Source organism: Streptomyces sp. NPDC045678, assembly GCF_056432085.1.
Genome location: NZ_JBWKJS010000011.1, coordinates 282,306 through 339,976, shown reverse-complemented (window position 1 = coordinate 339,976; position 57,671 = coordinate 282,306). Strand labels below are relative to the sequence as shown.

43 protein-coding genes (1 of these 43 only partly in view) are annotated in these 57,671 nt (G+C 70.1%); 19 read left to right on the top strand and 24 right to left on the bottom strand.

Annotated elements, in window-relative coordinates; all coding sequences use genetic code 11:
- The 7 genes from eccCa to AC07DO_RS34275 form a co-directional block, all read left to right on the top strand.
- On the top strand, nt 1-2,029 hold the 3' portion of the coding sequence (gene eccCa / locus AC07DO_RS34305; RefSeq protein ID WP_479065383.1) for a type VII secretion protein EccCa. Its footprint begins 1,931 nt before the window's first position; only the last 2,029 of its 3,960 coding nucleotides appear in the window; its start codon lies off the left edge, out of view; its stop codon occupies nt 2,027-2,029.
- 38 nt (nt 2,030-2,067) lie between these two features.
- Nucleotides 2,068-2,631 (top strand): hypothetical protein, encoded by a 564-nt coding sequence (locus AC07DO_RS34300; protein WP_479065381.1) that lies wholly within the window; start codon nt 2,068-2,070, stop codon nt 2,629-2,631.
- A gap of 1,679 nt (nt 2,632-4,310) precedes the next feature.
- Nucleotides 4,311-5,654 carry a type VII secretion-associated serine protease mycosin gene (gene mycP / locus AC07DO_RS34295; protein WP_479065379.1) on the top strand — a complete coding sequence of 448 codons (1,344 nt, stop codon included), beginning with the start codon at nt 4,311-4,313 and terminating at the stop codon, nt 5,652-5,654.
- A 37-nt stretch (nt 5,655-5,691) separates the two neighbouring features.
- Nucleotides 5,692-6,108, top strand: a complete 417-nt coding sequence (locus AC07DO_RS34290; RefSeq protein WP_479065377.1) for a hypothetical protein — start codon at nt 5,692-5,694, stop codon at nt 6,106-6,108.
- A 24-nt stretch (nt 6,109-6,132) separates the two neighbouring features.
- Nucleotides 6,133-8,388, top strand: coding sequence for a DUF6571 family protein (locus AC07DO_RS34285; RefSeq protein ID WP_479065375.1), 2,256 nt, complete (start codon nt 6,133-6,135; stop codon nt 8,386-8,388).
- Entirely contained in the window at nt 8,385-9,002 is a 618-nt protein-coding gene (locus AC07DO_RS34280) for a hypothetical protein (protein WP_479065373.1), read from the top strand. Before AC07DO_RS34285 ends, AC07DO_RS34280 begins: the two co-directional genes overlap by 4 nt.
- Nucleotides 9,003-9,121: 119 nt before the next feature.
- Nucleotides 9,122-9,442 carry a DUF397 domain-containing protein gene (locus AC07DO_RS34275; RefSeq protein ID WP_479065371.1) on the top strand — a complete coding sequence of 107 codons (321 nt, stop codon included), beginning with the start codon at nt 9,122-9,124 and terminating at the stop codon, nt 9,440-9,442.
- Nucleotides 9,443-9,517: 75 nt separating this feature from the next.
- On the opposite strand, the gene AC07DO_RS34270 is transcribed toward AC07DO_RS34275, so the two are convergent.
- From AC07DO_RS34270 to eccB, 4 genes are all read right to left on the bottom strand, one after another.
- Nucleotides 9,518-9,826, bottom strand: coding sequence for a WXG100 family type VII secretion target (locus AC07DO_RS34270; protein WP_479065369.1), 309 nt, complete (start codon nt 9,824-9,826; stop codon nt 9,518-9,520).
- Between the two features lie 32 nt (nt 9,827-9,858).
- Complete coding sequence (locus AC07DO_RS34265; protein WP_150172871.1) at nt 9,859-10,191, bottom strand: WXG100 family type VII secretion target; 333 nt, start codon at nt 10,189-10,191, stop codon at nt 9,859-9,861.
- Nucleotides 10,192-10,409: 218 nt separating this feature from the next.
- Nucleotides 10,410-11,597, bottom strand: coding sequence for a type VII secretion-associated serine protease mycosin (gene mycP / locus AC07DO_RS34260; protein ID WP_479065366.1), 1,188 nt, complete (start codon nt 11,595-11,597; stop codon nt 10,410-10,412).
- 96 nt (nt 11,598-11,693) lie between these two features.
- Complete coding sequence (eccB, locus tag AC07DO_RS34255; RefSeq protein ID WP_479065364.1) at nt 11,694-13,223, bottom strand: type VII secretion protein EccB; 1,530 nt, start codon at nt 13,221-13,223, stop codon at nt 11,694-11,696.
- A gap of 174 nt (nt 13,224-13,397) precedes the next feature.
- On the opposite strand from eccB, the gene eccE reads away from it, so the two are divergent.
- The 8 genes from eccE (at nt 13,398) to AC07DO_RS34215 (ending at nt 26,119) form a co-directional block, all read left to right on the top strand.
- A complete protein-coding gene (eccE, locus tag AC07DO_RS34250) occupies nt 13,398-14,732 on the top strand; it encodes a type VII secretion protein EccE (protein ID WP_479065362.1) in 1,335 nt (444 codons plus the stop codon).
- Nucleotides 14,733-14,926: 194 nt separating this feature from the next.
- A complete protein-coding gene (locus AC07DO_RS34245) occupies nt 14,927-15,706 on the top strand; it encodes a hypothetical protein (protein ID WP_479065427.1) in 780 nt (259 codons plus the stop codon).
- A 307-nt stretch (nt 15,707-16,013) separates the two neighbouring features.
- Entirely contained in the window at nt 16,014-19,556 is a 3,543-nt protein-coding gene (locus AC07DO_RS34240) for an SCO5717 family growth-regulating ATPase (protein ID WP_479065361.1), read from the top strand.
- Between the two features lie 476 nt (nt 19,557-20,032).
- Nucleotides 20,033-21,943, top strand: a complete 1,911-nt coding sequence (locus AC07DO_RS34235; protein WP_479065359.1) for an ABC transporter substrate-binding protein — start codon at nt 20,033-20,035, stop codon at nt 21,941-21,943.
- 3 nt (nt 21,944-21,946) lie between these two features.
- The gene (locus AC07DO_RS34230) at nt 21,947-23,041 is read left to right on the top strand and encodes an ABC transporter permease (protein ID WP_479065357.1); all 1,095 of its coding nucleotides are present in this window, start codon (nt 21,947-21,949) and stop codon (nt 23,039-23,041) included.
- Nucleotides 23,038-24,030, top strand: a complete 993-nt coding sequence (locus tag AC07DO_RS34225) for an ABC transporter permease (RefSeq protein ID WP_479065355.1) — start codon at nt 23,038-23,040, stop codon at nt 24,028-24,030. The genes AC07DO_RS34230 and AC07DO_RS34225 overlap by 4 nt, the downstream gene beginning before the upstream one ends.
- Nucleotides 24,031-24,035: 5 nt before the next feature.
- On the top strand, nt 24,036-25,070 hold the full coding sequence (locus AC07DO_RS34220; RefSeq protein ID WP_479065353.1) for an ABC transporter ATP-binding protein: 1,035 nt from the start codon (nt 24,036-24,038) through the stop codon (nt 25,068-25,070).
- 29 nt (nt 25,071-25,099) lie between these two features.
- On the top strand, nt 25,100-26,119 hold the full coding sequence (locus tag AC07DO_RS34215; protein WP_479065351.1) for an ABC transporter ATP-binding protein: 1,020 nt from the start codon (nt 25,100-25,102) through the stop codon (nt 26,117-26,119).
- Nucleotides 26,120-26,433: 314 nt separating this feature from the next.
- Here AC07DO_RS34215 and AC07DO_RS34210 read toward each other — a convergent pair whose 3' ends face one another.
- From AC07DO_RS34210 to rimP, 9 genes are all read right to left on the bottom strand, one after another.
- Nucleotides 26,434-27,387, bottom strand: coding sequence for a bifunctional riboflavin kinase/FAD synthetase (locus AC07DO_RS34210; protein WP_479065349.1), 954 nt, complete (start codon nt 27,385-27,387; stop codon nt 26,434-26,436).
- Between the two features lie 141 nt (nt 27,388-27,528).
- The gene (locus AC07DO_RS34205; RefSeq protein ID WP_479065347.1) at nt 27,529-31,107 is read right to left on the bottom strand and encodes a trypsin-like peptidase domain-containing protein; all 3,579 of its coding nucleotides are present in this window, start codon (nt 31,105-31,107) and stop codon (nt 27,529-27,531) included.
- A gap of 251 nt (nt 31,108-31,358) precedes the next feature.
- Nucleotides 31,359-32,264 carry a tRNA pseudouridine(55) synthase TruB gene (gene truB, locus AC07DO_RS34200; protein ID WP_479065345.1) on the bottom strand — a complete coding sequence of 302 codons (906 nt, stop codon included), beginning with the start codon at nt 32,262-32,264 and terminating at the stop codon, nt 31,359-31,361.
- Nucleotides 32,261-32,722 carry a 30S ribosome-binding factor RbfA gene (gene rbfA, locus AC07DO_RS34195; protein WP_150186515.1) on the bottom strand — a complete coding sequence of 154 codons (462 nt, stop codon included), beginning with the start codon at nt 32,720-32,722 and terminating at the stop codon, nt 32,261-32,263. Before rbfA ends, truB begins: the two co-directional genes overlap by 4 nt.
- Before the next feature lie 50 nt (nt 32,723-32,772).
- On the bottom strand, nt 32,773-33,066 hold the full coding sequence (locus AC07DO_RS34190) for a DUF503 domain-containing protein (protein ID WP_150172847.1): 294 nt from the start codon (nt 33,064-33,066) through the stop codon (nt 32,773-32,775).
- Between the two features lie 155 nt (nt 33,067-33,221).
- Entirely contained in the window at nt 33,222-36,347 is a 3,126-nt protein-coding gene (gene infB, locus AC07DO_RS34185; RefSeq protein ID WP_479065343.1) for a translation initiation factor IF-2, read from the bottom strand.
- A 146-nt stretch (nt 36,348-36,493) separates the two neighbouring features.
- Nucleotides 36,494-36,784: a YlxR family protein gene (locus tag AC07DO_RS34180; RefSeq protein ID WP_385934157.1), complete on the bottom strand. Its 291-nt coding sequence runs from the start codon at nt 36,782-36,784 to the stop codon at nt 36,494-36,496.
- A gap of 134 nt (nt 36,785-36,918) precedes the next feature.
- The gene (nusA, locus tag AC07DO_RS34175) at nt 36,919-37,917 is read right to left on the bottom strand and encodes a transcription termination factor NusA (protein ID WP_479065341.1); all 999 of its coding nucleotides are present in this window, start codon (nt 37,915-37,917) and stop codon (nt 36,919-36,921) included.
- 2 nt (nt 37,918-37,919) lie between these two features.
- Nucleotides 37,920-38,417, bottom strand: a complete 498-nt coding sequence (gene rimP / locus AC07DO_RS34170; protein ID WP_479065339.1) for a ribosome maturation factor RimP — start codon at nt 38,415-38,417, stop codon at nt 37,920-37,922.
- A gap of 267 nt (nt 38,418-38,684) precedes the next feature.
- On the opposite strand from rimP, the gene AC07DO_RS34165 reads away from it, so the two are divergent.
- Genes AC07DO_RS34165 through AC07DO_RS34155 form a run of 3 tightly spaced genes read left to right on the top strand, consistent with a single transcriptional unit; the run spans nt 38,685 to nt 40,645 of the window.
- Entirely contained in the window at nt 38,685-39,236 is a 552-nt protein-coding gene (locus AC07DO_RS34165; RefSeq protein WP_479065337.1) for a hypothetical protein, read from the top strand.
- Nucleotides 39,233-39,718, top strand: coding sequence for a ferritin-like domain-containing protein (locus AC07DO_RS34160; RefSeq protein ID WP_479065335.1), 486 nt, complete (start codon nt 39,233-39,235; stop codon nt 39,716-39,718). The genes AC07DO_RS34165 and AC07DO_RS34160 overlap by 4 nt, the downstream gene beginning before the upstream one ends.
- Nucleotides 39,719-39,745: 27 nt before the next feature.
- Nucleotides 39,746-40,645, top strand: coding sequence for an aminoglycoside phosphotransferase family protein (locus AC07DO_RS34155; protein WP_479065333.1), 900 nt, complete (start codon nt 39,746-39,748; stop codon nt 40,643-40,645).
- A 67-nt stretch (nt 40,646-40,712) separates the two neighbouring features.
- On the opposite strand, the gene AC07DO_RS34150 is transcribed toward AC07DO_RS34155, so the two are convergent.
- The 8 genes from AC07DO_RS34150 to cpt all read right to left on the bottom strand — a co-directional run bounded on the left by AC07DO_RS34150 (nt 40,713) and on the right by cpt (nt 51,423).
- Nucleotides 40,713-42,407: a proline--tRNA ligase gene (locus AC07DO_RS34150; RefSeq protein ID WP_479065331.1), complete on the bottom strand. Its 1,695-nt coding sequence runs from the start codon at nt 42,405-42,407 to the stop codon at nt 40,713-40,715.
- 74 nt (nt 42,408-42,481) lie between these two features.
- Nucleotides 42,482-43,033, bottom strand: a complete 552-nt coding sequence (locus AC07DO_RS34145) for a GNAT family N-acetyltransferase (protein ID WP_479065329.1) — start codon at nt 43,031-43,033, stop codon at nt 42,482-42,484.
- 29 nt (nt 43,034-43,062) lie between these two features.
- Entirely contained in the window at nt 43,063-43,911 is an 849-nt protein-coding gene (locus AC07DO_RS34140; protein ID WP_479065327.1) for a GNAT family N-acetyltransferase, read from the bottom strand.
- A 254-nt stretch (nt 43,912-44,165) separates the two neighbouring features.
- Complete coding sequence (gene ispG / locus AC07DO_RS34135; RefSeq protein WP_479065325.1) at nt 44,166-45,323, bottom strand: flavodoxin-dependent (E)-4-hydroxy-3-methylbut-2-enyl-diphosphate synthase; 1,158 nt, start codon at nt 45,321-45,323, stop codon at nt 44,166-44,168.
- Nucleotides 45,324-45,513: 190 nt separating this feature from the next.
- The gene (locus AC07DO_RS34130; protein WP_479065323.1) at nt 45,514-46,815 is read right to left on the bottom strand and encodes a M50 family metallopeptidase; all 1,302 of its coding nucleotides are present in this window, start codon (nt 46,813-46,815) and stop codon (nt 45,514-45,516) included.
- A complete protein-coding gene (dxr, locus tag AC07DO_RS34125; protein ID WP_479065321.1) occupies nt 46,812-48,080 on the bottom strand; it encodes a 1-deoxy-D-xylulose-5-phosphate reductoisomerase in 1,269 nt (422 codons plus the stop codon). The genes AC07DO_RS34130 and dxr overlap by 4 nt, the downstream gene beginning before the upstream one ends.
- 55 nt (nt 48,081-48,135) lie before the next feature.
- Nucleotides 48,136-50,847, bottom strand: coding sequence for a preprotein translocase subunit SecA (gene secA / locus AC07DO_RS34120; protein ID WP_479065319.1), 2,712 nt, complete (start codon nt 50,845-50,847; stop codon nt 48,136-48,138).
- Between the two features lie 48 nt (nt 50,848-50,895).
- Nucleotides 50,896-51,423, bottom strand: coding sequence for a chloramphenicol phosphotransferase CPT (cpt, locus tag AC07DO_RS34115; protein WP_479065425.1), 528 nt, complete (start codon nt 51,421-51,423; stop codon nt 50,896-50,898).
- A 179-nt stretch (nt 51,424-51,602) separates the two neighbouring features.
- On the opposite strand from cpt, the gene AC07DO_RS34110 reads away from it, so the two are divergent.
- Nucleotides 51,603-52,730, top strand: coding sequence for a serine hydrolase domain-containing protein (locus tag AC07DO_RS34110; protein WP_479065317.1), 1,128 nt, complete (start codon nt 51,603-51,605; stop codon nt 52,728-52,730).
- A gap of 4 nt (nt 52,731-52,734) precedes the next feature.
- On the opposite strand, the gene AC07DO_RS34105 is transcribed toward AC07DO_RS34110, so the two are convergent.
- The 3 genes from AC07DO_RS34105 to AC07DO_RS34095 all read right to left on the bottom strand — a co-directional run bounded on the left by AC07DO_RS34105 (nt 52,735) and on the right by AC07DO_RS34095 (nt 57,297).
- Nucleotides 52,735-54,678, bottom strand: coding sequence for an acyl-CoA dehydrogenase family protein (locus AC07DO_RS34105; RefSeq protein WP_479065315.1), 1,944 nt, complete (start codon nt 54,676-54,678; stop codon nt 52,735-52,737).
- A gap of 77 nt (nt 54,679-54,755) precedes the next feature.
- Nucleotides 54,756-55,637, bottom strand: a complete 882-nt coding sequence (locus AC07DO_RS34100; RefSeq protein ID WP_479065313.1) for an SDR family NAD(P)-dependent oxidoreductase — start codon at nt 55,635-55,637, stop codon at nt 54,756-54,758.
- Nucleotides 55,638-55,851: 214 nt separating this feature from the next.
- Nucleotides 55,852-57,297 carry an aldehyde dehydrogenase family protein gene (locus AC07DO_RS34095; RefSeq protein ID WP_479065311.1) on the bottom strand — a complete coding sequence of 482 codons (1,446 nt, stop codon included), beginning with the start codon at nt 57,295-57,297 and terminating at the stop codon, nt 55,852-55,854.
- Nucleotides 57,298-57,671 lie beyond the last annotated feature (374 nt).

Genomic DNA, 57,671 nt, shown 5'->3' with positions numbered 1-57,671 from the left:
CTTCTCCGCTTCGGAGTCCCGTACGGCACTCGGCGTGCCGGACGCCTACCACCTGCCGTCCGTGCCGGGCTCCGGCTATCTGAAATTCGGTACGGATGACATGACCCGCTTCAAGGCGGCGTACGTCTCCGGGGTGTATCGCGCGGGCGGCGCGGATCCTGCGTCCGCCCAACTGCCCATCGATCGTCGGCCCGCACTCTTCACCGCGGCTCCGGTGGCCGCGACGTACACGGCCCCGGATGCCGACTCGCCCCGTACGTCCTCCCGGAGGGAGGACGACGCGCTGGCCGACACCGTGCTCGATGTCGTGGTGCGCCGCCTCGAAGGACAGGGTGTGCCGGCACATCAGGTGTGGCTGCCACCGCTGGACGAGGCCCCCACGCTGGACCAGCTCCTGCCGCGGCTCGTGGTGTCTCGGGAGCGGGGCCTGCACGCCGGCGACTACACACGTCCCGGGGGTCTGGTCGTCCCCCTGGGCCTGGTCGACAAGCCTTTCGAGCAGAAGCGTGAAGTGCTGTACAGCGATTTCTCGGGTGCCGCGGGCAACATGGTGGTGGTCGGCGGCCCGCAGTCGGGAAAGTCGACGCTGCTGCGTACGTTGGTCACGTCGTTCGCGCTGACCCATACCGCGCACGAAGTGCAGTTCTACTGCCTGGACTTCGGCGGCGGGGGCCTGGGCTCGGTCTCCGATCTACCGCATGTGGGAGGGGTGGCCTCCCGTCTCGATCCTGAGCGGGTGCGGCGCGCGGTGGCGGAGGTCGCCGGTGTCCTGAACCGGCGCGAGGCCTTCTTCCGCGCCAACGGCATCGACTCGATCACCACTTACCGGCGACAGCACGCGGCGGGACGGCTTCCCGGCGAGGCCTGGGGTGACGTCTTCCTCGTCATCGACGGGTGGGGAAGCTTCAAGAACGACTACGAGATGCTCGAGGGCGTCGTCAACGACATCGCAGGACGCGGTCTCGGATACGGCGTGCATGTCGTTGTATCCGCGTCGCGCTACATGGAGGTGCGGGCAGCGCTCAAGGACCAGATGCTCGGGCGTCTGGAGCTGCGTCTCGGTGACGTCATGGACTCGGAATTCGACCGCAAGGTCGCCATGAACGTGCCCGCGGGGGTGCCGGGCCGCGGCCAGGTTCCGGAGAAGCTGCACTTCATGACGGCGATGCCACGCGTGGACTCGTCGTCCGATCCCGCCAACCTGTCCGAAGCGACAGCTCAGTTGGTCGACACGGTGAAGAGCAACTGGCACGGGCCCGCGGCCCCGACGGTGCGGCTGCTGCCGCGCAAACTCCCGGCTGATCAACTGCCGAAGGGATTCGAGTTCCCGCAGCACGGAGTCGCCATCGGCATCGACGAGACGAACCTGGAACCGGTCTTCGTCGATTTCGAGACAGATCCATTCTTCCTGGTCTTCGGCGAGAGCGAATCGGGCAAGACGAATCTGCTGCGCCTCATCGCGAAGCAGATCGCGGAGAGGTACACGCCCGCGCAGGCCCGCATCGTCGTCGGTGACTACCGGCGCACCATGTTGGAGGCGGTGTCGGCGGACCACCTGCTGGAGTACGCGCCGATGGCGTCGGCCATGGACGTCCATATGAACGCCATTGCCACGTTCATGGAGAAGCGGGCGCCGAAGCCCGACATCACCCCGCAGCAGTTGCGTGATCGAAGCTGGTGGAACGGACCGGAACTGTTCGTCATCATCGACGACTACGAACTGGTGGCCACCAACTCCACCAATCCCCTCAGCGTGTTGGTCGAGCACCTGCCCTTCGCCCGCGATGTCGGCGTCAAGTTCATCATCGCGCGCAGCTCCGCCGGCGCGTCGCGCTCGATGTACGAGGCCTTCATGCAGCGCGTGAAGGAACTGGGCGCCCAGGGCGTGTTGTTGTCGGGTGATCCGAGCGAAGGAGACATTCTCGGAAATGTCCGCGCACGCCCGATGCCGCCGGGCCGCGGAACCTTCGTGTCACGAAAGCGCGGGACTGCCCTGATTCAAGTGGGGCGGCTCCCGGACCACTACTAGAGTGCGTGCCGGATACATGACTGAACGGGGAGGCAGGCGTGGCGAGTTCGAGCGGGGGCAACGGCGGGGCGCCGGATACGGGCAAGTCCTTCGACACCCTTTACGGCGTAAATCCGCAAATGGCGCTGGACGTGCAGGCGAGCGCCATGAAGGGCTTCAAAAAGCGCGTCGACGACCTGCTCACCGAGCTCGAGGGATCGGAGGCGGCGCCGGGCAAGGTCGGCGCCGACCGGCTGTCGCGGGGGCAGCTCGGTTCGGCGGACTTCAAAGAGGCGCAGTTCCTCTACGACTCGTACGCGACCGTGCACGACGAGCTGGAGAAGCTCTCGAAGGCGTTGGGCGCCCAGATCGAGGGGTTGGGGCTCGCGGTCCATGCTTCGCGGGTGGGCTACGACAACCTCGAGGACGACATTCGGGCGCGGATGAGGGCGATCAACGCGGAGGCCGAGAAGTACTACGACCCTGACCGGGATCCGTACGTGCAGGGGCCCGGCGGTTCGGGCCCTGGCTCGGGCTCCGGCTCGGGTTCCGGTTCGGGCTCCGGCTCGGGTGGGGGCGAAGGCTCCGGCCCGAAGGCGACGGACAAGGACACGGCGCTCTGATGACCGTACGGAGACAAGGCCAAGGCCATGGACGAGGACGAGGACGAGCGCTGAGACGGGGACGAGGACGGGGACGGGGAACGGGGGTACAAGACAATGGCTGAGGGATCCAAGGGCGGCGCGCCGAAGCTCGCGCACACGGACTTCGAGTCCATGACGCACGAGCAGCTGCTCGCGCTGGTGGAGTCCGCGAGTTCGGAGGGCGCCTCCCAGCTCGCGGGGAAGCTGGCCAAGGCCGCGTCGACGATCACCAAGATCGGCGACGACCTCATGACGTACACGAAGGGTCTGCACTGGCAGGGCGAGGGCGGCGACGCCTTCCGCGCGTGGGGGACCCAGTCGGCGAGCGCCACGCTGTACCTCGGGGAGTACAGCGAGGTCGCGTCGCGCTGGATGGGCGTGGTCGCCCAGGCGATCGCCGAGGCGAAGGCGTCGATGCCGCCGGCTTCGGACACGACGCAGGCCAAGGCGGATCTGCGGACCGCCAACAAGAACATGGACGCCGCCCAGAAGGCCCACAACGACCCCGACGCCGCCAAGGTCACCCGCGACTCCAAGGCGGACGCGGCCGCGGCGCAGGGGCGGATCGAGGCGGCGCACGCTGAAGCGGTGCAGCGGATGCGGAAGTTGGCGCAGACGTATCAGCAGTCTGCGCAGCAGGTGAACGGGGTGACGCCGCCTACGTTTGCGCCGCCGGCGAGCCATGCGGAGAGTCCGGGGTGGTGGTACAAGAGCGAGGAATACCAGGCAGTTCCCACTTCGCCCGGCACCGCACCATCGGGTGGCTCCGCGCCGTCAGCCCCTGCCGGCGCTGCGCCGGTTCCATCCGGATCGGTCCCCCCGCCCCACCACGAAACCCCGAGCAGGACACCCGATCACACACCTGTACCTCCGCCATCGGCAGCCGCGCCCCCGCCCCACGTAACCCCCGATCCTGTTTCCATGGGGATCGACCGCGTGGCGACGCCTCCCGCGCCGCCATCAGTACCGGACAGCCTGCCCGCTCCTGCCCCTCCGGGCCGACCTGAAGCAGCGACACCTCCCCACCTCAGCACCCCGCCGCCTCCCTTCGGCCCGAACCCTGGTCAACCAGGGCCCAACACACCACCGCCGGGAAGACCCGCACCGGCAGTACGTACACCACTCCCCCCTCCGACTGGGCCCTCCGGCAACGGACTCGGCAACCGGCTGCCGCGGGATCCCGGCATCGTTGGTGGCCGACCCGTTCCACCGAACACGGGGCGGCCGACCACGGGCATCCCACGGACCAATGTCTTCGGCGGAGACCACACGCAGGGTCGTACGCCCATGAGCCCGGGCATCGGCACCGGGGCCGGTGGGCCTACGGGCGGCCGGCCAAGCGTTGTCGGCGGGCGTCGACTGACCGGCGAACCCGCTGGGGCGATCGGACGACAACCTCAACAACCTGGTCGCGTCGATGGGCGCCCCTTCACACCGGGCGGTGCGGGCCTGGTACGAGGTTCCTCGGCGGGTGATGCGCCGCGCTCGGCCATGGGGCGTCCTGCCACCATTCCTCAAGGCGGCCGAGCAAATCCTTCACGCCGTGCCGAGGGCGAGTCCGAACGGTCGAACCACCTCTACGAAGAAGAAGAGACGTGGCAACCTGACCAGCGCCGTCCCGTCCCGCCAGTCATCGACTGACCTGCCAAGGAACGCACATGCCCACCACCAGGAAGAGCAGCGTCCGCGCTCGCGGCGCGCTGTCAGCGGCTCTGAGTCTTCTCATGGCCGGCATCGCGGCGAGTCCGGCTCAAGCCGACACTGTTCGCTCCAGGCAGTGGCACCTCGACGCGATGCACGCCGAGGAGATGTGGAAGACCAGCACCGGCCGCGGCATGACGGTCGCCGTTATTGACTCCGGGGTCGATGACACGGTCGCTGATCTGCGTGGCCAGGTGTTGAACGGGAAGGACTACTCGGACCTCCCTGGCGACGAGCACAGCGATCGGGGCCGGCACGGTACAGGGACCGCGGCACTCATCGCGGGGACGGGAGCACGAGGAGAGACCGCGGGCTCCTACGGTTTGGCGCCGGGGGCCAAGATCCTGCCCATCAGGATGTCCTACAGTTCTGAACAGTCCGGCCAAGCTGACCAACTGTCCGGATTCTCCCGCGACATGTCGAGCGCCATCCGGTACGCCGCCGACTCAGAGGCCCAGATCCTCAACATCTCCATGGGCAGTCCGAACCATCGCGGCTCCTCGAACGTGAACACCCCCGAACTCAGTGCCGCGGTCAGATATGCACTCAGCAAGGGAAAGCTCATCTTCGCCGCTGTCGGGAACTCTGCCCACAAGGGCAATGAGCCGGCATACCCGGCAGCTACCCCCGGTGTGGTCGGCGTGGGCGCCATCAACCGGCAGATCGAGCGGACCAAGGAGTCACAGTGGGGCTCTCAAGTCGACATGGTCGCCCCCGGTGACGAGATTTGGAATGCGTGTGCCGGCGGCACCGAACTCTGTAAGGGCCACGGGACCAGCGCCAGCTCGGCGCTCGCCTCCGCCTCCGCCGCCCTCATCTGGTCCAAGCACCCTGACTGGACGAACAACCAAGTCCTCAGGGTCATGATCAACACGATGCAGGGCAACGACGACGGCTGGAGCCGGGACGACTCGGTCGGCTATGGCGCGGTACGCCCTCGCGTAGCGCTCAAGAGTCCGGGCGATCCCGGGCCTGCCGACGAATACCCGTTGCCGGACCTCGCAGCGGCGGCCAAGCCCCCGTCTCCTGAAGCACCTGGGTCCGACAAATCGACCGGCAGTGGCAAGAGTGGTGAGAAGCAAGCCAGTGGCCAGGCTTCCGCAGAACCGAGTGTGGCGAAGGAGGACGACGGCATCCTCTGGGTGGCCATAAGCATCGCGTCAGCCGCCCTCCTCGGCCTCGCTACGGCTGTCGTAACCGCGCGTTCTCGGCGTCGCGTTGCCGGCCAGCGATCAGCGATTGCGAGCCCGGGCCCGGACTCTGCCTATACCTACCGGGCTGACTCGGATCAAAGAACATGATCGTAAATGCACACCTCGTGGACCTCACAGGAGCCCCATGTCATTCGAATCCGATTGGGCATCGGCACATTCTGCAGCTGCTGCCAAAACGAGAATGCAGCTCAATGCATCCGACGATGGGACGGGAAATCGTGGGCTCGGGCGCGGTCTCAAAGTAACCTCAAGCATCCTCAATGAACGGGCCGGGAAGGCCGACACAGTCCGCGACGATTTCACCAAAGCGGACAACTCCGCCATGAAAGAGTCTGCGCAAGTCGGCCCCAGCTTGAAGGGCTTCGAATCGTCCTCCGCTTTCTCGACATTCACCGACCGCTGGAAAGGACAGATGAAGCATGTAGAAGCCCTCTTGAAAGACGACGTATCAGGCGCCCTACGATCCAGCGCACAGTCCTTCATGGCGCGAGAAAGGAAGGAGAAAGACCGCCATAGTCGCGAGGGAAAAGATCTCAAGTAGGCGCTCTATAAAACGGGGATCATAATGCTCACCTATGAAAAGCTACTTAATGCGGACTTTTCAGCTCTATCTCAAGCGGTGTCCAAATGGCGCAACCTGCCGGAAAAGTTCAGGGCCGCCAGTTCCAAATTCGTCAACACGGTCACGAAGGGACTGCAAGGGTCTGACTGGGAAGGTGAAGCCGCGTCCGCAGCGATTGAGAAGTTCCACTATGTAGAACGGCAGATCGACTTCGCAGCCGACGAAGCAGAGGACGTCCACAAGCTCCTCGATGATGTATGTGAGATTTTCACTCAGTCACAATCGAAGTTGCGCACACTTACGAGGGACATCGAAAAGGATAAATACCTGGCCATTCGACCCGACGGGGAGATCTACCTTTCCCCGCCGGAGGGAACACCGTCCGAAGATCTCGGAATGCTCAATAAGAGCTATCGCGAGACAATCCAAGCCTACAGAACCAGCATCCAGGGCCACATCGACAGCGCCCAGGAGGCCGACGAGCTTCTGGCTTGGGTGTTGAGCCAGGATCACAATGGGCGCAAGAAGGGGTTCGACGCCAATACGTACCACAGCGTCGCCGACGCCAAGGACGGGCGCAAGAAGGTCGAGAAGGACCTTGCGGAACTCGAAAAACTCACAGGCGATAAAAGTTCACTAGCCCTGGCTGACGCTGATGACACACTCGATCCTGCCACACTGAAAAGGATCAACAGCATTTTCAGCCGCCATGAAGGAGACCCCTACTTCGCAGAGAAATTTGCCACCCGCACGGGTGCGGCTGGGACTCTCGATCTATGGACCAAGATTGCTGATCGTCGCCAGTTCGGTGACGATCAGACGAAAGAGACGGCGAAGATCCAGAAGTCGCTGAGCTACACCTTGGCCACAGCTTCTCACTCGAATAGTGACGGGATGAAGCGCTGGAAAGCAGACATGGTTTCACTTGGCGATAATCCCGTCATTACGACCTCGAAGTACTCGTCGAGCGACGACGGACCACGCGGTTTTCAGGTCATGAGCAGCCTGATGCGCTACGGCGAGTATGACGAAAAGTTCCTCAATAGCTACGGGAAAGAACTTCTTGACTTTGAGCAGAAAAGTAAGGAGGCGCCAGCAGATCTATGGAAACGAGATGTGTTCCTGAACTTCGGTTCGGGAAGCGATCAGGGGTTTGACCCGATGGCCGGCTATATGGAGGCGCTCGGACATAATCCAGAGGCGGCCAAGGACCTTCTATATGCGAAGGACTGGGATGACAAGGGGAAGACTGACTCCGACCTGAAGTACCTCATGTCCGGCCGCGAGTGGCCCGATGGAAACCCTTCTGCGGACAACAAGGCCGGGTTCGGGTATGGAGAGTTGGGCCATGCACTTGAGGCCGCAACTCTTGGGTCACCCTACGACGCGGCTGGACACGAACTCCACCGCGATGCGCGCACCGCGAATATCATGGAACAGATGGCTAAAACAGTGGCATCCGACATCGACTATGTCGAGAACAGGTCCGGCATCGGTAACAGCTTGGCGAGAATCGGTGCCGGGTACGCAGATGACTTGAATTGGGCCACCATCAACGAAGGCGGCCGCGGTTCCTCTCTTCACCGCGATGACCTTTACCGACCGAACGGCGATGCCGGCCACGCTGATCTAGACCCTACTGTCGCGAGAAACTTCCTGTACAACGTCGGACAACATGAAGGAAGCTACGAGATCCTCTCTTCTGCGCAACAAGCATTCACCTTCGGAGCCCTGGAGGTGCATGCCGATGATGCCGACAGCGCCGAGAAGGTCCTTAACAACGGTGCCTACATTCATGGCGTGCTGGACGAAGCCCGCATCTCCCAAGTCGACAAGGCGAGCAACGAAGCCACTGACAAGATGAACGAAGAGCTCGCAAAATCAGCAGAATGGAAGAAGTTTGGGATCAGCCAGGGCCTCGGTTTGGCTACCGGCGTTGCCCTGCTGCCTGTAGGTGGTCCGACTGCATCGGCTGCGGCAGCCTTCGTGGTGCCTACCATTGTCGAGGGCGTGTCCGGAGCCGTGGAAACTCAGTGGGGCATGGAGATCGACGAGGAGGTAAAGAAGAGAGAGGCTGATCTCACAAACAAGAACCGCATAACTGCGGATGAGTTCAGCGAGTTGGGACATATTCGTGCGTCGAACCCAGCCCTTCTACATCTGAAGAATAACCCGGACCAGGATTTCACTGAAGGCGTGCTCAACGCATACGACCGTGGAGCGAGCGTCGCCGATCGAACCGACGGAGGCAGGCGATGAGGCGCAGATCAGCTGGAACACTTGCCGCGCTACTGCTTTTGCCGGTGGCATGCACGACTGACGACGACCCGCCGCATGGGGTTTCAGCTCTGAAATCCGCTTGCGAAGGCGTGCTCGACGCGGATTCTCTGGCGGAAGCTGAGAAGAGTAGGGACATCGAGAAGGTACGTAGCCCTTCTGATTCCAAGATTAGCTACGCCGTCGCAGCCAAAGACTTGCAAGAAAACATGGTAGAGGTCTGCAATGTTCCCTTTGAGGACGATCCCTCTCCCGGGGAACCAGCGTTGAGGATCCGCTTCGATTTGAGCGACACGTCACTCTTCCCGAGGGAGGAGAGGCGTAGCACGAGCGGGTATGACGCTTACGGATTGAAAAACGGCCAGCAGGCAGTCAGTGACGGAAGCTCCAGTACCATCTTGTTCCCCTGCAAGCGCAAGGGGGCCAGCTCTTCGATCAATGTCACCGGCACCATCGACAATGATCTGGAGCTCACGGTGCGCTCCCGCTTTCGCGTCGTCTTCCGGGCGAGCGACAAGATGATCGCCGCCTTGCAGTGTGAGAACAAAATCGTTCTGCCGGACCCGGCCACCATGAAGCCATTCCCGGAGGGCTGACGTTCGCGCAGTGTGTCGGTCTGCCGTAACCACTCCGTCGCTCTCCGCACCCCGCCCCCACCCCGCCAAGTAGGCTGAGCCCCCAGTTGTTTCGTACGTTGGGAAGGGGCCGGGTCGGCATGGGCGAGGGACAGGGTGAGGACGTCAAGGCGCGTAAGGAGCGGGAGAAGGACGAGCTCTACGCCCTTGATATCTCCGGCGTCGAGTGGCACAGCGCGCCCGGTACGGAGGAGGCCGAGGAGCGCGTCGAGATCGCCTATCTGCCTGAGGGAGCCGTGGCGATGCGGTCGTCGCTGGATCCCGGGACCGTGCTGCGGTACACCGCCGCCGAGTGGCGGGCCTTCGTGCTCGGGGCGCGGGACGGGGAGTTCGATCTGGAGCCGACGGCGCGGAACGGTGGGTTGGCGGCGGGCGGGGCCGGGGCCGGCGCCAGCGGGTGACTTCCGTGCTTGGGTGCTAGTGGGGGTGGGGGCCGGTGTGGCCCCCACCCCCACCTGTCGCTGGGCGCGCGGGGATCAGCTCAGCATGCGGAACCGCGCCGCGTTTCCCTTGTCCGTGTCGCTGTAGCCGACGACGGATTCGTCCAGGAGGCGGGCGATGCGCTGGAGCTTCTGCACCATCGCGTTCATCTCCGTCTCGCTCTGGCTCTGGATCTCGCGGTATGCGGTCCTGGCCTCGCCGTCCCAGGTCTCGGCCACTCGCGCCACCTCACGCATGAGGGTTTCAAGCCCCTCATCGATGCTGCGGGCGGTGGTGCGCACGTCCGTCGCCGCTTGCGTGACGGTGTCGTAATTTACTGCTGTGCGGTCGAAGTTGTCCGACATCTTGGTACTCCCTGACTCTCGGTCGCAGCGTCTCAGGCGTGGTCGACGATCCGGCTCGGCACCTCGTACGAGTTGTCCACCTTGCGGATCTGCGCGATGCGCTCCTGCTCGTGGCTGTCGAAGCCCTTGACGCTCATCCGCATCACGTCTTCGAGGTCGACGAGGTTGTCCTGCAGCTTCTTCAGGTGCTGGTTCACCCCTCGCTGGAGCGTGTCGAACTCCTTGCCCGCGGCGCCCTTCCAGCCGGCCTGGATCATGTCCACAACGGTGTTCAGCGATGTGACGCGCTTGCTCACATCCATGTGGAAGTTGCGGATCCTGTCCGCCAGTTTGGTCAGATCGTCATTGCTGTAATCAACGCTCATCGCTGTTGCCCTCCTCATTTACAGACAGCGGCGGCAACCGCTGTTCGTTTTGACTCCGTGCCAGGGCTCCCCCGGCTCTGGCGGGCATGCGATCCGCGACGCTGCGCCGCCCCCGTGCGACATCAACTCGTGATGCCGTACGTCACTCTAATCAATCCGCCTACACAACTTGCTTGTGTTGGGCGTTAGTTCGGGTGGGTGGGTGGGTGGGTGGGAGTTCATGGTCTGAGGTTTCTTCTTCTACGGGTCTCGCGCAGGGCCGTCGCCGCGCCCGCGATCACCGCTACCACGGCCACGGTGACGCCGATCGCGTACGTCGCGTGGCGCCGGGTCCGCTCCTGGGGGGTTTCGGCGAGCGAGAAGGCCGCTGTGTCCGGTGGCGGGGCCTTCGACACCCCGGGGTCCGGGGTCGGGGAGGACGCGGGGGAGGTGGTGTCGGAGGTCGTGAGGGCTCGTACGGGATCGATCACGCCCCAGCCGACGTAGTTGTCGTGGCCGTTGATGGAACGCTCCGCCGTCTGCTCGATCCGCGTGGCGATCTGAGCCGGGCTCCAGTCCGGGTGCCGGGACTTGAGGAGGGCCGCCACTCCCGCGACGAAGGGCGCCGAGAAGCTCGTGCCGTTGTCCGTGCACTGGCCTCCGCCGGGAACGGTGGACACGATGTCGACACCGGGGGCCGCCACGTCGACGAAGTCGCCGGGCTGGGAGAACGCCGCTCGTTCGTTGTTGCGGTCGGAGGACGCGACCGCGAGTACGCCGTCGAAGGCTGCCGGGTAGGTGTTCTTCACCTTGCCGTCCAGGCCGTCGTTCCCCGCGGAGGCGACCACCACGACGTCGGCGTCGAGAGCGTCACGTACCGCCTTGGCCAGGGCCGAGGTGCGGGACAGGGGCTTGGTCGTGTCCTGGGAGATGTTGATGACATCCGCGCCTTTGGCGACCGCGTGGTCGATGGCCTTCGCCATCGTGTCGGAGTCGCCGCTGTTCTGCGCGTCGTTCTGTCGGATCGGGATGATGGTCGAGGCAGGTGCGATGCCCACGAAGCCCGTGCCCTTGTGCGGTCGGGCCGCGATGATGCCCGCGACCTTCGTGCCGTGCCCGACCTCGTCCTTCGTGGGGTCCGCGCCCTTGCCCTTCGTCAGGTAGTCGCGCCCCGCACGGGCATCCACCGCATCGGTGAGCTGCGGGTTCTTGTCGTCCACCCCCGTGTCGATCACCGCGACCCGGATGCCCTTGCCCTTCTTGCCGTCCTGCCACAATTCGTCGAGCAGCACGCGCTGGAGCGGCCAGGGGCGGCCCTTGATCGGCTCTGCGGGGATCTGGCACGCGCCGTTGCCGGAGAGGCTCATCGGTGCGCGCGGATGTGGACCGGCGTCGTCGGCGGCCGCCGCGGGGCTGATCGAGCTCATGGCTGTGACCACGGCGGCCCCGAGCAGCAGGGCTCTTCTCGTCGGCGACACCGCTACCTCTGTCCTCTTCGTCGGTGGCATCAGGCCCGGCAAGGCTCAGGAACCCTGCGGCTGTCGTGCGCTGTTGGTGTCGAGGCGGGGCCCCTTGGCGAGGAAGTCGGACCAGGGCAGGGGGACCTTGGCGGGCCGCACGTTCTTGTAGCCGAGCTTGACCTGCGCCTCGCTGGGCTCGGGACTGCCGTCGGTCGTCTGCGGCTTGTCGTCCGCTCCGATGTCGGACTTCTCGCTGTCGCTGTCGCCATTGGCCTGTACGGCGTACCGCAGGCCGGTGTCCGTCACGAGGAAGAGTGAACCGGTCTTCGTCTGCGTACCGCGAACCTGGGTGTAGAGGAGGCCGGTGCCAGGTGTCACGTACGTGCTCGTGCCGCCGGCGACGATGTCGGCCGGGTACTTCGGGCCGGCCCAGGTGCTCAGCGTCGTACCGCCCTTGTCGTCCACGTTCCGCAGCACGCTGCACACCGTGTCCCGGCCTGAGCCGCTCTGCCCGCCGTTGGCCTGAACGGTGCGGTGCCGGGGCCACCGCGCGGCCTCCCCCTCGAAGGTGCCGTCGGCGGACGCGAAGTCCTGGAGGCCGACGGTGCGGGCTTTGCCGTCCATGTTCAGCTCCGCCGTCTGCGGGGAGTTGGTCAGGAGCCAGGCGGTGAACTCGGTGATCGGCTGGACCTTGCCCGGGAGCACCACGAAGTGTTTGGTGCCCTCGCCAGTCTCCGCCTTCAGGACCATGCCGACCCGGTTCTCCTCCGACGACAGCTGGTCCGAGGCGTCGGCCGGGTCGCCCACGCTCGTGGGCAGTTCCGGGAAACGGATCGGGCTGCCCCGGTGCAACGTGGCCAGCCACTCCTTGGTGACCAGTTGCGGCTTCCTGGTCGGCCCCACGAGCGCGTCCGACAGGAGGTCTCCTTCGGCGCCCTCGACCTCGTACGACACTCCGGCCGCGTCCACCAGGTGGCGCGCTCCCGAGCGTGTCTTCACATACAGCACTTCGCCTTTGCGGAGTCGCCGGGAACCGTCCATCTTGTCCGCCTCACGGTCGGCGAGGACGAACGTCGCCTCCTGTGTCGTACGGCCACCGGAACCCGGTTGCTCGCAGACCGCCCACCGTTTGGCCTGGCCGGCCTCGTCGGAGGACGGGAGCCGGTCGGGGGCGTAGGGGATGCCGATGATGGGACCGCGCGGCGGCTTGCCCGCGTCGAGGATGCTGTCGGCGACCTGGATGACCTTGTAGTCGGCGCCGTTCATCAGCAGACGCGCGGAGGCCAGGTTGAGGACGGGGTGCAGACGCGGCTTCTTGCCGGTTTTGAGGACGACGTACCGCGTCGTCGAATCCTTGCCCACGATCACGCGGGTGCCCGGCGCGTCCCATCCGGGCGGCGCCTTGGGCTGGAACATCCCCCAGGCGCCGAACACCGCCAGAACGAGGACCCCCGTGATCACGCTCGGCAGAAAGGCCCGCAAGGGGCGCGGCGCCCCCTCCTCGGAGCCCGTCGGCGAGGGCTGGAGAAATGCCGCCAACGTCCGCTTCTTCGCAAAGGTGTACGCGTTGAGCTCGTCCCGCCGTGATGCCATGAGCGCCTGCTTCTCCCCCACCGCACATCGGGGCGCGAACCCCATTCCTCCATTGCAAGACCCGGCCCCTACTATGCAGGGTGAGTAGTCGGGCGTGCGCGGGGGGTAGGGCACCGGGACACGCAAGCGCCCTGCTCGGCAAGGGAATTCGCCGGATTCGGGGGGTATGGAGTGATGGCCGCGGCCACACGGAGAAGATCGCAGGCGCGCGTACACACCCCTGCCGCCGGGCCCGGCGGCCCGCGGCCCGCGCCCGAGGGGCCGAGGGCGACCGCTGCCCGCGGCCCGGCTTCGGTGCAACTCCGGCTTCGGGCCCAGCAGTACGGTTCGTTCCGGCTGCAACAGCTCGTGCTCGTCGAGGTCGCCGCCGCTCTGCTCCTCGCCGCCTGGGTCGTGGACCAACTCCTCGTGATCCCGGCCCTCCTGGTGGCCACGCCCCTGCTTCTTCTCGCGGTCGTACGCCGACGGGGCCGCTCCCTGCCCGACTGGCTGGGCACAGCACGGGCGTTGCGCACGCGGCAGAGGCGGGCTTCCACCACTCCGGTGCCTCCCGGTACCGAACCCGGGCTCGCGCCGGCCGTCGAATGCGACCCGGCTCTGCGGACCTACTCCTACGGCGACAGGGACCGCCGCTCCGTGGGCATCATCGGGGACGGCACCTTCGTGACGGCCGTGCTCCAAGTCGAGTCGGAGGCGACCTCGTTGCGCGCCGACAGGCTGCAACGGCCGCTTCCCCTGCGGCTCGTGGCGGACGCGCTCGTAGTCGACGGCATCCGGCTCGAGTCCGCGCAGGTGGTACTGCACACGCAGCCCGCACCCGCCCTCCATCTGCCGCAGCAGTCGGTCGCCGTCGGCAACTACGCGCCTCTGCAGGCGCAGACCGGGGCGCCCGCGGTACGGATCACCTGGATCGCGCTCAAGCTCGACCCCGAGCTCTGTCCGGAGGCCGTGACGGCACGCGGAGGGGGGCTGCTCGGCGCCCAGAAGTGCGTGGTGCGGGCCGCCGACCAACTGGCGAGCCGACTGACCGGGGCGGGCTTCCGGGTCACGGTGCTCGACGAGGAGGAGCTCACGTCCGCCGTCGCGACGTCCGCCGGCGCCAATCCCCTCGTCACGGCCCAGGCGGGGCGGGCCGAGGCGCCCGACCGCCGGACGGAGGAGACGGCGCGGTCGTGGCGCTGCGACAACCGCAGGCACACGACGTACTGGGTGCGGCGCTGGCCGCATCTGGGCGGTTCCGCGGGACAGCCCCTACCCCAACTCGTGGCCTCGCTCACGGCGATGCCCGCGCTGGCGACGACGTTCAGCCTTGCGTTGCGGCTGGACGACCGCAGGGAGGTGTCGCTGTGCGGGCACATGCGCGTGACGGGGCGCGGGGACGCCGAACTCGTCTCCGCGCGACGCGCTTTGGAGCACGCGGCACGACAGGCACGGGTCGGCCTCGTACGGCTCGACCGCGAACAGCTGCCCGGCGCGCTCGCCACTCTGCCGCTCGGGGGTACGCGCTGATGACTGCGCCTGTGCATGGACCGGGGCCGGGGGTCGGCCCTGTTCCGGGGGGCGGGCCTGTACCGGGGGGCGGGCCTGTACCGGGGGGCGGGCCTGTACCGGGGGTCGGGGCTGTACCGGGGGCCGGGGCTGTACCGGGGGCCGGGGCTGTACCGGGGGTTGCGCCCGTGCCAGGGGCCGTGCCCGTACCGGGGATTGCGCCCTTGCCCGCGCCGACGGCACCCGCGCCGTCCGGGGAACCGTCGCCTTCGGCGGCGGCCCGCGCACGACAGCTGATCCGTTCGGGGTTCGGCCTGATCGGACCGCGGCACCCCCGCCACGCGCTCCCCCTGGAGTCGTTGCCCGAACTCGGTCTCCCCATCGGGGACGACGGCGTGGTCATAGGCGTCGACGCCGAAAGCAGGCCCGCCGTCCTCGGTGTCAACCGGCCCACTCCGTACGACATGGTCTTCATCGGCGGCCTGTGGACAGCGCAGGTCATCGCGTTGCGGACCGCCGCGACGGGGGCGCGGGTGGCGGTGGAGACCGGGCGGGCCCAGGCGTGGGCTCAGTTGGCGCAGGCGCTCGGGGTCGGGCAGAGCGGGATGGCCGTGCACGACGTGGGGCGGGTGCCGCCGCAGGGGGCGTCCGCGGGGAGTCCCGTGCTGGTGGTGCGGGACTGCGGGATGCGGCCGCCCCGGGGGCGGGTCGTCTCCGCGCCCTGGCAGTCCGTGCTGACGGTGCTGCCCTATCTGAGTCCCGTCGCGCCCCGGCTCGTGCGGCAGGCGCGGCTGGTGGGCGTGCAGCGGGTGTCGCCGGACGAAGCGGTGCAGATCGGGCGGCTGCTCGGGCTGCCGGGCGCTGACGTCGAGTCGCTGCCGACGCTCGCGGACGGCGTGACCTTGTGGTGCGCCGACCGGGACCGGCAGTACGTGATGACGCAGGCCACGGATGCCGAGACCGGATTGTTGGGTACCGCTCGGCGGATGGACTGACCGGACGGGGCGTCCGGTAATTCGCGGTGGAGTGTCTGGTGTTGAGCGCTTTGTCCGTCACTGTTTGATGTACGTGGATCGCTTCTGGATCGCTTCTGCGTGAGGCGTGACGCAATGGACAGCATTGGTGGGGTGGACTGCCCTGCCGTGCTCGTGGTTTTGGTGATTAGGCTGGGACAGGGCACGACGCCAGAACCCTTGAACGGGTCGGGCGCGTCCCTCAACGGGGAGAGCCAGGCGGATCGGACGACAGGAACGGTCGCCCCCCACCACGGCACGAGGGTGCTCGACCACATCAGGAGGCATTGTGAACAGCGATCGGGACGAGATCCGCGGGGGCTGGGACTCACCCGTCGATGATCAGTCCGACGCGGAGTCCGCTGCCGAGACGACGGGCGAGTTCACCATCGACTACGCGCCGCCTGCCTGGTACACGCAGAACGCCTCGGGCAGTGCGGGTGAGACGCCTTCGACGGCGCCCGTTTCCACGCCGGGCGCGTCTTCGGGCTCTTCCGCTGCGGTCGCGTCCGACTCGGAGGAGGCCGCCTCCGCGGTTTCCGGTTCGGATGTCGCTGATCCGGCTGTCCCTGGTCCGGCTGTCCCTGGTCCGGCTGCTTCCGCACCGGTGGCCCCCGCCATGCCCTCCTTCGCCGCTCCGCCGCCTCCGCCGCTGCCTCTGGGGCCGCCTTCGGCGGGAGTTCCGAGCGTGGTGCCCAAGTTGCCCGTGGGGAGTGGGTTTCAGCCTGCGGGTTCGGATGCCGCGGATGCTGCGGGCGCCTCGAGCACCTCGGGTGCCCCTAATGCCTCTGGTGCCTCCGGTGTTTCCGCTTCCGGGGATGACGTTGCTGTGGAGGGAGTGGAGGAGAACGACGCCACGGCTTCTGCTGCGGCTTCTGTCGCGCCTTCCGTCGCGCCTTCCTCCGTGCCGCCTGCCGCTTCCGGTGGTGGAGTCTCCGACTGGAGCGGGGCTCTCGCCGGGCCCGCGGCCTCCGTGCATGTGACTGGCGTCGTGCCCAAGAAGGACGTCGATGACCTTGCGGAAGCCAAGGAGCGCGAGGACGGCGGTCGGGACGATGCGGGTCAGGGGTCGGATGCGTCCGTATCCTCCTCCGCTGACAGTGATGTCGTCGAGCCTGTCGGTGAGAGCCTCGGCGGTGGCGATCTTGAGAGTGGCGCCACCATGCGGTTCTCCGCTCGTGCCCTGAAGCGGGAGTTCGAGGAGCGGGCGGCTGCGGCGGAGCGGGACGCGGATGCCGAGCGGGATGTGGAGGCCGACCGGTCGTCCGACGGATCCGACGTGACCTCCTCCTCCGACGTGGACGAGTCCGGGGAGGACGGCGGGTCCGACGAATCCGGTGAGGATGGGGGGAGTCGTTCTACTGACGCTGGCGATGACTCCAGCTCGGGAACCGGGTCCGTAGCCGAGGAAGTCGGGTCGTCCGGCTCCGCCGGTGCTGACGACGCCGTACAGGACTCCGTACCGTCCGCCTGGCCTCCGCCGCCCTCTCCTCAGGACGTGCTGCCTCCGTTGCCGCCCGCGTTCCAGCCCGCGGCTCCGGCCGCCGCGCCGCAGTGGCCCGCACCTGCGCCGACGGCTCCTGCGGCGCAGCAGCCGGTGCCGCCTGCCGCCGAGTCCGCGCAGCAGCAGGCGCCGGAGGTGCAGGCGCCTCAGGCTCAGCCTGCCGCGCCGGTTCAGCCGCAGACTCCGCAGCCTGCGCCGGGTACGTGGCCGACGTCCGCGCCTGCGCCTGCGCCCGCGCCTGCCGCTCAGCAGCCGCCGCAGGGTGGGTATGGGTTCCCGCAGTCCACACCTGCCGCCGCCCCCGGCGCGCCTTTCGCAGCGCCCGCTCAGAATTTCGCCCCGCCCGCCCCCGAGGCGCCGCAGGCTGGTTACGGGTTCCCGCAGACAGCGCCGCCTGCCGCAGCACCCGGTACGCCGGTCACGCCGACCCCGCCCGCCCAGAACTCCGCCCCCGCGCCTGCCGCCCCCGAGGCCCCGCAGAGCGGATACGGATTCCCCCAGTCCGCACCCACCGCCGCCCCCGGCGCACCCTTCGCGGCACCCGCTCCGCCTGCCCAGAACTCCGCCCCGCCCGCACCCACCGCCCCCGAAGCGCCGCAGGCTGGTTACGGGTTCCCGCAGACAGCGCCGCCTGCCGCAGCACCCGGCGCGCCCTTCGCTCCCGCCCCTCCCCCGCAGAACTCCGCCCCTGCCCCCGCCGCGCCGGTCGCCCCTGAATCGGCCGGCCAGAGCAGTGGATACGGGTTCCCGCAGGCGCCCGCCCCGCAAGGGCAGCAGCCGCCCGTACAGCCTGGGCAGCCGTTCCCGGGACAGCCGCAAGTTCCCGGGCAACAGGTCGTTCCCGGGGCGCAGCCCCTTCCGAACCAGCAGCCGCCTGCACCCCAGCAGCAGCCCCAGCCCCACGCCCAGGCCCAGCCCCAGGCCCAGCCCCACGTGCCCGCCCAGGCCCAGGCCCAGCCCCAGGCACCCCAGCAGCCCCAAGGCCCCGTCGACCCCCGTACCGGTGCCGCCTGGCCGCAGGCCGTGCAGCACGACCAGCGGGAGCGTACGAACCCCGGGGCTCCGCTCGGGTACACCGCCGCCGTCGAGCTGTCCTCCGACCGTCTGCTGCGCAACAGCAAGCAGAAGGCCAAAAGCAGTCGGCCCACGGGCGGTTCGCGGTTCAAGCTCGGCGGCAAGAAGGAGGAGGCCGAGCGGCAGCGCAAACTGGAGCTGATCCGGACCCCGGTTCTCTCCTGCTACCGCATCGCCGTCATCAGCCTCAAGGGCGGCGTCGGCAAGACGACCACCACCACCGCGCTGGGCTCCACACTCGCCACGGAGCGGCAGGACAAGATCCTCGCGATCGACGCCAACCCGGACGCCGGTACGCTCGGCCGACGCGTGCGGCGCGAGACCGGGGCGACCATTCGTGACCTCGTCCAGGCGATCCCGTACATCAACTCGTACATGGACATCCGCCGCTTCACCTCGCAGGCGCCGTCCGGGCTCGAGATCATCGCCAACGACGTCGACCCGGCCGTGTCGACCACGTTCAACGACGAGGACTACCGGCGCGCGATCGACGTACTGGGCAAGCAGTACCCGATCATCCTCACCGACTCCGGTACGGGGCTGCTGTACAGCGCCATGCGCGGGGTTCTCGACCTCGCCGATCAGCTGATCATCATCTCCACGCCGTCCGTGGACGGCGCGAGCAGTGCCTCGACGACGCTGGACTGGCTCTCCGCGCACGGGTACGCCGATCTCGTCTCGCGGTCCATCACCGTCATCTCCGGTGTGCGCGAGACCGGCAAGATGATCAAGGTCGACGACATCGTGTCGCACTTCGAGACGCGGTGCCGTGGCGTTGTCGTCATCCCCTTCGACGAGCATCTCGCCGCCGGCGCCGAGGTTGATCTCGACATGATGCGGCCCAAGGTGCGGGAGGCGTACTTCAACCTCTCCGCGATGGTCGCGGAGGACTTCGTACGGGCTCAGCAGCAGCAGGGGCTGTGGACGTCGGACGGGAATCCGCCTCCGCATCTGGCTCCGCCGATGCCGGGGCAGCAGGCGCAGCCGCCCCAACAGCCGCAGCCTCAACCTCCGGCTCAGCCGGCGCAGCCCGGGCAGCAGCCGCAGCCCTACGCTCCCCAGCAACCTCAGCCGTACGCTCCCCAGCAGCCCCAGCAGCCCCAGCCCGGGCAGCAGCAGCCCTACCCGCAGCAGCCTGCAGCGCCCCAGGGGTGGCAGCACCAGCCGCAGCAACAGCAACAGCAACAGCAACAGGCTCCCCCGCCCGCACAGCCCGGCGCGCCCTTCCAGCAGCCGCCGCCTCCACAGCAGTAGCAGTAGCAGTAATCACCCCCGACTCGTCAGTGGGCCCGCACCGTTCCCCGGTGCGGGCCCACCGGCATATACGCCTCCGCATGCCGCGCCCGGCACCCGGCACCCGGCACCCGGCACCGGGGGCTGTGCCCCCCTCCCCCAAGTTCTCGACTGCGCTCGAACAGGGGGGACCCCCATCGCCGCGCGGAACGCCTGACCACAGCGGAGCCTGACCACCAGGTCACGTCACACCTCCCACCGGCGTCACTCCTCCACCAGCCATGCGTCAGTGGTCTCGACCAATGTGTGCGCCATACCGGTCAATTCGTTATTTCCGCAGGCCACATGGGGTGCACACGCCGTTGACGCGCGCAGACCGGCGCTGGTAAACACACAGCAACCAGCTGACGTTCCTTGATCAATCAACGTGCGAACAACGTGCACCAAACGTGCAACCAGCCATCCCTGCGCGAGCGATGACGCGAGGTCACCGACCCATGGACACACAAGATCAGCACGGCAGATCAGCAGCACCGGCAGCACTTGCAGCAGCGCCAAATGCAGCACCACGGCCCCACCCCCACCGCCGCCTCAAGCTCACCCTCGCCGGTGGCGTCGCCGCGTTCACTCTGACGGCCGGTCTCGCCACGCCGCTCAATCCGGCGCCGCAGCTCGCACAGGCCAAGGACGACGGCGGGAAGAAGGTGCTCACCGTCGCCGTGGCGCAGAGTGTCGACTCGCTCAGCCCGTTCCTCGCCCAGCGGCTGCTCAGCACCAGCATCCACCGGTTGACGTACGAGTACCTCACGAACTACGACGCCAAGGACAACAAGGCGATCCCGGGGTTCGCCACCAAGTGGGAGTCCTCCTCCGACAAGCTGACCTGGACGTACACCATCCGGGGCGACTCCAAGTGGTCGGACGGGAAGCAGGCCACCGCCGAGGACGCGGCGTGGACGTTCAACAAGGTGATGTCCAAGGAAGGCACCGCCACCGCGAACTCGAACTTCGTCACCAACTTCAGGAAAGTGACCGCGCCGAGCCCCACCAAGCTGGTCATCGAGCTGAAGAAACCGCAGGCCACGATGGCCGCCCTCGACGTGCCGATCGTTCCCAAGCACGTCTGGGAGAAGGTCGACGACATCTCGAAGTTCAACAACGACAAGGACTTCCCCGTCGTCGGCAACGGGCCGTTCACCTTGACGGACTACAAGGTCGACCAGTACGTACGGCTGAAGGCCAATAAGGACTTCTGGCGCGGTCCTGCCAAGTTCGACGAGCTGGTCTTCAAGACGTACAAGGACCAGGACGCCGCCGTCTCCGCCCTCAGGAAAGGCGAGGTGTCGTTCGTGGCCGGGCAGCCCGCGCTGACGCCCGCGCAGGCCGAGTCCTTGAAGAACGAGGACAACATCAAGGTCAACGAGGGGCCGGGGCGGCGCTTCTTCGCCCTCGCCACCAATCCCGGCGCCAAGACCCTCGACGGCAAGAAGTTCGGCGACGGGCATCCCGCGCTGCTCGACAAGAGGGTGCGGCAGGCCCTCTTCCTCTCCGTGGACAGGGAAGCCCTCGTCGACAAGGTCTTCCAGGGGCACGCCGTCGAAGGTGCCGGCTACATTCCGCCGCGCTTCTCCGACTACGCCTGGAAGCCGTCCGCCGACCAGGAGCTGAAGTACGACCCGAAGCGCGCCGCCGCCCTCCTCGACGAGGCCGGGTACAAGAAGGGCAGTGACGGGAAGCGGGTGGGGAAGGACGGGAAGCCGCTGGACTTCCGCATCCTGTGCCACGCCACCGACCCCAACGACAAGGCCGTCGGGAAGTATCTGAAGGAGTGGTGGGGGGACCTCGGGATCGGGCTCGAGGTCAACTGTCTCGACGACGTGTCCGTGCCGTGGTACGCGGGCGAGTACGACCTCGCCTTCGACGGGTGGTCCGTCAACCCCGACCCCGACTTCGTCCTCGGCATCCACACCTGCGCCGCGCTGCCGAAGAAGGCCAAGGAGAGCGCCGCCACGGACAACTTCATCTGCGACAAGAAGTTCGACGGTCTGTACGACAAGCAGCTCGCCGAGTACGACCAGGGCAAGCGCGCCGACATCGTGAAGCAGATGCAGTCGTGGCTGTACGACTCCGGGTACATGAACGTCCTCGCGTACCCGAACGCCGTCGAGGCCTACCGCACCGACCAGATCAAGTCCATCACCACCATGCCGACGGCCGCCGGCAACATCTTCGGCCAGGACGGATATTGGAGCTGGTGGTCCGCCGTGCCCGCGGATGGGAAGAGTTCTTCCAAGGACGGCAGCTCGACCGGTGTCATCATCGGTATCGCCGCTGCCGCGGTGGTGCTCGTGGGCGGCGGAGTCCTGTTCGCCCTGCGCCGCCGTTCTACCGCAGAGGACCGCGAGTAACGCATGACCGCTGACAGCAATCCCGCACTGCTCGACACCGAGGGCCCCAAGGGTCCCGGGGCCGACGGCGACCCGGCTGCGGCCGGGGCGCCGTCGGCCCGCGGGCCCCGGGACCGCAACACCCGCGCCTACCTCCTCTATGTGGCGGGCAAGATCGGCGGCGCGGTCGTGTCGCTGTTCGCCGTGCTCGTCACCAGCTTCTTCCTGTTCCGGCTGATTCCCGGCGACCCCGTCAAGCAGATGACGGGCGGCAAGCGCGTCTCCGCCGAACAACTCACCGCGATGCGCAAGGAGTTCGGCCTCGACAAGTCGGTCATGGCCCAGTTCTGGGACTACACCGGCAACGTACTGACCGGCGACTTCGGCACGTCGTACCAGTTCCACGCCCCCGTGATGGACAAGATCACCGAGGCGCTGCCCGCGACGCTCCTGCTCACCGGAACGGCGTACGTCCTCTACACGATCATCGGCATCTGGCTCGGCACGCGCACCGCGTGGCGCAACGGAAAGTTCGGCGACCGCTTCAACACCGGGCTCGCCCTGACGCTGTACTCGGTGCCGTCGTTCTGGCTGGGGCTGCTGCTGATCATCACCTTCTCGGTGGGCATCGGGCCCATTCCCGGGATGTTCCCGACCGGCGGTCTGGAGTCCGGGGGTGAGACCGGCTTCGCGTACGTCATCGACGTCGCGCACCACATGGTGCTCCCCGTCGTCACGCTGGTCGCCGTCGGGTACGCGCAGACGCTGCTCGTCATGCGGTCCTCCCTGCTCGACGAGATGGGGAGCGACTATCTGACGACCGCGCGGGCGAAAGGGCTCAGGGACGATCTCGTACGGCGTCGGCACGCCGTTCCCAACGCCATGCTGCCGACCGTCACCCTGATGTTCGTCAACCTCGGCACGGTCGTGGCGGGCGCCATCCTCGTCGAGACCGTGTTCTCCTGGCCTGGCCTCGGAGGGCTCTTCTACCAGGCGCTGAGCGTGCCCGACCTGCCGCTGGTGCAGGGGCTTTTCTTCGTCTTCTCCGTCGCGGTGATCCTGATGAACACCCTCGCCGACGTGATCTATCCGCTGCTCGATCCCCGGGTGGGCCGATGACGACCGAATCCGCACCGACCGACCCGACACCGACCGGTCCGACACCGACCGGACCCGCGCCCGCCGACTCCGCGCCGGTCGCCCCCGCGGCAGCCGCGAAGAGCGCGCGATCGCTCGCCTGGACGCGGCGCAGGCACTCCGTGGCGCGCTTCTGGCGCGATTACCGCACGCACCGCGCCGGGCTCGTCGGCCTCGCCGTGCTCGTCCTGATCGCCCTCGCCGCGGTCTTCGCTCCGCTGCTCGTCGGCTCCGACGCGCAGAGCGTGACCGACGCGCCGGGTGATCCGATGGAGTCGCCCAGCGGGGAGTTCCCGCTGGGGACCGACCAGTTCGGGCGCGACCTGCTGGGCCTGCTCGTGTGGGGCGCGCGCATGTCGCTGACCGTGGGGCTGCTCGCCGCCGTGCTCTCGGTGGCCATCGGCACGCTCGTCGGCATCACCGCCGGGCACTTCAAGGGCTGGTACGCCACCGTGATCATGCGCATCACGGACTGGTTCCTTGTGATGCCGACGCTCGTGCTCGCCATCGCGCTCGCCGCGGTGATGTCCGGCACGATCTGGACGATCATCCTGGCGATCGGCGTGACGACCTGGCCGACCACGGCGCGCCTGGTCCGGGCGCAGACCCTCGCCGTGGAGTCCCGCCCCTACATCGAGCGGGCGCAGGCCCTGGGCGGCGGCCACGGCCACATCATGGCCCGGCACGTCCTGCCCAACGTCATGCCGCTCGTCCTCGCGCAGACCACGCTGGTCATCTCCGGCGCCATCCTCACCGAGGCCACACTCGCGTTCCTCGGCCTCGGCGACCCGACGAGCGTCTCCTGGGGCGGGCTGCTGCAGGACGCGCGCGAGGCGGGCGCGGTCAGCGCAGGGCACTGGTGGTACCTCGCCCCGCCCGGTCTCGCCATCGCCGTCGTCGCGCTGGCGTTCACGCTGTGCGGCCGCGCTGTGGAATCCGTGCTCAACCCCAGGCTGGGGGCCTCCCGTTGACCGACATGACCCAAGCGAGCCCGACCCAGGCGAGCCCGCCGCGGCTCCTCGACGTACGCGAACTCGAAGTGACGTACGCGAACGGCGCCGCCGCGGTCCGCGGCGTGAACCTGCACGTCGACGCGGGGCAGAAGCTCGGCGTCGCCGGCGAGTCGGGGTGCGGCAAGTCCACGCTCGCGCTCGCCCTGCTGCGGCTGCTTCCCGCGGGCGCCGAGGTGTCCGGCGAGATCCTGCTCGACGGCGAGGACATCCTCACCATGAAATGGGGGCGGGTCCGCGCGGTGCGCTGGGCCGGTGCGTCGATCGTGTTCCAGGGCGCGATGCACTCCCTGAACGCCGTCCACCGCATCGGCGACCAGATCGCCGAGCCGATTCTGCTGCACAAGAAGGCGACGCAGGCCGGCGCGAAGACCAAGGTCGGCGAGCTCCTCGAACACGTGGGGCTGCCCGCCGCCCGCGCGGAGGCCTATCCGCACGAGCTGTCCGGCGGCCAGCGTCAGCGCGTGATGATCGCGATGGCGCTCGCCTGCGATCCGCGGCTGATCATCGCCGACGAGCCGACCACCGCCCTCGACGTGATGATCCAGGCGCAGATCCTGCGTCTGATCGAGCAGTTGGTGGCCGAGCAGGACCTCGGCCTGATGATGATCAGCCACGACCTGGCCGTGCTCTCCGACACGTGTGACCGGCTCGCGGTGATGTACGCGGGCCGTGTCGTCGAGGAAGGTCCGGCCTCCGAGGTCTACGAGAACGCCAGGCACCCGTACGGGAAGGCGCTCTCGGCGGCCTTCCCCCGCATCGGTGACGTGGCGTCGCGGTTCGCCCCGCGCGGTCTGCCGGGCGATCCGCCCGACCCGTCCGCGCTCCCCACGGGCTGTACGTTCCATCCTCGCTGCCCGGTCGTCCTCGACACCTGCGCCACGGAGGACCAGGCGCTGCGGGACGCGGGACCGCATCATCGCGCGGCCTGCGTGCACGCGGGCGCGCCGCTGCCCGCACAGCCCACGTCGGCTCCCGCGACGGCGGAGCGCACACCGTGACCGAGAGCCCCCGTCAAGAGGACGCGCGCATGACCACGCAGGAACCCGGCACGGCCACCGCCCCGGAACCCGGTGGGCCGCTGCTCACCGCCGCCGGTCTGCACATCGCCTTCCCCGGCCGTCGCGGCGGGCCCACCGCGCGCGCCGTGGACGGCGTCGACCTCGACATCAAGGGCGGCGAGATCGTCGCGCTGGTCGGCGAGTCGGGCTGCGGCAAGACGACGCTGGCCCGCTCGCTGCTCGGCCTCGTGCCGCCGACGTCCGGCAACGTCACGTTCGGCGGCAAGCCGCTGAACTACTCGGGCCGCGCCCTCAAGGCGTACCGCAAGCGGGTCCAGCTGGTCCTCCAGGACCCGAGCGGGTCCCTCAATCCGCGGCACACGGTGTACGACGCCGTGGCGGAGGGGCTGCGCATCCACGGGTACCGGGGCGACGAGCGGGCGGCGGTCGCGGGGGCGCTCTCGCGGGCCGGCCTGCGCCCTCCGGAGCGGTTCTTCCTGCGGTACCCGCACGAGCTCTCCGGCGGCCAGCGCCAGCGCGTCGTCATCGCGGGCGCGCTGGTCCTCGAACCCGAACTCATCGTCGCCGACGAGCCGGTGGCCTCTCTGGACGCGTCCGTGCGCGGCGAGATCCTCGCGCTGCTGCTGCGGCTGCGCGACGAACTGGGCCTGTCCGCGCTGGTGGTGACGCACGACCTCGGCCTCGCGTGGAACATCGCGGACCGGGTCGCGGTGATGTACCTGGGCCGGATCGTGGAGACGGGAACGGTGGAGGAGGTCCTGACGGCGCCTCAGCACCCCTACACGCAGGCCCTGCTGTCGGTCCTGCCCGAGGCACCCGGCGACCCGGTCGTCCTCACGGGCGAGCCACCGGACCCGTCCCGCATCCCGGGCGGCTGCCGGTTCCACGCCCGCTGCCAGGTACTCGCCTCCGGCGAGGCGGAACGAGCGGGAGTCGCGGACCGCTGCCGCGGGGAGGACTTGGCGGTGCTCTCCGGAGAGGGCGAGACACAGGTCGCCTGCCACTGGGCCGCTGCGCGCCAACGCTGACGTGCGGCTCGGTTGGGGCCGCCCGCGCAGTTCCCCGCGAGTTCCCCGCGCCCCTGCAACGCGCTCGCCGTGGAGCCCGGGCCGGTGATCGCGTGCGCGTACATCGTGGTTGCTCGCGCAGTTCCCCGCGCCCCTGGGACGCGCCCGCAGGGCGCTTCTTCAGGGGCGCGGGGAACTGCGCGACCAGCCTTCCACCGGCCCGCTGCCGAGCGACGACCCGTTGCCCCACGGCGGGGCAGTTTTCAGGGGCGCGGGGAACTGCGCGATCCGCCCCACCCGGCTGCGGGCAGAGACCGCTCACGCCGCCCGGGGCGCTACGCCCGGTTCGCCGCCGCCACGAGCTCCCCGCACCGCTTCACGTCGTCCGCCATCGCGACGAGCAGTGCGTCGATCGTGTCGAACTTGGCCTGGCCGCGGACGAAGGCCAGGAAGTCCACGGCCACGTGCAGCCCGTACAGGTCGAGGCCGACGCGGTCGATCGCGTATGCCTCGACCGTCCGCTCCGTCCCGTCGAACTGCGGATTCGTGCCGACCGAGATCGCCGCCGGCATCGCCTCGCCCTGGGCGTGCAGCCACCCTGCGTAGACGCCGTCCGCGGGGACGGCGGTGTGCGGCAGGGTCTCCACGTTGGCGGTGGGGAAGCCCAGCTCGCGCCCGCGCTGCGCACCGCGCACGACGACGCCCTCGACGCGGTGCGGGCGGCCGAGGATCTCCGCCGCCCCGGTGACGTCGCCCTCGGCGATCAGGCGCCGGGTCAGCGTCGAGGAGAACGGCTCGCCGCCACCCGCCTCACCGCTCACGTACAGGTCGATGACGTCCACTTCGTAGTCGTACGTTCCGCCGAGCTCGGCCAGGAAGTCGACGTTGCCCGCCGCCTTGTGGCCGAAGCGGAAGTTGGGGCCCTCGACGACCACGCGCGCGTGCAGCTTGTCGACGAGGACCTTGACCACGAAGTCTGCCGGCGACAGCTTCGAGAACTCGGTGGTGAAGGGGAGGATCAGCAGCGCGTCCACGCCCAGCTCGGCCATCAGCTCGGCGCGCCGGTGGTGCGGGGCGAGCAGCGGCGGATGGCTGCCGGGGCGGACGACCTCACTGGGGTGCGGGTCGAAGGTGACGACGACGGCGGGCACGCCGAGCTCACGGGCGCGCTCCACCGCACGGCCGATGATGAGCTGATGCCCGCGGTGCACGCCGTCGTAGGAACCAATGGTGACGACGCTGCGCCCCCAGTCCTGGGGGATGTCCTCCAAGCCACGCCAGCGCTGCACTTCTTTGCTCCTCGCCGAACCCGTATACGTCACGTACATCTGTACGTTCCCATTGCTGATTGCGCAGGACTAAGAGTGCCATGCCGACACCTCGCGGCTCGCACCGGAGGGAGTGGCGGGGGTCACTCCCGCGCGTCACTCCTAGGCCAGGACGCGGACACCGCCCGCGAGGTTCTCGATCAGCCGCAGGGCGCTCGGGCCGACCAGGGCGGCCCAGTCCTGCGGGGCGTCGGCCAGCCAGCCGGTGAGGAGCGCGGCGAAGCCCGGACGGCCGCGGGCCAGTTCGACGAGGCACCGGTCGCAGCGGGACGCGCCCTCCGGAGTGCGGACGAGCAGCAGCGCGGTGCGGTGTACGCGCTCGCGGGTGCGGTCATCGCCGCGCTCCGCCGCGCCGTGCACCACCGCGCCGTGCACCACCGCGCGCAGGACGCTCTCCAGGACGGCGGCGTCCCGCTCCTGGCTCAGCAGGACGTCGAGCAGTTCGCCGCGCAGGGCGCGTGAGGCGGCGGTGCCGGGTGCGGCCAGCACGGGCGCGAGGGCCGCACGGACCTGTACGTGTCTGCTGTGCAGGAGTCCCGCGACCAGAGGGAAGAGGACGGGGCGCACGCCGGGGCCGTGTTCCAAGCGCCGGTCGATGTACGCGACGGCGGGCGCGGCCGTTTCGGGGCGGGTCTCCAGGAGGTCGTGGACGAGGGTGGCGACGCGGCGGGCGAGGGCGGGCGTGGTCACGTCGGCGAGGCAGCACAGGATGGCGTCGGCGGCCGGGTCCGGGGCGTGCAGCCGGGTGCGGAAGGCGTCGAGGACGGGTTCGGGGTGGGTCGTCAGGGCGGCGGCGAGGGCACTCGCGGGGAGCCGCGGGTCCCCGGCGGCGAAGCGGTGCAGGGCGTGCGGCAGGTGTTGGGCGCGGGTCTGCGGGTCGCGTACGAGGAGGGCGAGGGCGGCGCCGTGGAGGGCCTCGTCGGCGGGGTGGGCGAGCAGCGCGAGGGCGGCGCACCGCAGGAGGGCGTGTTCGGCGGCGGTCGTGGTGTGCGGGGCGGCGCGCAGGCCGTAGGCGGCGGCCGCCACACGCCGTGCGGGGCGTTCGTCGCGGGCCCAGCGGTCGACGGCCCGGCACAGGGCGGCGGGCTCCTCCTCCGCGAGTGCGGCGAGCAGCTCGTCGGCCCGGGCGTGCGCGCTGTCGACGAGGGCCTCGGTGAGGTCGTCGATGGCGCGGTGCCGGTGGGTGTGGAGCAGTGCCTGCGCGGCGGAGGCGACGGTGGCGTCGGGCGCCGCGTCCAGCGGCCGCTCGTCGGCGAACCACCGTGCGAGGAGCGGCTGTACGTTCGTGGGGTCGGCGCGGAGCAGTGCGGCGACGGCGTCGAGGCGGCGGCCCGGGGCCCCCGGGGGGCCGTCGTGCACGACGAGCCGGCGCAGCAGCGAGAACCGGTCGGCCTCGGACAGCGGCAGCCGCAGCCAGAACGCCGTCCCGAACTCGCCGCGCCCGGCGAGGGGTTCGAGCACCGCGAGGTAGGGCGTCGCGTCGGGCACGCGCAGCAGCACCTCGCTGAGAAGGTGCGAGGCCCACCACGCGGCATCCCCCAGCTCCCCCGCCCCGCCCCCACAGGGCCCCTCTCCCCCGAACTCCACCAGCGCGTCGGTGAGCTCCCCCAGCCGCGAGGCCAGCTCCGCGGCCCCCCGCTGCCGCCCGAGCAACAACAGGGCCTGAACCACGGGCCCGATCCGGTGCCGCGGCACGGGGAGGGGGCGGGCGGGAGCGGGGGCCGGGGCGGACGTGCTGCCAGGCCTGCGCCGACGCTGCTCCGGAACCACGGGGCCGCCCCGCCCCCCACCCCTATGCCGATGCACCAGCGCCCCCAGAGCCCCGTCCACGTCCAGATGTGTCCCTTGGAGCCAGTCGGCCATTTCCTCGTGTGCGAAGCGGTAGCCCGTGCCGGCCGGTACGAGGAGTCCCTCCGTGAGTACCGCCGACGCCCAGCCCGTGCAGCCGTGGAGCCGTGCCGCCCACGGGAAGGTTTCCTCGAAGGAGGACCTGTCCAGCTCGCCGTGGCCGGGGCCGAGGCAGCGGCGTGCCGCCTCGTGGATCTGGCCGGCCACCCTCGCCGCCAAGCGGCGCACCGCGCTCCCGCGCAGACCGTTCGCCGCCGCGAGCCGCACCGCCACCCGCAGGCACAGCAGGTCCAGGTAGGCACCGAAGATGTCGTCGCGGCCGGGCGTGCCCGGCGGTGGGGTGCCCGGCGGTGCGGCGTCCAGCGTCGCGCACCGTACTTCGGAGAGCAGTCGCAGGGCCAGCGGGTGCCGGGCGTCGGCGGGGGCCAGCGCGTCGTCCGGGATGCCGTGGAGCGCGCGGGCCCGGCTCGCCTGCGGTTCCGGCAGGTCCCCGAGGCGTACGCAGCCGGGAAGCTCCGCGCCGTCCGCCGCCGCGTGCGGCGACGCCGCGTGCAGCGACGCCGCGTCGAAGTGGGCGCCGGCCTGCTCCCAGTACTCCGCGCGGCAGGCGATGACGAGCCGCGTCTCCGTGTCCCGCAGCCAGCGGGCCGTGTCCGCGCTCCACCGCGCCAGGCGGTGGGCGAGCACGGCCGGCATCTCCTCGGGGCCGTCGAGCAGCAGCAGGAGCGGTCGCCCGGCGTTCCGTACGAGCCGGGCCACTCGGTCGGCCCCCAGGTCTCCGAGGGCCTGCTCGTCCCCCGCCGACGCCGTGAGGATGCGACCCGCGCGGTCGAGCGTCCGCTCCACCGCGTCGGCCACGGACGCGTCCGTGCCCCGCAGGTCCGCGCCGCGCAGCCACAGTGTGGGGGCGGGCTCGGCGCCCCTGGAGCGTCGCGCGGCGAGCGCGGCCAGCTCCGTCGTGCGTCCCGTGCCGGGGTCGCCGACGAGACCGAGGACACGGGCGGGTCCGGTCATGAAGGAGGCGAACTCCCGCACGGTGTCGGGGCGTTCGACCGGTTCGTGGAGCGGGGCGGGTGGGCCGTCGGAGCCCACCGAGACGGCCGTGAGGTGCAGTGCGCCCGCGAGGTTGAGGTCCTCTCCGTACGCGGGAACGGTCGCGGCGTTGCGTGCGACGAGCTCGGCGAGCGGCCCGCCCGGGTCGGCTGCGGCCGCCTCCATGAGCGAGACGGCGTAGCCCGCCGGGCGGTGGGCGCGGCCCTCCGGGTCGTGGGGAGAGGGCTCGAAGCTCCGGCGGGGCTGCAGGGCCGTGCCGAGGACGGCGAGCACGGCGCCCGTCGCCGCGTCCACGACCGGCCCGCCCGCGGCGCCGCCGCCGAGCCGCAGCGCGTCGGCGCCGTCCGTGCCGATCGCCAGTTCCAGGGCGGCGCCCACCGGGTGGCAGCGGTCCGTCGCCGTATACGTGACCGCCGAGGTGCCGAGAACCCGCGCCTCGCGCCAGCCGCCCGCGGCGATGCGTACGTACGTGCCGGTCGCCACGGACGCCCGGGCGCCGAGCGGCAGGGGCCGCAGTCCGAGTCCTTCGGTGCGGACGAGGGCGAGGTCGGTGCCGGGCAGCTCCGCCACGGCCTCGGCGGGCACCACGCAGGTGCGGTCGTCCGGCGCGTGCAGGACGATCCGGGCGAGCCCGTCGACCGCCTCGTGGCTGGTGACGACCGTGCCGTGCTCGTCCGCGGCGAACCCCGTGCCGCGCGGCCGCCCCGCGAGATCGCAGACCCGCACCAGAGGCAGCTCCGGCGCCGGAACCGAGAAGCCGTCCCGGCCGCGTCCCGCCATGCTCCAACCTCCCCGCCGTGCCCCGTTCCTCCGACCGTAGGTCGGGGGTGATCAGCGGGACAGGTGACGGCGTGAACGCGCCCCCTTACAGCCCCCCGGTTCACTCCGAGCGCCTGCCCGATGGGGTGAATGGGGGCGTGCCAGTGGATAGACCTCTAGAGGGGGGAATCGTGGGGGGGGGGGGGGGGGGGGGGGGGGGGGGCGCCCCCCCCCCCCCCCCCCCCCCACTACATCACAGAGGTACGCCGGCGTCAGGCGAAGACGGCGAGGCTCTTGGCCTTTCCCCGCGACTCCTCCGCGAGGACCAGGAAACGGCCCTCCGGGTCGAAGACGGCCACGGCGCCCACACCCGCGTACTCCTCGGGCATGTCGATCCGGACGCCGTTGAGCAGCAGTCTGCCGCGCTTGTCGTCCACGTCCCAGCGCGGGAAGGCCCGGCCCGCGGCCTCGGCGACGGGCATCACGGTCAGCTCCTCCTGGAGCTGGTCGAGGGTCTTCGCCGAGTCGAGCTTGTAGGGGCCGACGCGGGTGCGGCGCAGCGCGGTCAGGTGACCGCCGACGCCGAGGTCGGCTCCCAGGTCGCGGGCGATGGCCCTGATGTACGTACCGGAGGAGCAGACGACGGAGACGACCAGGTCGAGCACGGGCGTACCGTCCTCGGCGACGGCGTCGCGGACGTCGTACACCGTGAAGGAGGAGATCGTGACCGGCCTGGCCGGGATCTCGAAGTCCTCGCCCTTGCGGGCCCTGGCGTACGACCGCTTGCCGTCGATCTTGATGGCGCTGACCTTCGACGGCACCTGCATGATGTCGCCGGACAGCTTGGCGATGCCCGCGTCGATGGCCTCGCGGGTGACCTTCGAGGCGTCCGCCGACGAGGTGATCTCGCCCTCGGCGTCGTCGGTCAGCGTGTTCTGCCCGAGGCGGATCGTGCCCAGGTACTCCTTCTCGGTCAGCGCGAGGTGGCCGAGGAGCTTGGTGGCGCGCTCGACGCCGAGCACGAGGACACCGGTCGCCATGGGGTCGAGGGTGCCCGCGTGCCCGACGCGGCGGGTCTTGGCGATCCCGCGCATCTTGGCCACCACGTCGTGCGAAGTGAAGCCGGACGGCTTGTCGACGATGACAAGGCCGTCCGGCGTGGTGCCGCTGTTGCTCATGCTCGGGCGTCGCCGTCCGTCTCTTCGTCGGACTCGTCCTCGGGCTTGCGGTACGGGTCCGCGCCGCCCGCGAACTCGGCGCCGGCCGAGACCTCCCGCACCTTGGCGTCGGACATCCGTGCCTTGTCGAGGAGGTCCTCGATGGCACGCGCGTTGTCCGGCAGGGCGTCCGCGACGAAGGACAGGGTCGGCGTGAACTTCACGCCCGCGGCCTGTCCGACCGCCGACCGGAGGACGCCCTTGGCGCTCTCCAGGCCCGCGGCGGCCGCCGCACGGTCCTCGTCGTCGCCGTAGACCGTGTAGAAGACCGTGGCCTCCCGCAGGTCACCGGTCACCCGGGTGTCCGTGATCGTCACGTGCGTGCCGAGCCGCGGGTCCTTGATCCCGCGCTGCAGCTTCTGAGCAACCACCTCTCGGATGAGGTCCGCCAGCCTTTTCGCCCGCGCGTTGTCGGCCACTGCTCCGTCTCCCTTATCCCCGGGCATTCCCTGGGCTTGTCTTGCTGTGTTCAATCATCGTCGCCGTGCAGCCGCCGTCGTACCGACAGCAGCTCCACTTCGGGCCGGGCGGCGACGAGGCGCTCGCACCGGTCCAGTACGTCGTGGAGGTGGCCCGCGTCGCCTGACACCACCGCGAGGCCGATCTCGGCTCTGCGGTGCAGGTTCTGACCGCCCACTTCCGCCGCGCTCACCGCGTACTTGCGCTGGAGCTCGGCGACGATCGGACGGACGACGGAGCGTTTCTCCTTCAGCGAATGTACGTCGCCGAGGAGCAGATCGAAGGACAGAGTCCCCACATACATGTGTGTCCGGATGTCCCGCCGGTACGGGGTCGAGGCCCCACCAACCACTTGGCGGGGACACAAGAACCGTACACGGAACGGCCGGGGCCGATCGACGGGATTTTCCCCGTCGACCGGCCCCGACACGAACCGAGCGGATCAGATCAGTGAACTGATCAGCCGCGCGGCTTCTCGCGCATCTCGTACGTCGCGATGACGTCGTCGATCTTGATGTCGTTGAAGTTGCCGAGGTTGATACCGCCCTCGAACCCTTCGCGGATCTCGGTGACGTCGTCCTTGAAGCGGCGCAGACCCTCGATGTTGAGGCTCTCCGCGATGACCTTGCCGTCGCGGAGCAGTCGGGCCTTGGTGTTGCGCTTGACCTCGCCGGAGCGGATGAGCACACCCGCGATGTTGCCGAGCTTGGACGAGCGGAAGACCTCGCGGATCTCCGCGGTGCCGAGCTCGACCTCCTCGTACTCCGGCTTGAGCATGCCCTTGAGGGCCGCCTCGATCTCCTCGATGGCCTGGTAGATCACCGAGTAGTAGCGGACGTCGACGCCCTCGCGCTCCGCCATCTGCGCGGCACGGCCGGCCGCACGGACGTTGAAGCCGATGACGATGGCGTCGGAGCCCATCGCCAGGTCGATGTCCGACTCGGTGACCGCACCCACACCGCGGTGCAGGACGCGGATGTCGACCTCTTCGCCGACGTCGAGCTGGAGCAGCGAGGACTCGAGAGCCTCCACCGAACCGGACGCGTCGCCCTTGATGATGATGTTGAGGTCCTGGACCAGACCGGCCTTGAGCACCTGGTCGAGGTCCTCGAGGGACACCCGGCGGGTGCGCTTGGCGAACGCGGCGTTGCGCTCACGGGCCGCACGCTTCTCGGCGATCTGACGCGCCGTACGGTCCTCGTCGACAACCAGGAAGTTGTCGCCGGCACCCGGCACGTTGGTGAGACCGAGAACGAGGACGGGAGTCGACGGGGTCGCCTCCTCGACGTTCTCGCCCTTGTCGTCGAGCATCGCGCGGACTCGGCCGTACGCGTCACCGGCGACCATCGTGTCGCCGACGCGGAGGGTACCGCGCTGGACGAGGACGGTCGCGACGGCGCCGCGGCCCTTGTCGAGGTGGGCCTCGATCGCGATGCCCTGCGCGTCCTGCTCCGGGTTGGCCCGCAGGTCGAGCGAGGCGTCCGCGGTCAGGACCACGGCCTCGAGCAGCTGCTCGATGTTCTGGCCCTGGCGCGCGGAGATGTCGACGAACATCGTGTCGCCGCCGTACTCCTCGGCCACCAGACCGAACTCGGTGAGCTGACCGCGCACCTTGGTCGGGTCGGCACCCTCGACGTCGATCTTGTTGACCGCGACCACGATCGGCACGTCGGCCGCCTTGGCGTGGTTCAGCGCCTCGATCGTCTGCGGCATCACACCGTCGTTCGCCGCGACCACGAGGATCGCGATGTCGGTGGACTTCGCACCACGGGCACGCATGGCGGTAAACGCCTCGTGACCCGGGGTGTCGATGAAGGTGATGGCGCGCTCTTCGCCGTTGACCTCGGTCGCGACCTGGTAGGCACCGATGTGCTGGGTGATGCCACCGGCCTCGCCCGCGACGACGTTCGTCTTGCGAATGGCGTCGAGGAGTCGGGTCTTACCGTGGTCGACGTGACCCATGACGGTGACGACCGGGGGACGCGAGACGAGCATCTCCTCGCCGCCCTCGTCCTCGCCGAACTCGATGGAGAACGACTCGAGGAGCTCGCGGTCCTCCTCCTCCGGGCTGACGATCTCGAGGACGAAGTTCATCTCGTCCGCGAGGAGCTTCAGCGTCTCGTCGGAGACGGACTGCGTGGCGGTGACCATCTCACCGAGGTTCATCATCACGCCGACCAACGAGGCCGGGTTCGCGTTGATCTTCTCGGCGAAGTCGGTCAGCGAGGCACCGCGCGACAGGCGGACGGTCTGTCCGTTGCCGCGAGGCAGCATGACGCCGCCCACCGACGGGGCCTGCATGGCCTCGTACTCCTGGCGCCTCTGCCGCTTCGACTTGCGGCCGCGACGGGCGGGCCCGCCGGGACGGCCGAACGCACCCTGCGTGCCACCACGGGCACCGGGACCACCGGGACGGCCACCGAAGCCGGGACGACCGCCGAAGCCGCCGCCACCACCGGGACGACCGGCACCGCCGCCACCCGGACCGCCGGGACGGCCGGCGAAGCCGCCGCCACCGCCACCGGGACGACCCGCGAAGCCGCCGCCACCGGGACGACCGCCACCGCCGCCACCCGGGCGACCGCCGCCGCCGGGACCACGGCCACCGCCGGGGCCACCGCCGGGACGCGGACCCGCGGCGGGACGCTGCGGCATCATGCCCGGGTTCGGACGGTTACCGGCGGGACCGCCGCCGGGACGCGGAGCGCCGCCCTGCGGGCGAGGCATGCCGCCCGGGGTCGGACGGGCGCCGCCCTGACCCTGCGGACGGGGAGCGCCACCGGGGCCGCCCTGGCCCTGCGGGCGCGGGGCACCACCGGGACCGCCGGGGCCACCCTGGCCGCCGGGGCGCGGAGCGCCACCCGGACGGGGCGCCTGCGGGCGCGCCATACCGGTGGAACCGCCGGAGGTGAAGGGGTTGTTGCCCGGGCGCGGACCCGAGGGACGGGCGCCGCCGGGACGCGGGGCGCCACCCTGGCCGCCGGGGCGCGGAGCACCCTGACGGTCGCCGCGGTCACCACGGCCCTGGCCCTGGCCCTGGTTCTGGCCCTGTCCCTGACCGGGGGCCGGACGGCTACCGGGCTTCGGGGCGCCGGGACGGGCACCCGGACGGGGCGCCTGCGGGGCCGCGGGGGCTGCGGGCGCGGCCGGCGGAGCGGTGAACTCCGGGGCGGACGGCGCCGGCGAGGCCGGTGCGGGCTTGGGGGCCGGCGGCTTCGGGCCGGGCGTCGGGCGCGGGCCCGGCGCCGCGGGGGCCGCGGGCTTCTCGGCCGCGGCGGGCTTGGGCGCCGGCGGCTTCGGCGCGGCCGGACCCGGACGGGCGGCCTGCGCGGGAGAGGGGGATGCGGGAGCCGCGGGGCTCGCCGGCTTGGGGGCGGCCTGCTTGCGAGGCGCCCCGGGCTTGGCGGCGGACTTGCCGTTGCCGCCGCCCTGGTTCAATGCGTCAGTCAGTTTGCGTACTACCGGCGCCTCGATCGTCGAGGACGCCGAACGTACGAATTCACCGAGTTCTTGGAGCTTGGCCATGACGACCTTGCTCTCTACGCCGAACTCCTTGGCGAGCTCGTATACCCGGACCTTAGCCACTTCGCTCCTTTTAGGTCCGGGTTACGCCGGACCGTCGCTACTTCATGGGCGTACTCATCGCGTGCTCATCGAGTGCTCATCGCAATCTCGACCTACTTCCAACTCGCGGGGTACCAGGGCCACACGGGGTTCCGTGCGCCCACGTCTTACGGTGTTGCCTCCTGGGCAACTGTCTCGACAGCCCGGCGCAGTGCCTCCGTGTCGAGCGGTCCCTGGGCGCGGAACGCCCTCGGGAACGCCCGGCGGCGGACCGCCAGGTCCAGACAGACCAGGGCGGGGTGTACATACGCACCCCGGCCGGGCAGCGTACCGCTTGGATCGGGGACGCAGGCGCCCTCTTTCCTCACGATGCGCAGCAGATCGCTCTTGGCCGCTCGCTCCCGGCACCCCACACAGGTGCGCTCAGGGCATGCGCGGGCATGCGTCCGGCCAGACACGCTTAAGTCTACCTCCCCGCACCGACCTCACCCCTTTGGGGCAAGAATCGAACGGCTACTCGCCACATACTGTCGTGATCGAAGCGGTGGCCGCCCGAAATTTATTCCCGGGCGGCTCCGCGGACGCCGGACCGCTACTGGTCGTGCTGGTCGGCGGGCTGCTCCGTGTCGGGCCTGATGTCGATGCGCCAGCCGGTGAGCCGTGCGGCCAGGCGGGCGTTCTGCCCCTCCTTGCCGATCGCCAGCGACAGCTGGTAGTCCGGCACGGTCACGCGGGCCGAGCGGGCGCCGAGGTCGACGACCTCGACCTTGCTGACGCGGGCCGGGGAGAGCGCGTGGGCGACCATCTCGGCGGGGTCGTCGGACCAGTCGACGATGTCGATCTTCTCGCCGTTGAGCTCGCCCATGACATTGCGCACACGGCTGCCCATGGGACCGATGCAGGCGCCCTTGGCGTTGAGGCCCGAGCGCGTCGAACGGACCGCGATCTTGGTGCGGTGGCCGGCCTCGCGGGCGATCGCCGAGATCTCGACGGAACCGTCGGCGATCTCAGGGACCTCCAGCGCGAAGAGCTTCTTCACCAGGTTGGGGTGCGTGCGCGACAGCGTCACGGACGGGCCGCGGACGCCCTTGGCCACCCGGACGACGTAGCTGCGCAGGCGCATGCCGTGGGGGTACTGCTCGCCGGGCACCTGCTCCTGCACGGGCAGGATGGCCTCCAGCTTGCCGATGTCGACCAGCACGTTCTTCGGGTCGCGGCCCTGCTGGACCACGCCGGTGACGATGTCGCCCTCGCGTCCGGCGTACTCACCGAGCGTCGCGTCGTCCTCGGCGTCGCGCAGGCGCTGCAGGATGACCTGCTTCGCGGTGGTGGCGGCGATGCGGCCGAAGTCGGACGGGGTGTCGTCGAACTCGCGGGGCTCCTGGCCCTCCTCGAGGTCGTCCGCCTCCTCCTTCGCCCAGACCGTCACGTGTCCGCTCTCGCGGTCGAGCTTCACGCGCGCACGGCGGTGGCTTCCCTCGGTGCGGTGGTAGGCGATGAGGAGGGCGGACTCGATCGCCTCGACGAGGAGGTCGAAGGAGATCTCCTTCTCCCTGACCAGACCCCGCAGGGCACTCATGTCGATGTCCACGGCTACGCCTCCTCTTCCTTCTTGTCCTTGCGGTTGAACTCGACCTGCACGCGCGCCTTGTCGAACTCGTCGAAGGCGAGGCGGCGGGAGGTGGGCTTGCGGCCCTTGACTCCGGGCACTTCGAGGTCGAGGCCTTCGTCGTCCACGGTGAGGATGCGGGCGGTCACCTCGCCGCCCTCGGTGAGCTGGAACTTCACCAGGCGGCCGACCGCGCGCAGGTAGTGGCGGCGCTCGGTGAGCGCACGCTCGGCGCCGGGGGAACCGACCTCCAGGTCGTACTCGCCCTCGCCCATCGCGTCGGTCTCGTCGAGCTTCGCGGAGAGCAGCCGGCTCACGTCCGCGATCTGGTCCAGATCCACGCCGTCCTCGGAGTCGATGACGACTCTCAGCACCCGCTTGCGTCCGACGGAGGCCACTTCGATCTCTTCGAGATCCAGGTCCTGCGAGCTGACGAGCGGTTCCAGTAGTTGCCGCAGCCTCTCGCTCTGGGTGGTGCTCATCCGGGTGACTCCTCGGCCGCGTGTGCTGTTGTGGGTGCGTTGCAAGTCTGCGTGTCAGGTCAAAGGGTATCCGGTCCGAAGGGGTGTTGCCGCCCACGGACGGGACGATGCGGCGCTCCGTTCCGAGCCGATCGCGGGCGCCGGGGCGGTCCGAAGGTACGGTGATCACCGGGCCTGTGCCCACCGATCTCCCTTTCTGTTCCTTTCCGTTCCCTTTCGCACCTTTCTCGCTCGCGCCTTTTGGCCTTCCTTCCGAGGACGTCTGCCGTGCCGTCGTATCGCACCGCCCCGCGCTCCCGTCCGGGACCGCGTCGAAGGAGTCTGCTCACCGGGGCCGCCGGCGTCGCGTCCGCGGCACTGCTCGCGGGCTGCACGGACTCCGCCGACTCCGACGCCGACGAGCGTCCGTCCGCCGCCCGGCGCCTGCGCGCCGCAGCGGCGAAGGACAGCAGGGAGCTCCTGAGGCAGTACGACGGCGTGCTCGCGGCGCATCCCTCGCTCGACGGGCGGCTCGGGCCGCTGCGGGGCGAGGTGAAGCGGCACGTGGAGGCGTTCGAGAAGAGCACGGACGCCGAGAGCCCGACCCCCGCCGCGTCCGGTTCCGCTGCCGGCTCCGCGTCGAAGGCGCCCGCGCCCTCCGTGTCGTCCGACCCGAGGACGGCCGTGCGCGACCTGGCCAAGGCCGAGCGCGAGCTGGCCGACCGACGGGGCAGGGCCCTGCTCGACGCGCCCGCCGAGGAGGGCAGGCTGCTCGCCTCCGTGGCCGCCGCGGGCGCGGCCCACGCCTACCTGCTGACGGAGACGGAGGACGACAAGTGAGCGGTACGAAGGACTCGCCGGAGCCGTCGAAGGACGACGAGCTGAAGGCGCTGCAGGCCGCTCTCGGCGCCGAGCACGCCGCCGTGTACGGCTACGGGGTCGTCGGCGGCCGCGTCGGCGACAAGCGCAGGGCGGAGGCGCGCACCGCGTACGACGCGCACCGCGCCCGGCGCGACGAGCTACAGCGCGCGGTGCGCGACCTCGGCGGCGAGCCGCAGTCCGCGGACGCCGCGTACTCGCTGCCCTTCCCGGTGCCGGACTCCGCCGCGGCCGTCCGGCTCGCCACGGAGCTGGAGGACCGGGTCGCGGGCGTCTACTCCGATCTCGTACGGGCCTCGTCCGGCACCCGGCGGGGCACCGCCGCCCTCGCGCTGCGGGAGGCGGCGGTCCGTGCGGCACGGTGGCGGGGCGAGAGCGTAGCCTTCCCTGGGCTCGCCGAGCGGTCGACACCGTCGTCCGCACCGGCGACACCCCAGGCGTAACGCGCTCAGGAAGGGAACGACTCGCGCATGGCTCTCGAACCGCCGCAGCGCCTCGTCACAGCACTCGGCGAGACGGCGCAGGACGGCGACGACTGGCTGGACAAGCTGCCCGGGGCAGTCGAAAAGGCCGTCGCTCTACGCGAGTTGACCGTCGAGCGGGTGCACGTCCCCGGCGGCCGCAGCAGCCTCGTGCTGCTGGTGCGGCTCGCCGACGACACGCCCGCGGTGCTGAAGCTCGTACCGCCCCGGTCGCGGCCGGAGAGCGAGCGGGCCGCGCTCGCCCACTGGAACGGACTCGGCGCCGCGCGGCTGCTCGACCCCGAGTGCGCGGACGGGGCGCTGCTCATGGAGCGGCTGCACCGGGACGTGTCCGTGCGGTCGCTGCCCGAGGCCAAGGCCCTCCTGGAGGCGGCGGGGACGCTGCGCAGGCTGTGGGTGGAGCCGCCCGCCGGGCACCGCTTCGAGACGGTCGCCGAGCGCACGGGCCGGCAGGCCGCGGCGATGCGGGCCTCCGCCGCGGCCGACGCGGCGGTCGCGCCGCTGGTCGACGCGGCGCTCGCGGCGCGGGACGAGCTGCTTGCGGCGAGCGTGGAGCCACGGCTGCTGCACGGCACGTTCCGGCAGAGCAAGGTGCTCGCCGGGGACCGGCTGCCGTGGCTTGCCGTGGGCCCCGACCCGGTGGTCGGCGAGCCCGCCTTCGACCTGGCCCGGCTCGTCCGTGACCGGGTCGAGGACCTGATCGCGTCGCCGTCGGGCAGCTCGATCACGCGGCGGCGCGTGAAGAAGCTGGCGGAGTCCCTGGAGGTCGAGCAGGAGCGGCTGCGGGGCTGGACGCTGTTCCGTGCGGTGGAGTCGGGCGTGCGGGCGCAGCGGGTCGGGCGCACGCAGGACGCGGAGCTGCTCCTGGAGTTCGCGGGCTGGCTGTAGCGGTACGCGAGAACCCGAGAGGGCGCACCCCGTGCGGGTGCGCCCTCTCGCGTGTGTGCGGGTGCCGTCAGGCGGTGAGGCGTGCGATCGCCTCGTCGACCGTGAGCTCCTCGCGCTCGCCGGTGCGGCGGTCCTTGAGCTCGACGACGCCGTCGGCGGAGCGGCGGCCCGCGACCAGGATCTTCGGCACGCCGATCAGCTCGGAGTCGGTGAACTTCACGCCCGGCGAGACGCCGGGACGGTCGTCGACCAGGACCCGGACGCCGGCCGCGGCCAGCTTGTCCGAGACCTCGAGGGCCAGCTCGGTCTGGAGCGCCTTGCCCGCCGCCACCACGTGGACGTCGGCGGGGGCGATCTCCTCGGGCCAGATGAGGCCCTTGTCGTCGGCGTGCTGCTCGGCGAGGGCGGCGACGGCGCGGGAGACGCCGATGCCGTACGAGCCCATGGTCACGCGGACCGGCTTGCCGTTCTGGCCGAGGACGTCGAGCTGGAAGGCGTCGGCGTACTTGCGGCCCAGCTGGAAGATGTGGCCGATCTCGATGGCGCGGTCCAGCTTGAGGCCGGTGCCGCAGTTCGGGCAGGGGTCGCCTTCCTGGACGACGACCACGTCGACGTACGTGTCGACCTCGAAGTCACGGCCCGCGACGACGTTCTTGGCGTGCACGCCGTCCTTGTTGGCGCCGGTGATCCAGGCGGTGCCGGGGGCGACGCGCGGGTCGGCGATGTACTGGACCTTCGCCAGGCCCTGCGGGCCGACGTAGCCGCGGACGAGATCGTCGCGGCCCTCGAAGTCCTCGGCCGTGACGAGCTCGACGGCGGCCGGGGCGAAGTGGGCCTCGACCTTGTCGAGGTCGACCTCGCGGTCGCCGGGGACGCCGACGGCGACGATCTCGCCGTCGACCTTCACGAGGAGGTTCTTGAGGGTGGCCGAGGCGGGGACGCCGAGGTGCGCGGCGAGCGTCTCGATGGTGGGGGTGTCGGGGGTGGGGATGTCCTCGGCGGCGGGCACGTCCGCCGCGTCGACCGGCTTCAGGGCGAACGAGACGGCCTCGGTGTTCGCCGCGTAGTCGCAGTTCGGGCAGTCGGCGAAGGTGTCCTCGCCGGCCGCGGCCGGGGCGAGGAACTCCTCGGACTTCGAGCCGCCCATGGCGCCGGCGGTGGCGGCGCAGATGCGGTAGTCCAGGCCGAGGCGCTGGAAGATCTTCTGGTACGCGGCGCGGTGCAGCGCGTACGACTGGGCGAGGCCCTCGTCCTCCAGGTCGAAGGAGTACGAGTCCTTCATCAGGAACTCGCGGCCGCGCAGGATGCCGGCGCGGGGGCGGGCCTCGTCGCGGTACTTGGTCTGGATCTGGTACAGGATCACCGGCAGGTCCTTGTAGGACGTGCACTGGTCCTTGACCAGGAGGGTGAAGATCTCCTCGTGGGTGGGGCCGAGGAGGTAGTCGCCGCCCTTGCGGTCGTTGAGGCGGAACAGCTCCGCGCCGTACTCGGTCCAGCGGCCGGTCGCCTCGTAGGGCTCCTTGGGCAGCAGGGCCGGGAGGGAGACCTCCTGCGCGCCCACGGCGTCCATTTCCTCGCGTACGACGCGTTCGACGTTGGCGAGGACCTTCTTGCCCAGCGGCAGCCACGACCAGACACCGGCGGCGGTGCGGCGCACGTATCCCGCGCGGACGAGGAGCTTGTGGCTCAGGACCTCGGCGTCCGCAGGGTCGTCGCGCAAGGTCTTCGCCATCAGTCGGGACATGCGCTGGACCTGGGCCATGGTGAACTCCTGCTGTAAGGGTGGTACGCAGGAGGTTAGCCGGGGGCCGGGGGCGGGCGGAAATCGGTTACGGCTCAGAACCGCTTCGGCGGCGGTGGCAGCGGCAGGGGCGCGCCCATCACCGCGTACGGCCGGGCGGCGCTGGGGAACAGGACGCGGCGGGCCAGATCCGTGTAGCCCAGGGAGCGGTAGAGACCGCGGGCCGGGCTCTCCACGTCGATCGCGGAGAGGATCGAGCGGGGCTCGGGGACGCCTTCGGTGATGGTCGTGATGAGGGCGCGTCCGATGCCGCGGTTCTGGTGGCCCGGGTGCACGTGCAGCTCGGTGATCACGAAGGAGTCGTCGAGCCAGCCGTCCAGGTTCTGGCTGCGCAGGTACGGCTCGACGACCGTCGACCACCAGTGGCCGCGGCTGTTGGGCATGCCGTAGACGAAGCCGACGAGGCGGTCGTCGGGGGTGGTCGCGCCGAACGCGCGGGCGCCCGGGTAGGTGAGGTGCCGCAGGACGATCTGCCGCCGGACGGCCACTTCGTCGTCGCTCAGTCCGAAGGCGTGGGCCTGGACGCGCAGTGCGTCGTCCACGCGCGCGGCGAGGTCGAGCGGCGCGATCACGACATCGTCTGTCATGGGGCGACCCTACTTCGCGGCGCGTGCGTTCAGAACAGGACGCTCATGAAGGCGCCGACCTCCTGGAAGCCGACCCTTCGGTACGCCGCCCTGGCCGCGGTGTTGAAGTCGTTCACGTAGAGGCTGGCCACGGGGGCGATGTCCGCGAGGGCGTAGCGCAGGACGGCGGCCATGCCGGGGGCGGCGAAGCCGCGGCCGCGGTACTCGGGGGCCACCCAGACTCCCTGGATCTGGCACGCCTGCGACGTGGCGGCGCCGATCTCCGCCTTGAAGACGACCTTGCCGTCGCGGTCGAGGCGGGCGAAGGAGCGGCCGGAGCCGACGAGTTCGGCGACGCGGGCCTGATAGAGCAGTCCGCCGTCCCCCGCGAGCGGCGATACGCCGACTTCCTCGGTGAACATCGCCACGCACGCCGGCATGATCGTCTCCATCTCGTCCTTGCGGACACGACGGACGTACGGGTCGGGGACGATGTCGTCCGGGAGCCGGTCGGCGACCATCAGGGGCTGCTGGGCGCGGACCTCGCGGGCGGGGCCCCAGGAGGGCTCGAGGAGCCGCCACAGCTGGGCGGTGGACTCGACGGGGCCGACGATGGACGAGCAGCGGCGGCCCGCCCGGCGGGCGCGGTCCGCGAAGCCGCGGACGGCCCGCGGGGTGGCGCAGATGGGGACGAGGTTGGCGCCCGCGTAGCAGAGGGAGGCGAGCATGCCGTCCTCGTACCAGCCCCACATCTCGCCGCCGAGGCGCCAGGGGTCGAGGCCTGCCACCTGGACGCGGGCGGTCACGAAGGCGTTCGCGACCGGCTCGCGGTCGAGCACGGCGAGCGCGGCGTCGAGGTCACTCGGTTCGAGGACCCGGGTGGTGGTCTGAGTCAACACGTGCGGGGGCCTCACCATACGGTCTGCTGATCTCCGCACTGTACCTGGCGGGGGCGCCTCGTGCGGAGGCCCCTTTTGTCCGTCGGGGTGCGGGTGTTTTGTCCGTCGGGGTGCGGGTGCTGCGGCGCCCGTTCCTGACCGCCCCCGAACCCCTCCCCGCCGCTCCGCGGTCCCAGCCGGTGGGCGGGGCCCAGAGGGCGGCCCCGGTGCTCTGGGAGCTGCCGGGGCCGGAGGGGGGAGGGAGAGCGCAGGGGTCAGCCCGCGACGGAGATCGTGGGCTCGCCGGAGGCCACCCCGTCCTTCTCCATCTGCTCCGCGATCTTCATCGCCTCGTCGATGAGCGTCTCCACGATCTTGGACTCGGGCACCGTCTTGATGACCTCGCCCTTGACGAAGATCTGGCCCTTGCCGTTGCCGGAGGCGACGCCGAGGTCGGCCTCGCGGGCCTCGCCGGGGCCGTTCACGACGCAGCCCATGACGGCGACGCGGAGCGGGACCTCCATGCCGTCGAGGCCGGCGGTCACCTCTTCGGCGAGCTTGTAGACGTCGACCTGGGCGCGGCCGCAGGACGGGCAGGAGACGATCTCCAGGCGGCGCTGGCGCAGGTTGAGGGATTCGAGGATCTGGATGCCGACCTTGATCTCCTCCGCGGGCGGCGCCGAGAGGGAGACGCGGATCGTGTCGCCGATGCCCTCGGAGAGCAGCGCGCCGAACGCGACGGCGGACTTGATCGTGCCCTGGAAGGCGGGGCCCGCCTCGGTCACGCCGAGGTGGAGGGGGTAGTCGCACTGGGCCGCGAGCTGGCGGTACGCGTTGACCATGACGACCGGGTCGTTGTGCTTGACCGAGATCTTGATGTCGCGGAAGTCGTGCTCCTCGAAGAGGGACGCCTCCCACAGGGCCGACTCGACGAGCGCCTCGGGGGTGGCCTTGCCGTACTTCTTGAGGAGGCGCGCGTCCAGGGAGCCCGCGTTGACGCCGATGCGGATCGGCGTACCCGCGTCCTTCGCGGCGCGCGCGATCTCCTTGACCTTGTCGTCGAACTGCTTGATGTTGCCCGGGTTGACGCGGACCGCCGCGCACCCGGCGTCGATCGCGGCGAACACGTACTTCGGCTGGAAGTGGATGTCCGCGATCACGGGGATCTGCGACTTCTTCGCGATGATCGGCAGCGCGTCCGCGTCGTCCTGCGTCGGGCAGGCGACGCGCACGATCTGGCAGCCGGAAGCGGTCAGCTCCGCGATCTGCTGGAGCGTGGCGCCGATGTCGGACGTACGCGTCGTCGTCATCGACTGGACCGAGACCGGTGCGTCGCCGCCCACGGCCACCGTGCCGACCTGGATCTTGCGGCTGACCCTTCGGTCGGCGAGCTTGGTCGGAACGGACGGGATTCCGAGCGATACGGCAGTCATCTGGCGAGCATCCCCAAGAGTGTGGATCACAGAGTGTCGAGCACAAGGTGTGCTCATGGTCCCGAGATCGGCGGGCTCCGGATTCGAGATTACGGCACCCCCCAGGGCCCGGGCACATCACGTCCGGAAGTCCACCCAATGGTGGGCGACCCGACACACAAGGTGCCGGGCCGCCGCGAACTTCGCGTAATCAGGAGATTCTGACGGGGTTCACCACGTCCGCGATGAGGACGAGGATCGTGAAGCAGATGAAGATCCCCGCCACCACGTACGCGACCGGCATCAGCTTGGCGACGTCGAACGGGCCCGGGTCGGGGCGGCGCAGGACCTTCGCCGCGTTGCGGCGCACGGACTCCCACAGGGCGCCCGCGATGTGGCCGCCGTCGAGCGGGAGCAGCGGCAGCATGTTGAAGAGGAAGAGCGAGAGGTTGAAGCCCGCGATGAGGAACAGCATCATCGCGATCTGGTTCTCCGGCGGGATGTCCAGGGTGAAGACGTCGCCGCCCACACGGGCCGCGCCGACGACGCCCATCGGGGAGTCCTGCTTGCGCTCGCCGTCGCCGAACGCCGCGTTCCAGAGGTCGGGGATCTTGGACGGCAGGGCGATGATCGACTCGACGCCGCTCTCCATCATGTCGCCCATGCGGTCGACGGAGTCGCCGAAGGACTGCTGCACGATGCCGGTGGCGGGGGTGAAGCCGAGGAAGCCGGCGTAGACGTACTTGCCCTCTACGTAGGCACCGTCGCCGTCGGTCTTGGTGACCTGGTTCCTGATGAGGTTCGCGTGCAGGTCGAGACGCCTGCCGTCGCGCTCGACCGTGATGGTGGCCGGGCCGATGGTCTCGCGGATCTTCGACTGGAGCGCGGACCAGTCGCCGACGGACTGCCCCTGGAAGGCGACGATCTTGTCGCCGGGCTTCAGGCCCGCTGCCTTGGCGGGCGCGGCCTTGTCGCCCTTCTCGCACTTCGCGCGGTTCTCGCTCTGCTGGATGACGCAGTCGGAGACCTTGCCGACCTGGGTGGTCTGGCTGCTGATGCCGAACGTCATCATCACGCCGAGGAAGATCGCCACGGCGAGGATCAGGTTCATGAACGGCCCGGCGAACATCACGATCACGCGCTTCCAGGGCTTGCGCGTGTAGAAGAGGCGGGTCTCGTCGCCGGGCTTGAGCTCCTCGAACGCCGCCGAGCGCGCGTCCTCGATCATGCCGCGCCAGGGGGACGTGGACCGTGCCTCTATACGGCCGTCGGCGCCGGGCGGGAACATGCCGATCATGCGGATGTACCCGCCGAGAGGGATCGCCTTGACGCCGTACTCGGTGTCGCCTTTCTTGCGCGAGAACAGGGTCGGCCCGAAGCCCACCATGTACTGCGGCACACGGATGCCGAACATCTTGGCGGTCGACAGGTGCCCCAGCTCGTGCCAGGCGATCGAGAAGAGCAGTCCGATCACGAAGACGACTATCCCGAGGATCATCATCAGTGTCGTCATGCACGGGCCTCCGCGGTCGTCTTTGCTGCCAGTTCGCGTGCCCGAGCACGCGCCCAGGTCTCCGCTTCGAGGACGTCCGCGACGGTCAGGGAGGTTCCCGGCCCGCCGGTGATGGCGGCCTCGTGTTCCTCCACCGTCCTCGTGACGGCCTCCATGATGCCGTTGAAGGGCAGCGCGCCCTTCAGGAACGCGTCCACGCACTCCTCGTTGGCGGCATTGAACACTGCCGGAGCCGTGCCCGCGAGCTCCCCGACGCGCCGGGCGAGCCCGACCGACGGGAACGCGTCGTTGTCGAGGGGGAAGAATTCCCAGGTCGACGCCTTCGTCCAGTCGAAGGCCGGGGCGGCGTCGGGGACGCGTTCGGGCCAGCCGATACCGATGGCGATGGGGCCGCGCATGTCGGGCGGGGTGGCCTGGGCGAGGGTCGAGCCGTCGGTGAACTCCACCATGGAGTGGACGTACGACTGCGGGTGGACGACGACCTCGATGCGGTCGAAGGGGATGTCGTAGAGCAGGTGTGCCTCGATGACCTCCAGACCCTTGTTGACCAGCGTCGCGGAGTTGACGGTGATGACCGGGCCCATGGCCCAGGTGGGGTGCGCCAGCGCGTCCTCGGGGGTGACGTCCGCCAAGTCGGCCTTCGTACGTCCCCGGAAGGGGCCGCCGGAGGCGGTGACGACCAGTTTCCGTACGTCCGCGCGCGTGCCGGCGGCCAGCGCCTGGAAGAGCGCGGCGTGCTCGGAGTCGACCGGGATGATCTGGCCGGGCTTGGCGAGCGCCTTGACGAGGGGGCCGCCGACGATGAGGGATTCCTTGTTGGCGAGCGCGAGGGTGCGGCCCGCTTCGAGGGCGGCGAGCGTCGGCGCGAGGCCGATGGAGCCGGTGATCCCGTTGAGGACGGTGTGGCAGTCGGACGCGGCGAGCTGTGCCGCGGCGTCGGGTCCGGCCAGGATCTCGGGGAGCGGCTCCCCCGCGGCGTACTGCCCCTTCAGGGCCTCGCGCAGTGCCGGTACGGCGTTCTCGTCGGCGACGGCGACCGTCCCGACCCGCAGCTGACGCGCCTGCTCGGCGAGGAGGCCCACGCGGCCGCCCGCGGCGGACAGCGCCGTGACGCGGAAGCGGTCGGGGTTGCGCAGGACGAGGTCGATGGCCTGGGTGCCGATCGAGCCCGTGGAGCCGAGGATCACGATGTCCCGCGGTCCGTCCCCCGTGAGGGGGTCGAAGACGAGATGCGGGTCGGCGAGGGGGGATGCGCTGTCGCTCATCCCCCTATTGTGGCCGCATCCCGGGTCAGGCCCGACAGGGCGTGCCCGATCGGGGTCACCGCTTCTTGTCGCGGGGGTCGTCTCGGGGGCCGTCCCGGCTGTCGTCGGGGGTGTCGAAATCGCCCTCCTGGACGCCCTCCGCGGTGTCGATCGTCGGGGCGCTGAAGCGGAGTTGGCCGCTGGTCCTGGGCGCTTCCAGGCTTTCGGCGCGGACGTCCAGGTTGAACAGGTAGCCGACGGACTCCTCCCTGATGGCGTCCATCATGGCGGTGAACAGGTCGAAGCCCTCGCGCTGGAACTCGAACAGGGGGTCCCTGCCGAGGTAGGACCGCATCCAGATGCCCTCCTGGAGGTAGTCCATCTCGTACAGGTGCTCGCGCCACTTCCGGTCGAGGACGGAGAGCACCACGCGGCGCTCCAGTTCGCGCATGACGTCGGCGCCGAGGGCGCGCTCGCGTTCCTCGTAGCGGGCGTGGATGTCGTCGGTCAGGGTCTCGGTGATCAGCTGCGGGGTCACGTCGGCGCGGCCGCCCGCCTCCCGGTCGAGGTCGCCGGTGGTGACGCGGGCGGGGTAGAGCATGCGGCAGGCGGTCCAGAGCCGCTCCAGGTCCCACTCCTCGGCGAAGCCGTCCGCGGTCTCGGCGGCGACGTACGCCTCGATGGTGTCGGCCATGAAGTGGCGCATCTGCTCGCGCAGGTCCTCGCCCTCCAGGACGCGGCGGCGTTCCTGGTAGATGAGGCCGCGCTGGCGGTTGAGGACCTCGTCGTACTTGAGGACGTTCTTGCGGGTCTCGAAGTGGTGCTGCTCGACCTGGGACTGCGCCGAGGCGATGGCGCGGGTCACCATCTTGTTCTCGATGGGCACGTCGTCGGGGACGTTGGCCATGAGCATGACGCGTTCGACGAGTTCGGCGCGGAACAGGCGCATCAGGTCGTCGCCGAGCGAGAGGTAGAAGCGGGACCGGCCGGGGTCGCCCTGGCGGCCGGAGCGGCCGCGCAGCTGGTTGTCGATGCGGCGTGACTCGTGGCGTTCGGTGCCGAGGACGTAGAGCCCGCCGAGGCCGGTGACCTCGTCGTGCTCGGCGGCGGCCTCGGCGGTGATGCGGTCCAGGGCCGTGCGGTACCCGTCCGGGTCGTCCTCGGGGGTGCGGCCGTCCGCCCGGAGCTCGGCCTCCGCCATGGCCTCGGGGTTTCCGCCGAGCATGATGTCGGTGCCGCGGCCCGCCATGTTGGTGGCGACGGTGACGGCGCCCCTGCGGCCGGCCTGCGCGACGATCTGCGCCTCACGCTGGTGGTTCTTGGCGTTGAGCACCTCGTGCCGGATGCCGCGCCGGGTGAGCAGGGTGGAGAGGTGCTCGGACTTCGCCACGGAGACGGTGCCGACGAGGATCGGCTGGCCGGTGCCGTGCTTTTCGATGATGTCGGCGACGACCGCCTCGAATTTGACGGACTCGTCGCGGTAGATGACGTCGGCCTTGTCGGCCCGGATCATCGGCTTGTTGGTGGGGATGGGCACCACGTGGAGTTTGTAGATCTGGTGGAACTCGGCGGCCTCCGTCATGGCCGTGCCGGTCATTCCGGCGAGTTTCTCGTAGAGGCGGAAGAAGTTCTGGAGGGTGATCGTGGCGAGCGTCTGGTTCTCGTCCTTGATCTCGACGCCCTCCTTGGCCTCGATGGCCTGGTGGACGCCTTCGTTGTAGCGGCGTCCCGCGAGGATGCGTCCGGTGTGCTCGTCGACGATCAGGACTTCCCCGTCGGTGACGACGTAGTCCTTGTCCTTCTTGAAGTGCTCCTTCGCCTTGAGCGCGTTGTGCAGCTGCCCTATGAGGGAGGTGTTGGCGGAGTCGTAGAAGTTGTCGATTCCCAGCTGGTCCTCGAGGAATTCGATGCCGCTGTCCAGTACGGACACGGTGCGTTTCTTCGGGTCGTACTCGTAGTCGTACGCGACACGCAGGTCGGCCAGTTCCTGCTTGCGCTGCGGGGCCGTGAACTTCTCCTCCTGGATCGCGACGCCCCGCATTCTGCGGACGGCGTCGGCGAAGAATCCGTACCAGTGTGTCGGCTGGTCGGCTGGGCCGGAGATGATGAGGGGGGTGCGGGCCTCGTCGATGAGGATGGAATCCGCTTCGTCGACGATCGCGAAGTAGTGCCCGCGCTGCACCAGTTCACTCTTCGACCAGGCCATGTTGTCGCGCAGGTAGTCGAAGCCGAATTCGTTGTTCGTGCCGTACGTGATGTCGCAGGCGTACGCGGCACGGCGTTCGTCGGCGGTCATGTCCGCCTTGATGACGCCGACGGTCAGCCCGAGGAAACGGTAGGCGCGGCCCATCCAGCGGGCGTCGCGCTCGGCCAGGTAGTCGTTGACCGTGACGAGGTGAACTCCGTTGCCCGTCAGGGCGTTCAGATATGCGGGCAGCGTGGCGGAGAGGGTCTTTCCCTCGCCCGTCTGCATTTCGGCGACGGTGCCGATGTGGAGTGCCGCGCCGCCCATCACCTGGACATCGAAGTGGCGCATGCCGAGGACGCGCCGTGCGGTCTCGCGGACGGTCGCGAAGGCCTCGGGGAGCAGCGCGTCGAGGCTCTCCCCGCCGGCGTACCGCTCCTTGTACTCGTCGGTGAGAGCGCGGAGTTCGGCATCGGTGAGCCGCTCGATCTCACCCTCGATGGAGTTGACCTGATCCCTGACGCGTTCGAGCTTGCGCAGCATTCTGCCTTCGCCCGCCCGCATGATCCTGCCGGTGAGTTGGTCCAGCCTGAGGACGGACATGGTGCCCCCTCCCGGGCTCGCCGCCCGGTGCACTCATTGTGTGCTGGGTCACACGGCGGCAGCAATGGCTCGCGCACACTCCATCGACTCGGTGTGGGCGGTGTCGATCTCCAGGTCGTAGACCATGCCGCGGTGGACCACCTCGGCCTGGGACGCGGCCATGCCGACGGCCCGGTCGCCCCGCGCGATCTCGCGGGCCGCGGCGATCTCACCGGCGCACCGGACGCCGACCCACAGCACCGGCAGCCCGTCCAACGCCTTCTGCCAGCGCCGCTGCGACTCGCCGCCGCCCAGGAAGATCTCGTCGACGACGATCCGGGCGCCCGCGCGGACCATCGCGGCGACCCCTTCGATCCACGCCGCCTCCAGGGCCCGGAACTCCTCCCCGACGCTCACCGTGCCGTCCGCGGCGAACCCGATGCCGCCGTCCGCGGACCGCAGGGACGCGGGCATCGCGTCGACCAGCGTGTCGGCGCCGAAGGCCAGCCACGGCCCCGGCAGGACCGACTGCAGACACCGCACGATCCCGGACTTCCCCGAGCTGGAACCACCGTTGAGAACGATCACCTGGGTCATCACCGGGCCACCGTAGAAGCGCCGCGCCACCGCTCCAAACGATTTCCCGGGGTTGGCGCCGGGCGGCGCGTCTTCGGGGCGGGATGCGCGACGGATGGCGGACGATCTCGTCACGGGTGCTCCCGCAGGATGGCCGCGATGGAGCCCGAAAGCGCAGCACCCCGGAGAGGACCCCTGTCATGACGACCCGATCCCCCTTGCCCGCCCCCGACCGGTTGCAGTCCGCCCTGGACGCCGTCCACCACGCCGGTGTGCCGGGCGTCTTCGCCGAGGTGCGCGACGGCGACCGCGTGTGGCGCGGCGCGTCCGGCGTCGCCGACCTCGACACCGGCCGTCCCGTCGACCCCGACATGCGCCAGCGTGTCGGCAGCGTCACCAAGACCTTCACCGCCGTCGCGGTCCTGCGGCAGGTCGAGGAGGGCAGGGTCCGGCTCGACGAGCCGATCGGCACGTACCTGCCGGAGCTGGTGCCCGGCGAGCGCGGCCGGGAGATCACGGTCCGGATGCTGCTCGACCACACCAGCGGCCTCAGCGACTACCTCCCGTACGCCTTCCCCTCGCTCAAGGGCCTGCCCGTCCTGAAGGACGTGTCCCCAGCGAGCCTGGACGACAACCGGTTCCGCGAGTTCCGCCCGGCCGAGCTGATCGCGATGGGCCTCGCGGCGCCTCCCGGCGGCGCGCCAGGAGGGCCCGTCGGAACGTACTCCAACACCAACTACCTGCTCCTCGGACAGCTTCTCGAGCAGGTCACCGGCGTGACGGCGGAGAAGTGCATCACCCGGGACGTCATCGAACCCGCCGGACTGCGGAACACCTCGTTCCCGACCGGGACGCACATCGAGGGGCCGCACTCGCTGATGTACGAAGCGCTGTACGGACTGATCGAACCGCCGCGCGACTACAGCGTCTACGACATGTCCTGGGTGATGACGGGCGCGGGCCTCGTGTCGACCGTCGCGGACCTCAACCACTTCTACCGCGAGCTGCTCGACGGCTGCGTCGTCGACCGGTCGTCGCTGGAGCAGATGCAGCGCACGGGTCCGGTGCGCGCCCTGGACGGCAGCAAGACACTCGACTACGGCCTCGGCCTGACGCGGACCGAGGGCCCGGGCGGCCGCGTCCACTGGGGGCACGAGGGCACGGTCTGGGGCGCCGGGACGACGTCCCAGACCAGTGCCGACGGCCGGCGTCAGATGTCCCTCGCCGTCAACCTCATGCGGTGGAACAAGCCGGACGCCTCGGGGAAGCCACAGCCGCACGCCATCGACGGCGCGCTCGCGGCCCTGCACCAGCTGGCGCTCGGCTGACCGCTCACCCCTCCTTGATCACCCTGCGCACATCCGGCCGTGGCGTCGCGGGCAGCGCGGTGTCCGCGATCCACGGGCCGTCACCGGAGGGGTCGACGACCCCTTCCTCCAGCCAGGTGTACGTCCCCGAGAGGACGCCCTTGACCACCTTGCGGTCCAGGTCGTCGGTGTTGGTCCACAGCCGGCCGAACAGTTCCTCGATCCGGATGCGGGACTGGCGGCAGAAGGCGTCGGCCAGTTGGTACGCCTCGCGGCCGTGGTCCTCGGTGGTGCGCAGGAGTTCGGCGCGCACGCACGCCGCGCTCATCGCGAACAGCTCGGCGCCGATGTCGACGACGCGGCCGAGGAAGCCCTGCTTGGTCTCCATCTTCCCCTGCCAGCGGGACATGGCGTAGAAGGTGGAGCGGGCCAGCTTGCGGGCGCTCCGCTCGACGTAGCGCAGATGGCCGGAGAGGTCAGGGTGGCCCTCGGGGTGGAACTCGGAGTAGGACCGCGGGAGTTGGCCGGGCCCCGCCACCAGCTTGGGCAGCCAGCGAGCGTAGAAGCCACCGGCCCGCGCGCCCGCCTTCGCCTTGTCGGACAGGGTCTTGTCGGGGTCGATGAGGTCGCCGGCGACCTTCAGGTGGGCGTCCACCGCCTCGCGGGCGATCAGCAGGTGCATGATCTCGGTGGAGCCCTCGAAGATGCGGTTGATGCGCAGGTCGCGCAGGACCTGTTCGGCGGGGACGGCGCGTTCGCCGCGGGCCGCGAGGGACTCGGCGGTCTCGAAGCCGCGGCCGCCGCGGATCTGGACGAGCTCGTCGGCCATCAGGCAGGCCATCTCGGAGCCGTACAGCTTGGCGAGGGCCGCTTCGATGCGGATGTCGTTGCGGTCCTCGTCGGCCATCTGCGAGGACAGGTCGAGGACGGCCTCCAGCGCGAAGGTCGTCGCCGCGATGAAGGAGATCTTCGAGCCGACCGCCTCGTGGAACGCGACGGGCTTGCCCCACTGCTCCCGGGCGGCCGACCACTCGCGGGCGATCTTCAGACACCACTTGCCCGCACCGACGCACATGGCGGGCAGCGAGAGCCGCCCGGTGTTGAGGGTGGTCAGGGCGATCTTGAGGCCCGCGCCCTCGGATCCGATGCGGTTGGCGGCGGGGACCCGTACGTTGTGGAAGCGGGTCACGCCGTTCTCCAGGCCGCGCAGGCCCATGAACGCGTTGCGGTTCTCGACGGTGACGCCCTCGGACGCGGCCTCCACGACGAACGCGGTGATGCCGCCCTTGTGGCCCTCGGACTTCGGCACCCGCGCCATGACGACGAGCAGGTCCGCGACGACGCCGTTGGTGGTCCACAGCTTCACGCCGTCCAGGACGTACTCGTCGCCGTCGGGCACCGCCATCGTCGCGAGGCGCGCCGGGTCCGAACCGACGTCGGGCTCGGTGAGCAGGAACGCGGTGATGTCGGTACGGGCACAGCGGGGCAGGAACGCGTCCTTCTGCTCCTGTGTGCCGAAGATCTTCAGGGGCTGCGGTACTCCGATCGACTGGTGCGCGGAGAGCAGCGCGCCGATCGCGGGGCTGGCGGAGCCGACCAGGGCGAGGGCCTTGTTGTAGTACACCTGCGTGAGACCCAGCCCGCCGTACTTCGTGTCGATCTTCATGCCGAGGGCGCCGAGCTCCTTGAGGCCGTTGAGCACCTCGTCGGGGATCTTCGCCTCGCGCTCGACGCGCGCCGGGTCGATCTTCGTCTCGCAGAAGTCGCGGAGCTTGGCGAGGAACTCCTCGCCGCGCTGCGCGTCCTCGTCGGGCGGCATCGGGTGCGGGTGGACGAGGTCGAGACGGAATCGGCCGAGGAAGAGTTCCTTGGCGAAGCTGGGCTTGCGCCAGTCCTGTTCGCGGGCGGCCTCGGCGACCTGCCGGGCCTCGCGTTCGCTCACGGACGGTTTGGGGGTTGGTGCGGACATGAGGAGCTCACCTCGCCGCGGAGTGGGGCCGTCGGGCCGGTCGGCCCGATCGTGACCCGGTCGGTTACTGACTGGTGCTACTGGATCGTTGGTACCCGATTCGCCCCGCGCGTACCAGTCCTCGCGCAGCCTTCGCTCCCCCGGGGGAGGTCGAGGAGACGGTGGGTCAGCTCCGTCAGGCGGGCCCTGGCCCCGGTGTCGTAGGCCTGCTCGTGCGCACGGGTGTCGGTGTACCGGTCGAAGTAGCGGCCGGTCGTGCCGTGCAGTTCGGGGTCGACGAGCAGCCGCACGGTGGGCCGTACTCCCTCGTCGACGCCGACGAGCGGGGCGAGGCCGTACGCCCTTACGCCCTCGGTGTCCATGAGGTGCGCCGGGTGGAGGGTGTTCACGGTGACGCCGGTGCCGTCGAGCTCGGCGGCCAACTCGAAGGTCGCCATGATCATCGCGAGCTTGCTCCGGCAGTAGGCGCGCAGCCCTTCGTAGCCGTGCTCCAGCATGATGTCGTCGAAGTCGACCGCCTCCTGCCCGATGGAGGCGACGTTGACGACGCGGGCGGGCGCGGACGCGGTGAGCAGGGGCAGCAGGCCGCGGACGAGGGCGTAGGGGGCGAGGTGGTTCACGGCGAACCGCAGTTCGTGCCCCTGTGCGCTGAACTCCCGCCGGAGGGGTTCGGCGCCGCCGCCCGCGACGGCGTTGTTGACGAGTCCGTCGAGCCGGGGTTCGGCGGCGGCGATCTCGGCGGCCAGTGTGCGCACCTGGTCGAGGTCGGCGAGATCGGCGAGGTAGGTGCGGACGGGGGCGTCCGGGGCGTGGTCCCGCACCTCCGCGGCGACGGCGTCCAGGCGGGTCCGGTCGCGGCCGTGCAGGAGGACGGCGTGACCGCGGGCGGCGAGGTCGAGTGCGATGCCGCGGCCCAGGCCCTGGGTCGCGCCGGTGACGAGGGTGGTGTGTCGGTCCATGCCGACCAGGGTGGCGGCGCGGGGCGTCGGGTGGGGAGAGCGTGCGGAGCCTGGTGTCACCACCACCAGGCAGGCTCTTGGGCGTACGACAACGGCCGGAGCCCCCGCACAGTGGGCTCCGGCCGTCGGTCTCGGGACGCTTTCGGTCTTGGGACGCTGTTGGTCTCGGGACGCTTTCCGTCTCGGGGCGCTTTCCGTCTCGGGACGCGCGGTCCTACAGGGCGAGGCCCGTCAGGACCATGACGCGCTCGTACGTGTAGTCGTCCATCGCGAAGCGCACGCCCTCACGGCCCACACCGGACTGCTTCACGCCGCCGTACGGCATCTGGTCGGCGCGGTAGGAGGGGGCGTCGCCGATCACCACGCCGCCGACCTCCAGGGCGCGGTGCGCGCGGAAGGCGGTCTGCAGGTCGTGCGTGAAGACGCCCGCCTGGAGGCCGTACTTGGAGTCGTTGACGGCGTCGAACGCCTCGGCCTCGCCGTCCACCTTCTTCAGGGTGAGGACGGGGCCGAAGACCTCCTCACAGGCGATCGTGGTGTCGGCCGGTACGTCGGCGAGGACGGTCGGCGCGTAGGAGGCGCCGTCGCGCCTGCCGCCGGCGAGGACCTTGGCGCCCGCCTTCACGGCCTCGTCGACCCAGGACTCCACGCGCTTGGCGGCGTCCTCGTTGACCAGCGGGCCGACTTCGGTCGCCGGGTCGGACGGGTCGCCGGTGACCTGGGCCTCGACGGCCTTGACCACGCGCGGCACGAGCCGGTCGTACACGGACGCGTCCGCGATGACCCGCTGCACGGAGATGCAGGACTGGCCGCCCTGGTAGTTGGAGAACGTGGCGATGCGAGAGGCGGCCCAGTCGAGGTCCTCGTCGGAGGAGTAGTCGCCGAGGACGACGGCCGCGCCGTTGCCGCCGAGCTCCAGGGTGCAGTGCTTGCGCGGCACCGAGTCCATGATCGCGTAGCCGACCTTCTCGGAACCCGTGAAGGAGATGACCGGCATCCGCTCGTCCTGGACGAGGGCGGGCATCTTGTCGTTGGCGACCGGCAGGATGCTCCAGGAACCGGCCGGCAGGTCCGTCTCGGCGAGCAGCTCGCCGAGGATCAGGCCGGAGAGCGGGGTGGCCGGGGCCGGCTTCAGGATGATCGGCGCGCCGACCGCGATGGCCGGGGCGATCTTGTGCGCGCAGAGGTTCAGGGGGAAGTTGAACGGCGCGATGCCGAGGACGACGCCCTTGGGGAAGCGGCGGGTCAGGGCGAGACGGCCCTGGCCGCCGGCGTCGGTGTCCAGGCGCTGGGCCTCGCCGCCGTTGAAGCGGCGGGCTTCCTCCGCGGCGAACCGGAAGACGGAGACGGCGCGGCCGAGCTCGCCGCGGGCCCACTTGATCGGCTTGCCGTTCTCGGCGGAGATCAGCTGGGCGATCTCCTCGGTGCGCTCGACCAGGCGGTTCGAGACGTGGGTGAGGGCGGCGGCGCGGACGTGGGCCGGGGTGGCGGCGAACTCGTCGCGCACGGCGTACGCGGCGGCGACGGCTTCCTCGACCTGGGCGTCGGTCGGTACGGCGGCCTTGCCGACGACCCGTCCGTCCCAGGGCGAGGTGACGTCGAAGGTGGTCTCGCCGGTGGTCTGGCGACCGGCGAGCCAGAAGGCGTGGATGGAAGTCATGTCGATTCCCGGCCCTTCCGCGGTGGTGTGTCTAGGGGTACGTACGTCCCTCACGGTAGGGGTATGGGCGGGCGTCGACGTTTGTCCTGCGCGGAGTGCTGGCCGGGGGCCTTGTGCCGCTTTGTATGTGTGGCCCCTCCTGCGGCGTGGCGGATTCCTCTTTGACCGCGGGCCGGTGGGGCCGGGCGCGCAGTTCCCCGCGCCCCTGGTAGGACACCCCCCGCCGCCTTCGCGGTTGACCTGCGCCGGGGCGGGTCTTCTTTCACCGCGGGCCGGTGGGGGCCGGGCGCGCAGTTCCCCGCGCCCCTGGTAGGACACCCCCCGCCGCCTTCGCGGTTGACCTGCGCCGGGGCGGGTCTTCTTTCACCGCGGGC

Coding starts and splice junctions, on each gene's coding strand:
- AC07DO_RS34130 (WP_479065323.1), bottom strand. CDS start 46,815: ATGACGACACTGATGATGATCCTCGGGATAGTCGTCTTCGTGATCGGA.
- AC07DO_RS34230 (WP_479065357.1), top strand. CDS start 21,947: ATGACCGCTGACAGCAATCCCGCACTGCTCGACACCGAGGGCCCCAAG.
- mycP (WP_479065366.1), bottom strand. CDS start 11,597: ATGAGCTCGATCAGCCCCGCGGCGGCCGCCGACGACGCCGGTCCACAT.
- mycP (WP_479065379.1), top strand. CDS start 4,311: ATGCCCACCACCAGGAAGAGCAGCGTCCGCGCTCGCGGCGCGCTGTCA.
- AC07DO_RS34275 (WP_479065371.1), top strand. CDS start 9,122: ATGGGCGAGGGACAGGGTGAGGACGTCAAGGCGCGTAAGGAGCGGGAG.
- AC07DO_RS34155 (WP_479065333.1), top strand. CDS start 39,746: ATGGCTCTCGAACCGCCGCAGCGCCTCGTCACAGCACTCGGCGAGACG.
- AC07DO_RS34205 (WP_479065347.1), bottom strand. CDS start 31,107: ATGGCGGGACGCGGCCGGGACGGCTTCTCGGTTCCGGCGCCGGAGCTG.
- AC07DO_RS34270 (WP_479065369.1), bottom strand. CDS start 9,826: ATGTCGGACAACTTCGACCGCACAGCAGTAAATTACGACACCGTCACG.
- AC07DO_RS34145 (WP_479065329.1), bottom strand. CDS start 43,033: ATGACAGACGATGTCGTGATCGCGCCGCTCGACCTCGCCGCGCGCGTG.
- AC07DO_RS34150 (WP_479065331.1), bottom strand. CDS start 42,407: ATGGCCCAGGTCCAGCGCATGTCCCGACTGATGGCGAAGACCTTGCGC.
- AC07DO_RS34280 (WP_479065373.1), top strand. CDS start 8,385: ATGAGGCGCAGATCAGCTGGAACACTTGCCGCGCTACTGCTTTTGCCG.
- eccE (WP_479065362.1), top strand. CDS start 13,398: ATGGCCGCGGCCACACGGAGAAGATCGCAGGCGCGCGTACACACCCCT.
- AC07DO_RS34105 (WP_479065315.1), bottom strand. CDS start 54,678: ATGTCCGCACCAACCCCCAAACCGTCCGTGAGCGAACGCGAGGCCCGG.
- rimP (WP_479065339.1), bottom strand. CDS start 38,417: ATGAGCACCACCCAGAGCGAGAGGCTGCGGCAACTACTGGAACCGCTC.
- AC07DO_RS34215 (WP_479065351.1), top strand. CDS start 25,100: ATGACCACGCAGGAACCCGGCACGGCCACCGCCCCGGAACCCGGTGGG.
- AC07DO_RS34190 (WP_150172847.1), bottom strand. CDS start 33,066: ATGTATGTGGGGACTCTGTCCTTCGATCTGCTCCTCGGCGACGTACAT.
- AC07DO_RS34285 (WP_479065375.1), top strand. CDS start 6,133: ATGCTCACCTATGAAAAGCTACTTAATGCGGACTTTTCAGCTCTATCT.
- AC07DO_RS34095 (WP_479065311.1), bottom strand. CDS start 57,297: ATGACTTCCATCCACGCCTTCTGGCTCGCCGGTCGCCAGACCACCGGC.
- secA (WP_479065319.1), bottom strand. CDS start 50,847: ATGTCCGTCCTCAGGCTGGACCAACTCACCGGCAGGATCATGCGGGCG.
- AC07DO_RS34290 (WP_479065377.1), top strand. CDS start 5,692: ATGTCATTCGAATCCGATTGGGCATCGGCACATTCTGCAGCTGCTGCC.
- cpt (WP_479065425.1), bottom strand. CDS start 51,423: ATGACCCAGGTGATCGTTCTCAACGGTGGTTCCAGCTCGGGGAAGTCC.
- ispG (WP_479065325.1), bottom strand. CDS start 45,323: ATGACTGCCGTATCGCTCGGAATCCCGTCCGTTCCGACCAAGCTCGCC.
- AC07DO_RS34235 (WP_479065359.1), top strand. CDS start 20,033: ATGGACACACAAGATCAGCACGGCAGATCAGCAGCACCGGCAGCACTT.
- AC07DO_RS34100 (WP_479065313.1), bottom strand. CDS start 55,637: ATGGACCGACACACCACCCTCGTCACCGGCGCGACCCAGGGCCTGGGC.
- dxr (WP_479065321.1), bottom strand. CDS start 48,080: ATGAGCGACAGCGCATCCCCCCTCGCCGACCCGCATCTCGTCTTCGAC.
- truB (WP_479065345.1), bottom strand. CDS start 32,264: ATGAGCAACAGCGGCACCACGCCGGACGGCCTTGTCATCGTCGACAAG.
- AC07DO_RS34225 (WP_479065355.1), top strand. CDS start 23,038: ATGACGACCGAATCCGCACCGACCGACCCGACACCGACCGGTCCGACA.
- AC07DO_RS34220 (WP_479065353.1), top strand. CDS start 24,036: ATGACCCAAGCGAGCCCGACCCAGGCGAGCCCGCCGCGGCTCCTCGAC.
- eccB (WP_479065364.1), bottom strand. CDS start 13,223: ATGGCATCACGGCGGGACGAGCTCAACGCGTACACCTTTGCGAAGAAG.
- AC07DO_RS34265 (WP_150172871.1), bottom strand. CDS start 10,191: ATGAGCGTTGATTACAGCAATGACGATCTGACCAAACTGGCGGACAGG.
- AC07DO_RS34110 (WP_479065317.1), top strand. CDS start 51,603: ATGACGACCCGATCCCCCTTGCCCGCCCCCGACCGGTTGCAGTCCGCC.